50 protein-coding genes (1 of these 50 running past the window's edge) are annotated in these 57,671 nt (G+C 43.0%); 24 read left to right on the top strand and 26 right to left on the bottom strand.

Annotated features, from left to right (window positions below; translation table 11 throughout):
- Positions 1-463 precede the first annotated feature (463 nt).
- The 5 genes from ACXAH6_RS16065 to ACXAH6_RS16085 all read left to right on the top strand — a co-directional run bounded on the left by ACXAH6_RS16065 (position 464) and on the right by ACXAH6_RS16085 (position 6,289).
- Complete coding sequence (locus ACXAH6_RS16065; RefSeq protein WP_474878446.1) at positions 464-1,120, top strand: hypothetical protein; 657 nt, start codon at positions 464-466, stop codon at positions 1,118-1,120.
- Positions 1,121-1,818: 698 nt separating this feature from the next.
- On the top strand, positions 1,819-3,420 hold the full coding sequence (locus ACXAH6_RS16070; RefSeq protein ID WP_474878448.1) for a glycosyltransferase family 2 protein: 1,602 nt from the start codon (positions 1,819-1,821) through the stop codon (positions 3,418-3,420).
- Between the two features lie 652 nt (positions 3,421-4,072).
- Positions 4,073-4,708, top strand: a complete 636-nt coding sequence (locus ACXAH6_RS16075; protein ID WP_474878449.1) for a DUF2589 domain-containing protein — start codon at positions 4,073-4,075, stop codon at positions 4,706-4,708.
- Between the two features lie 93 nt (positions 4,709-4,801).
- The gene (locus tag ACXAH6_RS16080; RefSeq protein ID WP_474878451.1) at positions 4,802-5,452 is read left to right on the top strand and encodes a DUF2589 domain-containing protein; all 651 of its coding nucleotides are present in this window, start codon (positions 4,802-4,804) and stop codon (positions 5,450-5,452) included.
- Positions 5,453-5,683: 231 nt separating this feature from the next.
- Positions 5,684-6,289, top strand: coding sequence for a hypothetical protein (locus ACXAH6_RS16085; protein WP_474878452.1), 606 nt, complete (start codon positions 5,684-5,686; stop codon positions 6,287-6,289).
- A gap of 12 nt (positions 6,290-6,301) precedes the next feature.
- Here the strand turns inward: ACXAH6_RS16085 and ACXAH6_RS16090 are convergent, their stop codons facing one another.
- Positions 6,302-7,312, bottom strand: coding sequence for a glycosyltransferase family 2 protein (locus tag ACXAH6_RS16090; RefSeq protein WP_474878454.1), 1,011 nt, complete (start codon positions 7,310-7,312; stop codon positions 6,302-6,304).
- 222 nt (positions 7,313-7,534) lie between these two features.
- Between ACXAH6_RS16090 and ACXAH6_RS16095 the strand changes: the two genes are divergently transcribed.
- The 6 genes from ACXAH6_RS16095 to ACXAH6_RS16120 all read left to right on the top strand — a co-directional run bounded on the left by ACXAH6_RS16095 (position 7,535) and on the right by ACXAH6_RS16120 (position 12,325).
- Positions 7,535-8,464, top strand: a complete 930-nt coding sequence (locus tag ACXAH6_RS16095; protein ID WP_474878456.1) for an AraC family transcriptional regulator — start codon at positions 7,535-7,537, stop codon at positions 8,462-8,464.
- Between the two features lie 102 nt (positions 8,465-8,566).
- On the top strand, positions 8,567-9,406 hold the full coding sequence (gene sseA / locus ACXAH6_RS16100) for a 3-mercaptopyruvate sulfurtransferase (protein ID WP_474878458.1): 840 nt from the start codon (positions 8,567-8,569) through the stop codon (positions 9,404-9,406).
- Positions 9,403-10,125, top strand: coding sequence for a Sir2 family NAD+-dependent deacetylase (gene cobB, locus ACXAH6_RS16105; RefSeq protein WP_474878460.1), 723 nt, complete (start codon positions 9,403-9,405; stop codon positions 10,123-10,125). The genes sseA and cobB overlap by 4 nt, the downstream gene beginning before the upstream one ends.
- A gap of 24 nt (positions 10,126-10,149) precedes the next feature.
- Positions 10,150-10,776: a LysE family translocator gene (locus ACXAH6_RS16110; protein WP_474878534.1), complete on the top strand. Its 627-nt coding sequence runs from the start codon at positions 10,150-10,152 to the stop codon at positions 10,774-10,776.
- A gap of 173 nt (positions 10,777-10,949) precedes the next feature.
- Positions 10,950-11,693 carry a glucosaminidase domain-containing protein gene (locus tag ACXAH6_RS16115; protein ID WP_474878462.1) on the top strand — a complete coding sequence of 248 codons (744 nt, stop codon included), beginning with the start codon at positions 10,950-10,952 and terminating at the stop codon, positions 11,691-11,693.
- Positions 11,690-12,325 (top strand): DUF2987 domain-containing protein, encoded by a 636-nt coding sequence (locus ACXAH6_RS16120; RefSeq protein WP_474878464.1) that lies wholly within the window; start codon positions 11,690-11,692, stop codon positions 12,323-12,325. Before ACXAH6_RS16115 ends, ACXAH6_RS16120 begins: the two co-directional genes overlap by 4 nt.
- Positions 12,326-12,363: 38 nt before the next feature.
- Here ACXAH6_RS16120 and rssA read toward each other — a convergent pair whose 3' ends face one another.
- From rssA to ccoN, 12 genes are all read right to left on the bottom strand, one after another.
- Complete coding sequence (gene rssA, locus ACXAH6_RS16125) at positions 12,364-13,275, bottom strand: patatin-like phospholipase RssA (RefSeq protein ID WP_474878465.1); 912 nt, start codon at positions 13,273-13,275, stop codon at positions 12,364-12,366.
- A 4-nt stretch (positions 13,276-13,279) separates the two neighbouring features.
- Positions 13,280-14,224 carry a tRNA 2-thiocytidine(32) synthetase TtcA gene (ttcA, locus tag ACXAH6_RS16130; protein ID WP_474878467.1) on the bottom strand — a complete coding sequence of 315 codons (945 nt, stop codon included), beginning with the start codon at positions 14,222-14,224 and terminating at the stop codon, positions 13,280-13,282.
- Positions 14,225-14,309: 85 nt separating this feature from the next.
- Positions 14,310-15,233 (bottom strand): universal stress protein UspE, encoded by a 924-nt coding sequence (uspE, locus tag ACXAH6_RS16135; RefSeq protein ID WP_474878469.1) that lies wholly within the window; start codon positions 15,231-15,233, stop codon positions 14,310-14,312.
- 152 nt (positions 15,234-15,385) lie between these two features.
- The gene (gene fnr / locus ACXAH6_RS16140; RefSeq protein WP_474878471.1) at positions 15,386-16,126 is read right to left on the bottom strand and encodes a fumarate/nitrate reduction transcriptional regulator Fnr; all 741 of its coding nucleotides are present in this window, start codon (positions 16,124-16,126) and stop codon (positions 15,386-15,388) included.
- A 27-nt stretch (positions 16,127-16,153) separates the two neighbouring features.
- Positions 16,154-16,822, bottom strand: coding sequence for a sulfite exporter TauE/SafE family protein (locus tag ACXAH6_RS16145; protein WP_474878472.1), 669 nt, complete (start codon positions 16,820-16,822; stop codon positions 16,154-16,156).
- Positions 16,819-17,013 (bottom strand): cbb3-type cytochrome oxidase assembly protein CcoS, encoded by a 195-nt coding sequence (gene ccoS, locus ACXAH6_RS16150; RefSeq protein WP_474878474.1) that lies wholly within the window; start codon positions 17,011-17,013, stop codon positions 16,819-16,821. Before ccoS ends, ACXAH6_RS16145 begins: the two co-directional genes overlap by 4 nt.
- Positions 17,010-19,412: a heavy metal translocating P-type ATPase gene (locus ACXAH6_RS16155; RefSeq protein WP_474878476.1), complete on the bottom strand. Its 2,403-nt coding sequence runs from the start codon at positions 19,410-19,412 to the stop codon at positions 17,010-17,012. Before ACXAH6_RS16155 ends, ccoS begins: the two co-directional genes overlap by 4 nt.
- A 7-nt stretch (positions 19,413-19,419) precedes the next feature.
- The gene (locus tag ACXAH6_RS16160; protein WP_474878478.1) at positions 19,420-19,932 is read right to left on the bottom strand and encodes a FixH family protein; all 513 of its coding nucleotides are present in this window, start codon (positions 19,930-19,932) and stop codon (positions 19,420-19,422) included.
- A gap of 98 nt (positions 19,933-20,030) precedes the next feature.
- The gene (ccoP, locus tag ACXAH6_RS16165; protein ID WP_474878479.1) at positions 20,031-20,984 is read right to left on the bottom strand and encodes a cytochrome-c oxidase, cbb3-type subunit III; all 954 of its coding nucleotides are present in this window, start codon (positions 20,982-20,984) and stop codon (positions 20,031-20,033) included.
- Between the two features lie 4 nt (positions 20,985-20,988).
- On the bottom strand, positions 20,989-21,159 hold the full coding sequence (locus tag ACXAH6_RS16170) for a cbb3-type cytochrome oxidase subunit 3 (RefSeq protein WP_474878481.1): 171 nt from the start codon (positions 21,157-21,159) through the stop codon (positions 20,989-20,991).
- The gene (gene ccoO / locus ACXAH6_RS16175) at positions 21,159-21,764 is read right to left on the bottom strand and encodes a cytochrome-c oxidase, cbb3-type subunit II (RefSeq protein WP_474878483.1); all 606 of its coding nucleotides are present in this window, start codon (positions 21,762-21,764) and stop codon (positions 21,159-21,161) included. Before ccoO ends, ACXAH6_RS16170 begins: the two co-directional genes overlap by 1 nt.
- 11 nt (positions 21,765-21,775) lie before the next feature.
- On the bottom strand, positions 21,776-23,209 hold the full coding sequence (gene ccoN / locus ACXAH6_RS16180) for a cytochrome-c oxidase, cbb3-type subunit I (RefSeq protein ID WP_474878484.1): 1,434 nt from the start codon (positions 23,207-23,209) through the stop codon (positions 21,776-21,778).
- A gap of 239 nt (positions 23,210-23,448) precedes the next feature.
- Between ccoN and ACXAH6_RS16185 the strand changes: the two genes are divergently transcribed.
- Positions 23,449-23,919, top strand: a complete 471-nt coding sequence (locus ACXAH6_RS16185) for a hypothetical protein (RefSeq protein ID WP_474878486.1) — start codon at positions 23,449-23,451, stop codon at positions 23,917-23,919.
- 13 nt (positions 23,920-23,932) lie between these two features.
- Here the strand turns inward: ACXAH6_RS16185 and bfr (ACXAH6_RS16190) are convergent, their stop codons facing one another.
- From bfr (ACXAH6_RS16190) to ACXAH6_RS16205, 4 genes are all read right to left on the bottom strand, one after another.
- Positions 23,933-24,400, bottom strand: coding sequence for a bacterioferritin (gene bfr, locus ACXAH6_RS16190; protein ID WP_474878488.1), 468 nt, complete (start codon positions 24,398-24,400; stop codon positions 23,933-23,935).
- Complete coding sequence (gene bfr, locus ACXAH6_RS16195; RefSeq protein WP_474878489.1) at positions 24,400-24,876, bottom strand: bacterioferritin; 477 nt, start codon at positions 24,874-24,876, stop codon at positions 24,400-24,402. Before bfr (ACXAH6_RS16195) ends, bfr (ACXAH6_RS16190) begins: the two co-directional genes overlap by 1 nt.
- Positions 24,877-25,011: 135 nt before the next feature.
- On the bottom strand, positions 25,012-26,589 hold the full coding sequence (locus tag ACXAH6_RS16200) for a cation:proton antiporter domain-containing protein (protein WP_474878491.1): 1,578 nt from the start codon (positions 26,587-26,589) through the stop codon (positions 25,012-25,014).
- A 142-nt stretch (positions 26,590-26,731) separates the two neighbouring features.
- On the bottom strand, positions 26,732-27,766 hold the full coding sequence (locus ACXAH6_RS16205) for an alpha/beta fold hydrolase (protein WP_474878493.1): 1,035 nt from the start codon (positions 27,764-27,766) through the stop codon (positions 26,732-26,734).
- 172 nt (positions 27,767-27,938) lie between these two features.
- Here ACXAH6_RS16205 and ACXAH6_RS16210 point away from each other — a divergent pair, with 172 nt between their 5' ends.
- The 3 genes from ACXAH6_RS16210 (at position 27,939) to ACXAH6_RS16220 (ending at position 31,173) form a co-directional block, all read left to right on the top strand.
- Complete coding sequence (locus ACXAH6_RS16210) at positions 27,939-29,570, top strand: FMN-binding glutamate synthase family protein (protein WP_474878495.1); 1,632 nt, start codon at positions 27,939-27,941, stop codon at positions 29,568-29,570.
- A gap of 75 nt (positions 29,571-29,645) precedes the next feature.
- Complete coding sequence (locus tag ACXAH6_RS16215; protein ID WP_474878536.1) at positions 29,646-30,068, top strand: universal stress protein; 423 nt, start codon at positions 29,646-29,648, stop codon at positions 30,066-30,068.
- A gap of 127 nt (positions 30,069-30,195) precedes the next feature.
- Positions 30,196-31,173, top strand: coding sequence for a GlxA family transcriptional regulator (locus tag ACXAH6_RS16220; protein ID WP_474878496.1), 978 nt, complete (start codon positions 30,196-30,198; stop codon positions 31,171-31,173).
- Here the strand turns inward: ACXAH6_RS16220 and ACXAH6_RS16225 are convergent.
- Entirely contained in the window at positions 31,170-32,270 is a 1,101-nt protein-coding gene (locus ACXAH6_RS16225) for a mechanosensitive ion channel family protein (protein WP_474878498.1), read from the bottom strand. The two genes, ACXAH6_RS16220 and ACXAH6_RS16225, sit on opposite strands and share 4 nt — an antisense overlap.
- A gap of 292 nt (positions 32,271-32,562) precedes the next feature.
- Here ACXAH6_RS16225 and ACXAH6_RS16230 point away from each other — a divergent pair, with 292 nt between their 5' ends.
- Both ACXAH6_RS16230 and ACXAH6_RS16235 read left to right on the top strand, forming a co-directional pair.
- Positions 32,563-34,551, top strand: coding sequence for a methyl-accepting chemotaxis protein (locus tag ACXAH6_RS16230; RefSeq protein WP_474878500.1), 1,989 nt, complete (start codon positions 32,563-32,565; stop codon positions 34,549-34,551).
- An 81-nt stretch (positions 34,552-34,632) separates the two neighbouring features.
- A complete protein-coding gene (locus tag ACXAH6_RS16235; RefSeq protein WP_474878502.1) occupies positions 34,633-36,654 on the top strand; it encodes a GAF domain-containing hybrid sensor histidine kinase/response regulator in 2,022 nt (673 codons plus the stop codon).
- A gap of 74 nt (positions 36,655-36,728) precedes the next feature.
- On the opposite strand, the gene ACXAH6_RS16240 is transcribed toward ACXAH6_RS16235, so the two are convergent.
- The 5 genes from ACXAH6_RS16240 to ACXAH6_RS16260 all read right to left on the bottom strand — a co-directional run bounded on the left by ACXAH6_RS16240 (position 36,729) and on the right by ACXAH6_RS16260 (position 42,562).
- Positions 36,729-37,541, bottom strand: coding sequence for a LytR/AlgR family response regulator transcription factor (locus tag ACXAH6_RS16240; protein ID WP_474878503.1), 813 nt, complete (start codon positions 37,539-37,541; stop codon positions 36,729-36,731).
- 118 nt (positions 37,542-37,659) lie between these two features.
- The gene (locus ACXAH6_RS16245; RefSeq protein ID WP_474878505.1) at positions 37,660-38,232 is read right to left on the bottom strand and encodes a dioxygenase family protein; all 573 of its coding nucleotides are present in this window, start codon (positions 38,230-38,232) and stop codon (positions 37,660-37,662) included.
- A gap of 885 nt (positions 38,233-39,117) precedes the next feature.
- Complete coding sequence (locus ACXAH6_RS16250; RefSeq protein WP_474878506.1) at positions 39,118-39,867, bottom strand: hypothetical protein; 750 nt, start codon at positions 39,865-39,867, stop codon at positions 39,118-39,120.
- Complete coding sequence (locus tag ACXAH6_RS16255) at positions 39,857-42,259, bottom strand: hypothetical protein (protein WP_474878508.1); 2,403 nt, start codon at positions 42,257-42,259, stop codon at positions 39,857-39,859. Before ACXAH6_RS16255 ends, ACXAH6_RS16250 begins: the two co-directional genes overlap by 11 nt.
- A 30-nt stretch (positions 42,260-42,289) precedes the next feature.
- Positions 42,290-42,562 carry a hypothetical protein gene (locus ACXAH6_RS16260; protein ID WP_474878510.1) on the bottom strand — a complete coding sequence of 91 codons (273 nt, stop codon included), beginning with the start codon at positions 42,560-42,562 and terminating at the stop codon, positions 42,290-42,292.
- Positions 42,563-43,157: 595 nt separating this feature from the next.
- On the opposite strand from ACXAH6_RS16260, the gene ACXAH6_RS16265 reads away from it, so the two are divergent.
- Entirely contained in the window at positions 43,158-44,183 is a 1,026-nt protein-coding gene (locus tag ACXAH6_RS16265) for a putative phage abortive infection protein (RefSeq protein ID WP_474878512.1), read from the top strand.
- A gap of 316 nt (positions 44,184-44,499) precedes the next feature.
- On the top strand, positions 44,500-44,832 hold the full coding sequence (locus ACXAH6_RS16270; protein WP_474878514.1) for a DMT family transporter: 333 nt from the start codon (positions 44,500-44,502) through the stop codon (positions 44,830-44,832).
- 50 nt (positions 44,833-44,882) lie between these two features.
- Here ACXAH6_RS16270 and ACXAH6_RS16275 read toward each other — a convergent pair whose 3' ends face one another.
- Both ACXAH6_RS16275 and ACXAH6_RS16280 read right to left on the bottom strand, forming a co-directional pair.
- Positions 44,883-45,719: a nitrate- and nitrite sensing domain-containing protein gene (locus tag ACXAH6_RS16275; protein ID WP_474878516.1), complete on the bottom strand. Its 837-nt coding sequence runs from the start codon at positions 45,717-45,719 to the stop codon at positions 44,883-44,885.
- Positions 45,716-46,807 (bottom strand): methyl-accepting chemotaxis protein, encoded by a 1,092-nt coding sequence (locus ACXAH6_RS16280; protein WP_474878518.1) that lies wholly within the window; start codon positions 46,805-46,807, stop codon positions 45,716-45,718. Before ACXAH6_RS16280 ends, ACXAH6_RS16275 begins: the two co-directional genes overlap by 4 nt.
- A 401-nt stretch (positions 46,808-47,208) precedes the next feature.
- On the opposite strand from ACXAH6_RS16280, the gene ACXAH6_RS16285 reads away from it, so the two are divergent.
- From ACXAH6_RS16285 to ACXAH6_RS16295, 3 genes are all read left to right on the top strand, one after another.
- Positions 47,209-49,368, top strand: coding sequence for a response regulator (locus ACXAH6_RS16285; RefSeq protein ID WP_474878520.1), 2,160 nt, complete (start codon positions 47,209-47,211; stop codon positions 49,366-49,368).
- 288 nt (positions 49,369-49,656) lie between these two features.
- Positions 49,657-50,841 carry a response regulator gene (locus ACXAH6_RS16290; protein ID WP_474878522.1) on the top strand — a complete coding sequence of 395 codons (1,185 nt, stop codon included), beginning with the start codon at positions 49,657-49,659 and terminating at the stop codon, positions 50,839-50,841.
- A 284-nt stretch (positions 50,842-51,125) separates the two neighbouring features.
- Entirely contained in the window at positions 51,126-52,832 is a 1,707-nt protein-coding gene (locus ACXAH6_RS16295; protein WP_474878524.1) for a hypothetical protein, read from the top strand.
- Positions 52,833-52,973: 141 nt separating this feature from the next.
- Here the strand turns inward: ACXAH6_RS16295 and ACXAH6_RS16300 are convergent, their stop codons facing one another.
- Positions 52,974-55,358: a response regulator gene (locus ACXAH6_RS16300; RefSeq protein ID WP_474878526.1), complete on the bottom strand. Its 2,385-nt coding sequence runs from the start codon at positions 55,356-55,358 to the stop codon at positions 52,974-52,976.
- Between the two features lie 202 nt (positions 55,359-55,560).
- Here ACXAH6_RS16300 and ACXAH6_RS16305 point away from each other — a divergent pair, with 202 nt between their 5' ends.
- Positions 55,561-56,298, top strand: coding sequence for a hypothetical protein (locus tag ACXAH6_RS16305; RefSeq protein ID WP_474878528.1), 738 nt, complete (start codon positions 55,561-55,563; stop codon positions 56,296-56,298).
- A gap of 139 nt (positions 56,299-56,437) precedes the next feature.
- Positions 56,438-57,671, top strand: the 5' portion of a protein-coding gene (locus ACXAH6_RS16310; RefSeq protein WP_474878529.1) for a M3 family metallopeptidase. Its footprint extends 896 nt past the window's final position; the window shows 1,234 of its 2,130 coding nt (coding positions 1-1,234); the start codon lies at positions 56,438-56,440; its stop codon lies off the right edge, out of view.

Raw genomic sequence — 57,671 nt, forward strand, 5'->3', positions numbered from 1 at the left:
CACTTATGCCTAAAATAGTACCTGCGTGGGACATCTGTACTCTCCATTAAATGATTCTTCGCAAAATCAGTTTAATGAATGCGGGTGTCCCCCGTTAATGATGAAGAGCCTTGATAACACCATCCCATCCACAATGGGTCATCACTTGTCTTACGAGAACTGTCACTATTAAAGATAGACGTTTCGAAACTTTTTAATAGGGCGATTTTTATACTTCCTTATAATCGATTAGATTTTCGAAATGACCGAATTGTGGACATTTACTTCTTACTATGAAAATACAAAACATGTATTTTTTGTAGAAACGAGTGTTACTATGCTATATGAGTAATAAGATGTTATTCAGTTGAAAATTGAGAAACGGGTCTACATTGGGGAGTCTATATTGAAGAACTGGTTCCACAGGTTCGGCTTACTCTTGTTATTAATATACATCGCTCCAATGGCTATATGGTGGTTCGTGATGACGTACCAAGGTGGGTATGTCATTAGCTATGATAATTCAAGTTGGGGAGCATTTGGGTCATTTGTTGGCGGTATTTTATCTCCAATTTTCACTCTGGTTTCAATTGTCTATATCGTTCAGTCATTGAAACAAAACCAAGTCCAAAATGATTTAGTGACATTGCGGTGGGAAAAAGAAGATCGGAAACACCATTTGATAAAGCTATCAGAATTGTTTCATGCTGCTATGAATCGGAATACCGACGATTTTAGGGATAGCATTGGTAAGTTGATTCCTGATCTAAAGCCGACAGTTCGCACAAATGTTTATCACTTTAATCATCAATACCAATTACTGGATGAGAAGAATAAAAGAAAAAAGTATGACATTGTTGGAAATTTAGCATGTAATGCAGAAAGTGCATTTTACTCAACGTTAGAGACTCTTCTTGCCTCAAATGACTCTAAGGAATTAGACGAACTTATGCAACTTGTCTGGGCCGCGTATGACACCAATGACATGATTGAATTAATGAACTTTAGTAAAAAACATCTGATATGGGGTAATCTTGAACGCTCACCTATGTTCGATAAGTTAGTTGAACTTAATGTACGAACTGAGTTCTTCGAATCATGGGCTGTAGAATATAAAAAGTGCTTTGAACCGAAGCCATAACAACATTACAAGCGTTTAAGGCAAGTTCGAAACACTCATTATTTACAGTTTGTTTTAAATTTACTGTCCACGGCACAATGGTTGAAGCATCAGTGATGCCGCTACTAAAGACTTAATGAGGCGTTGATGTTCACTTCAGTGCAATAACTGAAGTTCTAGGGCTAATTGCGTCTCGTTCAATTCTTTGCCAGCGCAAGTTAGAATTTTCACTTTTTAACTGATATCACATAGTTTTATGATTCATAATATCCGTCTTATTTTGCTGGTAATACGTCGTTTTTAGATGTGTGGTATATTATGAAGATGATATTTAAGTAATTGTTTTAAATTTGAAATGCATGCTGATTTAAAATCCCTCGCTGGTAACAGCGTGCCAGTTCAAGTCCGGCCCCGGGCACCATTTTCTTATAATTAATAAGCTCTCTTTGCTGATTTTACCCCATAAACGGGGAAAGATTCACCTTACCCAATTGTTTCTAAAACATCTTTTTCTATTTTTACCCACAATATTATCTTTGTATGTCTATGCCCTAGTCGGCTCATCAGATGTATATCTGTCATGGTATGGCATGCAAACTAGCAATTATCGCCGCTTGCACAGTGTGTAACCAGAGTATGTTTGGTTATTGACTTGGTGCTATTTTGAATACACCTTATATTTTATCTATTGGGTGCTCGAGCGAATAAGGTTGCTAGTGATGCAATTAAGGACAGGGATTTATGTTAACGGTGACTGGGAATACCTTGCCGCTACGATAGATTCACTACACGGCTCAAATATCGAAAACGATATTACCGTTATTGTCGATCAGCACACCGTAATTCCAGAATCTCTTCCTGAACACATTAATCAATGCGTAACAATATCATCGAACACGGCGGGCGAAGCGGGGGCGTTTAATACCTTGTTACAGTCTGGAGAAGCTGATGCTTATTTGTGGCTTGAATGCGGAGTTCGGTTGGGCTTTAACACCATTGATATATTGTTGCATGCGTTAAAAACGTCGCCTGCGGGCATTGTTGGGCCTTCGACAAACCTGAGTTGGAACGAGCAAGGCGCTGCAAAGCACATTCCTGTTACCTCTCAAGGCTATAGCGAAACATTGGTAAAAACTTGGGCTGATAAATATGAAGGGCAGTCAGACACTCTTTCCCCATTGTTCAGTCTCGGGTGCTTTTGCATGATGTTAAGCCATGAAACAATACAAACGGTTGGGGCTGCTGATGAGCGTTTTGGTGAACAACCTTGCTGGGAGATGGATTACAACATTCGCGCAGCTAGAGCTGGCATTGATGGTTTGTGGGTTAAATCTGCGTTGGTGTACAGGCCCCTGAAACCTTTTTCCGCAAAAAATGCCGAACTGCTGGAAGACGCAAAGAAAACGTATCAAGACAAACACTGCGCGCTGCAAAAAGGTGCGGGGCAGCCTTATCATAGTCATTGTAAAGGTGACGTTTGTGAACACTTTGCCACCGATACTATTATAAAGATCGCGTTTGATGAGCATAGCGCGCAAAGCAGCGATGCAGCTCCGATCTCTGTTACTGAACCTGCGACTAGTCATGAACAGCAGCCAACATTCGAAATTATTCCAGCAAAAAATCAGGTTGATTATGGAAGTGAATTGCCCGTTGTGTCGTGTGTTCTGCCCACTTACAACCGGGCAAAATACCTCCCCATGGCGATAGCACTCTTTCTAAAACAGGATTTTACAGGTGCAGAACTGGTGATCGTGGATGACGGAAGTGAGCCAGTACATTCTTTAATACCAGAACACCCTCTGATCAAATATTACTACCTGAAAGGGAAGGTGACGCTTGGGGAAAAACGCAACATCTGCTGTGATTTAGCCCGCGGACAAATCATATTACACTGGGATGACGACGACTGGTTCGCATATTGGCGTATTAGTTACCAAGTAGCGAATCTATTACAAAGCGGTAAACACATATGTGGTGTGAATAGTATGTATTATGCCAATCCTACGACTAGTGAAGCGTGGATCTATGCGTACCCTCCTAGGTTTGGCAACTGGATCGCTGGAGGGTCGTTTTGTTATCACAAAGCTTTCTGGCAACAACATCCATTCCCTGCCTTGAACGACGGTGAAGACACCCAAATGATAACTCAGGTTGCTGGGACAGATATTCATATTCTAGATCGTTTCGATTTTTATGTAGGTCGTGTACATAACCAAAATACCAGTGAGAAAAAAACCAACGAAATACTTTGGCATCGCCAACCAATCTCTACTATTGAATCTATTATTGGAGACGACTACCCGTTGTGGTCGGCTTAACAAGATGGCAAGCCAGCAAATAAGTGCTAGTCAGTGAATGGAGAGCTTTAATAACTGCTTAAAGCGTGTGATTGATGCTTGCATCCACTTTTTGACGTCTAGTAGTTCTGCCAGAGCTCCCTTCAGTATGCTAATACTCATGAATCTCACAGCTATGTTTTCACGGTGATTTTTCACGTCACACTTAACCAGCACCACAGTGCGATTGTCGTCGCAATTCGAGGTGTTTGACTGAGGCACAGATATGCCCCTGAGCTGATCTCTACGCACGGCGACTGAAGGATCATAATGACAAACCACAGGCTGAGCTTCTGAGTTAATTGGCTTGTAATATGTACTACAACCCTTTAACAGATTGTCTTTGTATGGATGGGAATACGGATTGTAACTGCCTTTCAAGCCGTTATCTGGTTTTATGGGATGATAACCTAACATAACAGTATCCTCAGCATACTGGTACGATCACGTAAGTACGTTGCAGGTGTTCAACGCCTGTTAGGTATTTACAAAATGATCAAAAAATAAACATTGCATTACCATAATAACCTTGCTAATTTTAATTGTACAAAATTTGTACTTCGATACTTGGCACGGATGTTTGGTTGTAGGCAGATGAGTATCATCAATCAACCAACAGAATAGGACATTTACTATGGCCGACGTTCCAGGACCTGCTCTCGTTTCAATGGCTCAACAATTCACTGGCTTGCCCATGGACTCACTGATCGGTGGGCCGTTAAATGCTGCCGCAAAAGCCAATTCCGCGATGGCGCTGACACAAACAAAATTTATGTTAGACACCTGTTTTGACACCGACAATTCGGGGTCAACACCCTCTCTTTCTCCAATCATGATCAACATGACACTGAATCGCTCAGTGATAGATGAAAGAACATCGCCGCCTTCTATCCAACAGGCGCCTACAACCATCACATTGCCATTGTTGACTATTATTCCGCTTAACTCTTTGGGGGTTGATAACGTTAACATTACCTTTGAGATGGAAGTGAAATCCAGTTATGGTGAGGATTCCAGCCAGTCATCTTCCAGTTCCACACATACGTCTGGTAGTTTTGAAGCCAAATTCGGTTGGGGGCCTATTTCCGCTACGGTAAAAGGCAATGCGAGCTACGATAAGAGCGATAGCTCTAATTTCAGTACGCATTATCAAAAGAGTAACTCGGCCAAATATACAGTGTTGGTGCACGCTGGTCAGTTACCCCTTCCTAAAGGTGTGAATACCATTATTGAGGCTTACACCAAAGCGATAGAGCCTATTACTATCTAGTTGCTACCACATGTGTTAATGCAAACCGACTTTTTGGGTTCCGGTTTGCATTAAATCGCTAGCAATAGCTGAACGGGTGAATAGGGAAAGAAGATGACAGTGAGTAGATTTCGTCCAGCAAGTGGTGGCAACTGTTTAATTGATGAGGTAATTGCTGCCCCTCTTGAAGCTGCCGCTAGGGCCAATTCGAATATGGCGCATGAACAATTGGCGTTTGTGCTCAAGTATTGCTTTGAACAGGTTTCAGATGGCAAATACCTACCGCGAATGATTGATATGACTATTAGTCGGCACGAGCTGGTTGAAACACAAGGCGGCGAGTGTGAAATGGTGAGTATCGACGCCACAATCCATCTTCCTATCATCACCATCGTACCGCTCAGTTCGCTGGCGGTTGAAAAAATTGAAATTGATTTTGACTTGGAAATCACGTCGATGGAAAGCGGCACTGTGGATAAAAAGATCGAGAGTAAGGGTAGCTCGGCAAACACTGCCAATCCTGAGAAACACGGTGTGAATCTTCGCGGTAAAATCGGGCCCGCCAGAAGCAAAGTGGCCAGCTCTAATCGCAAAGATCACAGTAAAGCGAATTTGGAAATTAAGCTCACCGCAGGGTCTTTGCCTCTTCCTTCAGGAATTTTGTCGTTGATCGACAGTTTTGGTAAGCATATCACCCCTCATGATGTGAAACCCAAAGCGCTTAGTACTACTGCTGATCCTACATCGGACACACAACCCATATAAGGTTAATTGAAAAATGAATGGACAGAAATTAGATTGCCCAGACTGTGGCACACCAATTCCTTACGATACATATGGTCTACTGCAGGGGAAAAAATTTGCCTGTTCTAACTGTCATCTGACACTTAATCTTGATCCGCAAAGCCATGAGTCAGTGAAGAACGCGATGGAAGAGTTTGAACACATGAAAAGTAGTCTCCTCAAGCAAAAAAGTAGCTAAATGCAGGGATATACATGATTAAGTTTGATGCGTTTGTAACAGCAATTCAGGAAGCTATTACAAAAGCTAATGAGTCTCTGGTTGATCGCCAGACCAGCAAATTTGTTGAAATGTATTTTGATAAAATAGGTGACGAAGCCGATCTACAAGACAAACTCGATAATGCACTATCGTCTTTGAAAGGCGGCCAACAACAATCCAAGGAAGATCGCATTAAAGCGCTCAAAGAAGCTAGAGATGCACTAAGTGGTGGTAAATTTTCATCAGACAAAGAGCATGCAGAACAACCCGACACATACACACCCAAACTGGTATCAGTACAATTTCCCTTCACCACTGAGAATGGTATTGAATACAGAGATATTCACATCCCATTGCTCACACTTGTACCGGTGACCTCCACGGAAATAACAGAAGTTACACTAGAGAGTGACATTGTGATTTCTGAATCTAACGATGAAGTACACTTAAACTTTGAACGAAAGCTATTCAGTCAAATGATGGGGAATGCCAAGCCGGGTAGGTTAAAAATTAAGATTTCTCCTCGCGATCCCGCTGAAGGCTTACAAATTGTGATTGATGGCTATGAGAAGCTGCTGCGCTCGCAGATCCCCCAGTAAACAGATAGTGCTTTATTGTTGAACCAAACCCAAAGCGTCAACCGCTGTTTTTCTAACCCACATGCCACCGCTACTGTTTGCGGGTAAACGCATCCATTGTTCCTGGGGCTTAAGTGTCTCTTTTATCCACCCATTGGCATTAATGGCAATACCTTCGTGTTTGAGGCAGCAATCGAGCAAGGTATTTGCCGACAAGCGACCCACGTAACCAATATCTCCGCCTTCACTGTCAACATTTTTGAAAAAAACAAAAGCATCGGATAGCGGATGTTGGTGGAATACTTGGTAATAACGTGCTGCATCTTCACTCAACTGATTTAATAAAAAGCTCGGTAGCCGATATTGCGGTGTGCAGGAAGACAGCGTGTGTGCCCACAATGAGTGAACAACTAAGCAGGACTGATCGGCAAAACAGTGCATGGCGGCCGTGTTTTTAAACGCCTCTACAAAAATAATATCTTCTTTTAGATTAATGTCGGGAAACCTGTGACGCTCCCATAACGCGCGTTTGTATGCATAGCAAAACCCGTACCCCCAGGTGTTAGCTGCACTTGAGCGTAAGTTCATCGCAACTTGGGTGGTCACTGTTGTGCTTAACCCAGGTGTGAAAAGGTAATCAGAGTGTGCGGTAGTATCCCAGTAATAAAAATCACCCGTTCTGACATCTCGATTGTACCAAGCACTCAATGTGACAAAGTCGTATTCCTGTAACAATCGTACCATTGTTGATACATAGTGAGGTGCGTAAAAGTCATCATCATCGAAATGAACAATCACATCACCAACAGCCCGTTCAATCAGGAAGTTCCGTTTTGCCCCAACGCTAATGTCTGTATCTGACCAATAGTATTTCACGTTGTCTTGTTGGTTATTTTGGAACACGGTTGACGGCCCGCTTTCGCCAGAATCAGCAATTAGCAATTCGATATGCGGATAGTCCTGCTGATTAAATACCGATAGCAACCCCGCGTGTAACCACGCACGGTTTTTTGTGGGAACGATAATACTAACGACAGGGTTCAATGTATGTATGCTCCATCAATAACGATGGCGTGAAGGCCGCAGTGAAAAAATCACAAGTGACTGTTAACACATTACGAATAGCAACTCATGAAAGGTTGTATAATTTATGTACTAACATAGCATGCTTTTTAAGGGAATAGAAAGCTAAATACAGGGTGCTGACCATCTGGTAAAACCATGACCTAAAGCATGAGTCGGTGCCAATTCAGAAAAAGCGCAAGAATGGTCAAGTTTTTACTGTATTGCTCGCGTAAAATAGAGGTTACTAAATCACGGCTGTTTAAAAAAATGCGTTATCACGAGCGATTTCAATCACTAATAGAATATATCCAATCTAATGCAGATAAACCGCTTTCTGTGAACCAGCTGGCAACCCATACGGGGTTAAGCCCTTATCATTTTCACCGTTTATTTACTGCGTGGGCAGGTGTAACAGTGGGTGAGGCTATACGCAATATTCGCTTGCATAGAGCGGCACAGCGTTTGGCATATCGTAAAGAATACTCAATTACCGACATTGCGTTTGACGCCGGATTTGCGTCTGTAGAAGGGTTCAGTCGCACGTTTAAACGACAATGCGGCGTGACGCCTTCCGTATTGCGTAAAACCCCCAGTCTTGTATCGAATTTACCGCAATCAGTGTTCCCATTTAGTAAGAAAAAGGAGAGCGGGATGCACCTTCCCAATGAAGTCTGTATTGTTGAATGGCCAGCGTTATCAGTAATGCAATTGATGCATATTGGCTCAGTTGAATCAATTCCTCAGTCGGTAGGGCAATTTATCGCATGGCGAAAAATGCATAAGTTACCACCCTCAAAGTATAGAACGTTCAATTTGTTATACGATGATCCTGAAACCGTTGAGCCGCAACACTATCGTTTTGGATTGGCCTGTGAATATTCAAGCGAAGTCACTATTACAGCGACAGAACCGATGGAAAAACTGTCTATACCCGCAGCCAGAGCAGCGAAAATGGTTCATGTCGGAAGTGACAGCAGTATGGGCGAATCGGTGAAATACCTGTATCAACAGTGGTTACTGAAAAACAACGAAATACCGTTAGACTTCCCAATCATCGTTGAGCGTATCGCGTTTTACCCCGATGTGCCCATGCATCAAGCAAAAAGTAACATTTATGTATTACTTAAATAGCTAATATTGTTGTTGCATGTATTTGCTTGTTGGTGACTTGTACGTATGATAGATAGCTGATTCTTAGTGTTTTTTAACACAGCAGGTTCAGTGGAGGTTATCGTGCAGTCATGCTTAGTTAATGCCAATCAACTTCAATCCTTGATTGAATCACAATCGGTCCGCGTTATTTGGGTGACGATGAAAGATCCCGTCTCTGGTAACGCAGACTCGCCGGAGGTCGGTGTCATTCCTCATGCCGTCGCGTTTGATATAGATGGCGACGGCAGTGATCATTCCGGGCCTTTTCCCCATACGTTACCCAAACCAGAAGCATTTAGTGAGTATCTTTCAAAGCTGGGGATTAACACAAGTGATCACATAGTGGTTTACGACAGCCGCGGGCTTTTTAGTGCCGCGCGATTGTGGTGGATGCTCAAATCTTATGGCCACCAGCAAGTCAGTTTACTAGACGGTGGTTTACCGGCTTGGAAAGCCGCAGGCTATGATGTTATCACGACGCCGAATGGTGACGTTAAACCGAGTGTGTATCCAGTGAATACGTTTGACGACAGCATTATTTTTCTGGATGACATGGTGTCTTGTGTTAACGATGCAACCATTCAAGTGATTGATGCGCGTAGTGCAGGGCGCTTTAACGCCGCCGTACCAGAGCCTCGGGCGGGGTTGCGTTCTGGCCACATGCCCGGAGCGTATAACATGCCGTTTACCGAACTACTTGAGCAGGGTAAGTTTAAATCGAGTGCGCAATTGCGGGCGATTTTCGCTGAACTTGGCTTAGATTTATCAAAACCTTGCCGCACCAGTTGTGGCTCAGGAGTCACTGCTTGTATTGTCGGTATGGCTTTGCAGATGGCAGGAGCGCAAGACGTGGCAGTTTATGACGGGTCTTGGTCACAATGGGGAGCGATTGCCAGCCTTCCCGTGGAGTCGGCATCATGAATACCTTACCGCGTATAGTGATACTCACTGGAGCTGGTATTTCCGCTGAGTCGGGGTTAAAAACCTTTCGAGACAACGACGGATTATGGGAAAACCATCGTGTGGAAGACGTTGCTACACCGGATGCGTTTTCGGAAAATCCGTCGTTAGTTTATCGTTTTTACAATTTGCGCCGTCAGCAATTACAACAAGACAGCGTGAAGCCAAACGCGGCGCATGTCGCGCTTGCTGAGTTAGAAGCACTGTGGGGAGATAGACTCACGTTAGTTACTCAAAACGTCGACAACCTTCATGAAGCCAGTGGGAGCCAGCGAGTTTTTCACATGCATGGTGAATTATTGTCAGCACAGTGTTGTACCAGCGGTGATCGTTTTGCGTGGTACGACGATTTTTCTGCAACCACGCCTTGCCCATGTTGTACACCACCACAGCAGATTCGCCCCGATATTGTTTGGTTCGGTGAAATGCCCCTGTATATGAACGATATTTTATTAGCGCTCAGCAAAGCAGATATCTTTATTGCTATTGGTACGTCGGGACAGGTGTATCCTGCGGCCAATTTTGTACAAGTGGCTTTTGATAGCGGTGCACATACGGTTGAGTTAAACTTAACACCCAGCCAGCGCCACGACGTCTTTAATGAGTCGGTTGAAGGATTGGCTTCTGAAATAGTGCCTCAATATGTAGAAGCACTGAAACACACATATTTGCAAGGTTAGAGAGTCGATAACGTGAGCCAATCCATGCCGTATTTAAGTGATTTTATTACCATAGCGCTAGTGCATCTAGTTGCTGTTGCCAGCCCCGGCCCCGATTTTGCCGTAGTGGTAAGGCACAGTGTAGCCTATGGTCGTCGCATTGCGATTATCACCAGTATTGGCGTTGGTCTTGGCATATTATTACACGTAGCGTATTCGTTGATTGGTTTAAGTGTGGTGATTAAAACAACGCCGTGGTTATACCAAACAATCAGCTATTTAGCCGCAGCCTATCTTATTTATCTTGCGTACGGCGCTTTGAGAAGCGGCCCTTCGAGTGCGTCACCAATGGAAGGAGTAGAAGCTGCCAAAAATGCTATTAGTGACAAAAAAGCCCTATGGGTGGGTTTTTTAACTAACGGGTTAAACCCGAAAGCAACCTTGTTTTTCCTATCACTTTTCACGGCAATCATAGATATCAACACGCCAATGGTAATCAAAGCGGGTTATGGTTTGTATCTAGCGTTTGCAACGGGTTTGTGGTTTGTATTTTTATCTTATCTACTGAGCACTTCAAAAGTGGCTTCGCTTATTGGAACTAAAGGCTACTGGTTAGACAGAGCCATGGGCGTTATGCTTATCGCATTGGCGGTGCGCTTGGTCACACTGTGAGCGATCTTTACGCAACGATTGGCGTATTGATAAGCCTAAACTAAGCAATTTCTATTTTGACAGCTACAGTTAATGCATGACTCATAACTTGCCTTTTTGCTGTACAACTAAATTGAGCGTGGTGAATGCACAAAAGAGAAACGACTAAAATTGTATTAATTCTGCTAATTGTCATGGCGTTAATTATATCTTTGGCATGGGTTAGCACCGACAAAACTCCCGATATTATTGATGTTCCCATTTCAGAGGAAGCGCATAAGCCGGTTCCAGACTTCGCAGCTATTAAAGACATCACCGAAAAGAAAAAAGCGTTCTTTTCTTATCTTCAGCCAGAGGTTGATAAACAAAACGAATATTTACTGACATTACGCCATTATTTGCAAACGGTGCAGCGCCAAGTAAAAAATGGCCAAATGCTGACCGAAGATGATCTAGACCGCATCGATTGGTTACGCGATGAATATCGGGTAAAAGAAGAAGCTGATTTAGAAACCGCATTAACAACTTTGTTAATGCGCGTTGATATTTTGCCTCACGAGCTAGTACTGATGCAGGCTGCTAATGAATCGGCGTGGGGGGCTTCGCGGTTCGCACAGGAAGGTTTCAACTTTTTTGGGCTATGGTGCTACCGCCAAGGCTGTGGTTTTGTGCCGTCTCGACGCAATAAAAATGCCAGCCATGAAGTGGCGAAATTTGATAATGTGTCTAAAGCCACATACACCTATATGCGCAATTTAAACCGACATAACGCGTATAGAGAGTTACGCCAGATTCGTGCGTCTTTACGCCGTAATCAAATGCCAATTACTGGCTTGGCCTTGTCTGAAGGCTTAATGAGTTACTCGGAGCGCGGGGCGGCTTATGTAGAAGAGCTACAAGACATGATGCGATTTAATCAGGAGTACATTACGGAATGAAAGGCGTATGGATGCTTAGCGCAGTGTTAGCCACAATGAGTGTGGCTCACGCTGAAACGTTAGACCTTGAATACAAAACGTTTTACAGCCATGTCAAAAAGCTCGATAGCGAAGATATGCCAGACCTACAGTTTGCATTTGGTTTTCTTCGAGTGGGAGAGAGCCGGTTGTGTAAAATTAATCGCGCTGAAATTGTGACTTCAAAGCAAACTCTGCCGTTGAATGTGACGACAGAAAGTCGCTTCAGCGTGCCGTCAGATAAAATACTGAAGATGGCTGAAGCTCATGTTCTTGTGGAGTTAGATGAGCCCGCTAATGTGTGTGATATGTCGGTGCAAATCGAAACAAAGCCTCAAGCGCTAAAGCAGGCATATTCTCATGAGGAATTAGTACAGATTGAAGAGCAGTACAAAGCCTTTTTCGATGAAATGGGCGGGTTTTTGTCATTTATGATGCCTGATGTAGTGGGGCTGCAAATTCACTTTACAAATCATTCTCTCAACACCGCACTTACTGATAATTTGCGTATTGAAGACGGTGTTTTATCGCTAACAGACGACTGGCTGGCTACGGGGCAAGCGTTGTCGTTACCCGAGACTCCCTTTCGCATCACGGCAGTCGTAGAAAAGTAGTGAAGGTGTGTGCGTAAGTCACGCAATAAAAAGCCAGCTTATTCTGCTGGCTCTCTTTCATAAAGTAATTGGTATTCAATTTGTTTGGCTAATCGTTCAACCGTTTCTTTACCCGTTTTGCACATTTCTTCAGCGCGATGAAACTCCATCAAACCCACGTCGGTAAGCTGCGGTTCAAATAGAAGATCGGGTGGCTCACCTGCCAACCTTGAGCGCGTAACCCGTGCTTGAAGAATTTCGAGCGAATTACTCATCACACTCAAAATGCCGGGAGCTTGGCGCTTTTCCGATTTGTCTTCTGGCGTAAACCATTGACGTACAACATCTTGTCCTCGCTTGAGAAAGTGCTCGGCCTTTTCGTTGGTTTCTTCGTGCTCTACGGCTTGTTTCGCCAGTCGAATAGGGCGTGAATCAGCGTTGAGATTAATGGCGATCACAAAATCTGCCCCCAGCTGACGGCATAAATTTACCGGCACAGGGTTAACCACGGCACCGTCAACCAACCACCTGTCGCCATGGGCGATAGGCGAGAATAATGCTGGTATGGCGCAAGACGCTTGTATTGAAGTGCCCACTTCGCCCTTGTTGAATACCACCTCACGGCCCGTGTATAAATCGGTCGCGACACAGGAAAAGGGCTTTTGCATTTCTTCAAAGGTCGGTGCGCAAAACTCATCTTTGAGTTTATCGAATACTTTCTGGCCACTGGCTAAGCCGCCTCTTCGAATTCCCACACCCATCAAAGATAAAACTTGCCACTCGGTAAGTGAACAGGCCCATTCTTTTAACTCTGGTAATTTGCCAGACGCATAGGCAGCGCCGACATATGCGCCAATGGAACAGCCCGCTACAACGTCAATTTGTATGCCTAATTCTTCTAACGCTTCAATGATGCCAATATGCGCCCATCCACGAGAAGCGCCAGAGCCTAGCGCAATACCGATCTTCATACCGTTACTTATCCGTTAAGTTGATGATCTCAATAGAGTCCTCAGTGTCTACGGTTTTTATCTCGGGTGCAAGATCTGGTGCGTCGAAACCAATATCACCATCTTCGACTGGCGTATCACTGCGTTGTACTGCTTTAAAGTCGAATAACTTACTGTCGGCCAAATGGGAAGGCGCAACGTTTTGTATTGCTCTAAACATAGACTCGATACGCCCAGGGAAACGGCGATGCCAGTCTTGAAGCATATGCTTAATGTTTTGGCGTTGTAGGTTTTCTTGTGAGCCGCATAGGTTACAAGGAATGATCGGAAAATCACTGATGGCAGAATACTTTTCGATGTCTTTTTCTGCGCAATAGGCTAATGGACGAATGACAATGTGCTTGCCATCATCGCTCACTAGTTTAGGCGGCATAGATTTTAGCTTGCCACCATGGAACATATTTAAGAATAAGGTCTCTAGCATGTCGTCACGATGATGGCCCAAGGCAATTTTGGTTGCGCCTAGTTCAGTGGCCGTGCGATAGAGTATGCCACGACGTAAGCGAGAGCACAGAGAACACGTGGTTTTCCCTTCTGGGATTTTGTCTTTAACGATAGAGTAGGTGTCTTCTTCGACAATTTTGTATTCAATGCCCAAAGAAGCTAAATATTCCGGCAGAATGTGTTCGGGAAAGCCAGGCTGCTTTTGGTCGAGGTTAACCGCAACAATATCAAAATGAATGGGGGCAATTTTGCGTAAAAACAACAAGATATCCAGCATGGTATAACTGTCTTTACCACCAGACAAACACACCATCACTTTGTCTTGATCTTCAATCATGCCGAAATCTTCGATGGCTTTACCTACGTTACGACGAAGACGTTTTTGGAGCTTATTGAAGCTGTATTTTTGTTTACTTTGTGATGCGGCACTGGCGTCAGTTGCCGAGGTATTGACCTGGTGACTCATAATAGATATCGGGCTTGCCTATAAAAGGCCGGCATTATATCTGAAAATCACCATGGGTTTCACTAATAACATGCACCACGCCAAATTAGCCCTGAATCGGCGACACAAATCCGTCGGGCTTGATTGCCAATACATCACAATTCAACGAATCGATAACATGCTCAGCAGTATTGCCGATGAGTGCAGCAGATAGCCCCACACGGCCTACGGTACCGATAATTACTAATTCAGCATCGATTGTCTCAGCGACTAGTGGCACTACTTTTTCGGGTAACCCTTCGCGAACATGACATTGATCTAACGGGAGCGAATAACGTTTCGCATGCAGTTCCATCTCTTCTAAATGGTGATTTTTCACCGAGTCATTGTAGCTCACGGGGTCAAATTCCGGTACTTCTATTGCTATGTTGAGTGGAGTGCCTGGGTAGCTATTAACCAAGTGCACGTGGCCACTTAGTAACTCGGCATAATCTTTGGCGATCACCGTAATCTTGTCGTTTAGCTGGGCGTGCTCTCGGTCTTCCGTGCCGACGTTTACCGCAGCGATAATGTTGCCATTGTCTGGCCAATCATGTTCGTTAACCAGTAATACAGGAACAGGGCATTTGCGTAGTAAATGCCAATCGGTTGGTGTAAATATCACCGATTTAAAGTCGTCGTGAGCCTTGGTTGCTTTAACTACAACATCGCTTTCATGTTGTAGCGCAGCTTTAATAATTGCTTCGTAAGGTCGGTTGTTCCATTCAACAACTACCTCTATTTTCGCGCTAGTTTGGCTTTGCAGATAACTATTGAGCCATGATTTTCTGTCGGCAACAACGGCTGCACGCATTGCTTCACGTTCTTCAATCGACAACATGGTTGTCATATCGTACGAAAAGTCATATACGGTCATAAACGCTGTTATGGACGCATTGGTTTTTTCAGATAACTCTAGTGCGCGAGAGAGCGCGGGCTGGGAATCGGAATCTGGGTCGATGACGACAAGTAGCGCGTTATAGTTAATCATATCAAACACCAAACAGTTCGTTTACGTAATGTAAGTGTAGGCGTTTTTAAGCGGATTACTAAATAAACTAGTTGTTCTAGATCAAGCGAATAGGGGATTTAAAGCACATTAAATTCGGAGTTTAATGTGCTTATGATACGGGCCTTAGAGGCTTAGCAAGGAATGCTGGTGGTTGGAATATCCATGCTGTGGAGTTTGTCATCCATTGCATCAAAATCGAGAATTGTGATCAGTTTACCTTCAACCTTGATAATGCCTTCTTTTTGAAAGCGAGTCAGCAAGCGAGAAATGGTTTCTACCGTCAGCCCTAGGTAATTGCCAATCTCGTTGCGCGTCATACTCAAATTAAATTGTTTTGACGAAAAACCGCGCTCTTCAAACCGCTTGGATAAGTGGGCGAGAAAATAAATTAAGCGTTCTTCGGCGGTACGCTTGTTAAGTAGCATCATTAAATCGTGGTCATGTTTAATTTCTGCACTCATAAAGCTCATGATCTGATGTCGCAACTTAGGGAATTGTACCGACATTTTGTCTAGGGTTTCGTAAGGTAATTCGCACACCATCGCGGTCTCTAACGCTTGGGTAAAGCTCTGGTGGGCGTTTTCTCGCAAGGCATCAAAGCCAATAATATCGCCGGGGAAATGGAACCCGATGATTTGCTCTTCACCATCGGCATCACTTACGAATGATTTAAAGGAACCCGCTCTCACTGCGTAAAGAGAGGTAAATTTGTCACCGGCTTCCACTAGTTTGTCGTTTTTATGTAATGGCTTTTTACGTTCGATAATATCATCGAGCGACTCAATTTCGGTTTTGTTTAACGACACAGGTAGACAGAGGTGGCTGAAACTACAGCTCTGACAGTGAATAGAAAATTCGGTATTCTTAGCCATAACAATCTTTATAGTCCTTTGGAGACCTTAGTTGATACTATTGATCGCCAAATAAATCAAGTATAAGCCGTAGTTTATCAGAACAAGCGCGATGAGTCTGCGAGTAATTTTATGCTTATACCAACGAGAGAGTGAATGTGCGCCAACATGCATTAAGAGTAGGCTAGGCAGTGTCCCTAAACCAAACGCCAACATCGTTACAGCACCATTAAGCATACTACCAGATGCAAGGCTCCAGGTTAAACTTGAGTACACTAAACCACAAGGCAACCAACCCCAAATAAACCCATAGGGAAAGGCATACAGTGGGGTTTTAAAGGGAACAAAGCGTTTGGAAAAAGGGTGTATTCGCTGCCACAGCAAAGCACCGATCTGCTCCAATCGGCGTAAGCCCATAAACCATTGCCCCAAATAGGCACCCATTAAGACTAGCATGGTGCCGCTTACCACGCTTAAAACAGGCAATGCAAAAATATGCGATGTACTCGCCATTTGTCCGAGTAAACCGGTTAACGCACCGGCGAGGGTATAGCTGACAATGCGTCCTGCATTGTAGGCGAGCGCATAAGGCAACGTTGACCTTTGTTTGGGAACAGCCGCAGACATAGCCACCACAATGCCGCCACACATTCCCAAACAGTGTACGCCGCCTGCCATACCGACTAACAAGGCCGCGAAAAAGTGAAGGTCATTCATTTATTGTTGAGCTTTTGACGTTCTTGGGCGAGCTTTTTCTCTTCAGGAGGAAGATCATCATCAAACAAAATACTGTATCCCTGACGCTCTAAGTCTTCGAATTGCTCAGACTTAACGGCCCAAAAAAATACCCCAATAGCAATGGCAACAATAATAATCGCCAATGGGATCAGCACATAAATAATGCTCATGTTGACTCCTGTTTTAGCAATCGCGCAGAGTTGTATACCACAATGATACTACTCAACGACATGCCAATTACCGCCATCCAAGGCGTGAGAATACCCAATATCGCAAAGGGCAAAATTATCACGTTATAACCTACTGCCCACAGAATATTTTGTCGGATCTTCTGCTTCGTTTGCTTAGCAATGCTGAGTAACTCGGCAACCAGGGTTAATTGTGGATTAAGTAGCACGATATCGGCGGCATTTTTGGCGACATCAGTAGCGTTACCTACCGCGATAGACACATCGGCAGCGGCCATTACTGGCGCGTCATTAATACCGTCTCCCATCATCAGAATACGGCGGCCTTTAGCTTGTAATGCCTGAATATGTGTATATTTGTCTTCGGGCTTTTGTTCAAATTCAAAGTCTTGCAGTGACAACTGATCCGCCACATGGGCGACTTGGGCCTTGGCATCGCCACTTAATAGTAGCAGCCGATAATGGCTTAATCGCGACAACAATGTTTTAGTTTCTGGCTTGATCACATCTCTTACATCGAATGCTGCTACAAGTTGCTCATTACAGGTGAGGAACACGTTAGCGAGCGGAAATTGCTCATGGTTAGTTGCTTTAGTGTAAGTGCGCGAACCGATTTGCCAGTGTTTACCTTGCCATGTTGCCCCAATACCTCCGCCGGCGGTCACGTTAAAATGAGACAGGTTTAACACAGGGAAGTCTGCGCCAGTAAACGCGCGAGCAATGGGGTGTTCTGAGCGACTCTCTAAGTTCGCTGCTATGGATAATATATCGCTGTGTGAATAAGTGTCATCGGCTATCCATTGCTGTGCAATGACAAACTTTCCTTCGGTTAACGTACCTGTTTTATCCAACGCGATGATATTAACACGTGTTAACGTTTCTAATGCTTGGGCATTTTTGATTAACACGCCTTTTTTGTTGAGCTTTGCCATTGCACAAATCAATGCAGTGGGTGTGGCTAGCCCCAAGGCACAAGGGCATGTTGCTACTAATACGGCAATCATAATCCAAAATGCATGGTCGTTGCCGAGGGCCCACCAAAACCCAAATGACCCAAACGCGATCAACAAAACTGCCAACACAAAATACCGTGAAAATGTATCTGCCAGCTGAGCAATACGGGGCTTTTCAGCCATTGCCAATGTTTGTAAGCGCAAGATCTGGCTGACCAATGCATGTTTGAGCGTTGCGGTGACTTTTACAGTTAAGGTATTTGTTTGATTTATTGTGCCTCCGTAAACCTTCGCGTGTTTGCTTTTATTCACCGGAGCGAATTCGCCAGTTAACATTGATTCGTCAACCAGAGCTTCACCTTCTTCTATGACACCGTCGACAGGAATGGTTTCACCTGGCTTAACCACAACAATGTCACCTTCGCGCAATTGTTTAGCTAAGCACGGTGTTAATTGGCCGTCATCACCGATACGCAGGGCTGAAACAGGAACGTAATGCGTTAAATTTGCAGATATTTCCGTTGCCTTATGCCGTGCACGATGCTCAAGAAACCGGCTCAATAGTAACAAAAAGATAAACATACAAATCGATTCAAAGTAAACGTCATTTGCGTGTAATAGGGTTGCTTTAATACCTGCAAAATAAGTGGCAAATATCGCAATAGTAATGGGCACATCCATATTGACCGTTTTCGCTTGCAAGGCTTTTAATGCACCCAAATAAAACTGACTGCCTGAATAAAAAACAACGGGTGTCGTGAGTACCAGTGCAACCCAGAAAAAGTAATCTTTGGTTTCAGGTGCAATATTGCCAAAGAGGTCGAAGTACAAACCAGCCATTAACATCATGACTTGCATGGTCATCAAGCCAGCTAAACCGAGTTTTTTAAGCAAATGTTGGTGTTCGTTCTGAAATGACGCTTCATGTTGATCGGGCTGAAAGGGCTGAGCGTCGTAACCAATTTTTTTTAACTGGTTGAGAATTTGGCTCAGTGTGACTTGTGATTTTTCCCACGTGACGGCGGCGCGCCGCTGGGCAACATTCACCGAAACCTGAACAATACCTCGCACTTTTGCGAGCTGTTTTTCTATCAGCCACCCACAGGCGGCGCAGGTTATGCCTTCTAAAGTCAGTTGTATTTGGGCGTGTGAGCCTTGTTCATAAACAAACTCTTCCTGTAGTGCAGGTTCGTCATAAAGCGCTAATGTCGCCAGTGTTTTATCGAGTTCGTCATCGCCTTTGGCTGCGGGTGATGTGCGGAATTGGTAATAGTCTTCAAGCCCGTTGGCAACAATTGACTCGGCAACGGCCTGACACCCTGGACAACACAACTGTCGAGGGGCGCCCAGTATTTCTGTAAAAAACGGTGAATCGTCTTCACAGGGAAGCCCACAATGATAACAGGCGTTGGCAAAATCTTTGGTCATAAACGGGCTAGGGAACTAACGCAAATGGGCCGGAATAGGGCAATGTTTGATTTTTTTGAATTTTCCACGCCTCGTCGAAAGGGGTAAGGGTAATTAACCATTTACCGCTCAAATCGGCTTCGGTGAAAGCGCGATAAATCCCCTTGGCATCGCGGGACAATAACACTTCTACGTCTCGTGATTTCAGGGTGACATGATAAAAACTCAATTTCATCGCGGTACCGTCTTTTGGCACGCCGGAGTCAAATTGCAATGCAATAGCGCCATTATCGATAGTCAGTGAGGTTTGAATATTGCGTCTTTTCGCTTCTTCTATCCGGTCGATACTCATGTTGATCGCCTTGCCTTCTTTGTAGTAGTCATCAACGACCAAACTGTGTTCAGTGTGTGTGGCAAGGTAAAAAAGCACGTAGCCCATAATTAATGTGGCGAACGGTACGGCGATAAGAAACCACGGCCAAAATTGTTTGTACCAAGGTGTAGAAGCGTCAATATTACCCATAGCAGGAATACTCATCATTTTCAGACTAGCTACCTTAACAGAAAGGTAGGGCTTATTATTGATTTTACACAAAAAAGCCCCGTAAAAACGAGGCTTTTAACCATTATTAAACGGCGTTAATGAGACAAGCTGTACACGTATGTTGCGACTACGTGTATCTTGTCGTCGCCCAAGGTCTTTTTGAATGAAGGCATCACGCCATTTCTACCATAGGTGAGTGTTTCGGTGACGGCGCGTTCGCTAGCACCGTACAACCAAATGTTGTCTGTTAGATTAGGCGCTCCCAACATCTGGTTGCCTTTTCCGTCCATACCATGACAGGCTGCACATACCATAAACCGAGCTTTGCCTGCTTCAGCTAAACTTTGGTCAACCCCTTCGCGCCCACTTAAACTTAATACATACGCTACGGTTTCTTTGATGCCTTGTTCACCCATTGCGGCAATCCATGCGGGCATTGCGGCTTGGCGTCCAAGTGTGAGGGTTTCTTTAATTTTGGCACCAGAGCCGCCGTATAACCAATCGTCGTCTGTGAGGTTAGGGAAGCCGCCGTTTTGGCCTCGCGCATCTGAGCCGTGACATTGGGCACAATTTTGAATAAACAAACGCTGGCCTACTTGTACGGCTTCTTCGTTATTCGCGAGTTCTTCGACTGGTACTTTTGCGTATTCAGCAAAGATTGGGTCGTATTTTTCGGCCGCAAAGTCTAATTCACGGTCGTATTTCACAATCATTCCTTGCTCTTTTGCATCAATACGCGCTTGTGCAGACTCTTCCAGTGATAATACGCCTTGGTTTGAACTCTTCCAACCTAGTATGCCCTGGTAGCTACCAAGCCCAGGGAACAGAGCAAGGTAGATAAAACCCCAGACGATTACAACGTAGAATAAAATCGTCCACCAACGAGGAAGTGGGTTGTTGAGTTCCTCGATGCCATCAAATTCATGGCCCATTGATTCGCCTTCCGGCACTCCGGTGTGGTTGGCCAAACACCAACGCAACAAGAAATAGCAGCCAATGATACTGCCTAAAGTGATCACAGTGATCCAAATTGTCCAAAACATGCTCATGAGTTCAAGACTCCTGCTTATCTTTTGATTCTACTTTTTCTTCATCGGCGAAGGGCAGGTTAGCGGCCTCTTCAAACTTTTGTTTATTGCGGCCACTGAAGGCCCAAAAAACAATACCGATAAAAGAAACAAAGACGATGACAGTGAAAATGCTGCCTACAATACCTTGGTCCATTATTTTAAATGCGTCCCTAGTGATTGAAGGTAAGCAATAAGGGCTTCCATTTCTGTTTTACCCTTAACTGCCGCTTGTGCCCCTTCGATATCTTCATCGGTGTAAGGCACGCCAAAATCGCGAAAAACTGACATTTTCTTCGCGGTGTCATCGCCAGTAAGCTGGTTTTCTGCTAACCAAGGGAAACCAGGCATGTTTGACTCAGGTACTACGTTTCGCGGATTGATAAGATGAACACGATGCCACTCATCACTGTATCGCCCACCTACACGGGCTAGATCAGGGCCTGTGCGTTTTGAACCCCACAGGAACGGATGTTCCCATACTGATTCACCGGCAACACTGTAATGGCCGTAACGCTCTGTTTCAGCGCGGAAGGGACGAATCATTTGAGAGTGACAGCCCACGCAGCCTTCCCGAATATAAATATCACGCCCTTCTAACTCTAACGCAGTGTAAGGGCGCAAGCCTTTTACCGGCTCCATCGTTTGCTGTTGAAACATTAACGGCGCTATTTGCACCATTGCACCAAAGCTTATCGCCACCAAGATTAAAATGGTAAGCAGGCCGACGTTCTTTTCAATTAACTCATGTGGATTATTCACCGAACGACTCCTTATGCTGCTTGTGGTTCAGGTTGAATGGCGATGCTGTCTTTAGGAGCACGTACTGTTTTCCATGTGTTGTACGCCATCACAAACATGCCTGCTACAACAAAACACCCACCGATAAAGCGCATTACGTAATACGGTTTAGAAGCCTGTAGTGCTTCTACAAAGCTATAGGTGAGCGTGCCGTCTGCGTTAACTGCGCGCCACATCATGCCTTGCAGTACGCCAGACATCCACATTGCAACTATGTATAACACTACGCCGATAGTGGCTAGCCAGAAGTGCACATTAACGAGCTTAGTACTGTACATGGCGCGTTGCCCAAACAGGACAGGGATCAGGTGATACAAAGACCCAATTGACACCATTGCAACCCAACCGAGTGCGCCAGAATGCACGTGACCAATGGTCCAGTCGGTGTAATGTGACAGTGCGTTAACCGTTTTAATTGCCATCATTGGGCCTTCGAAGGTAGACATACCATAGAAAGACAACGATACAATCAAGAACCGAAGAACAGGGTCGGTGCGCAACTTATGCCAAGCACCAGACAAGGTCATAATCCCGTTAATCATGCCGCCCCAAGAAGGCACAAACAAAATAAGCGACATCACCATGCCCAAAGACTGAGTCCAGTCTGGCAGGGCTGTGTAGTGTAAATGGTGAGGACCAGCCCAAATATAAAGTGAAATCAATGCCCAGAAGTGAACAACCGAAAGGCGATAGGAGTAAACAGGGCGGCCCGCTTGCTTAGGAACAAAATAATACATCATTCCTAAGAAACCAGCGGTTAGGAAAAAACCAACCGCATTGTGCCCATACCACCACTGCATCATGGCATCTACGGCACCGGCGTAGAGTGAATAAGACTTAGTGAAAGAAACCGGTATTGCCATGCTATTGCCGATATGCAGTACTGCAACCGTAAGCATAAAGGCACCGAGGAACCAGTTAGCCACATAGATGTGTGAAACGCGGCGGATGACCAAGGTACCAAAGAAGTTGATGATGTAAGCAATCCATACCAAGGCGATCAGGATATCGATAGGCCATTCAAGTTCAGCGTATTCTTTGCTAGACGTGATACCAAAAGGAAGGGTTACGACAGCAGCAACAATAATTGCCTGCCATCCCCAAAAGGTAAACGTTGCCAGTTTGTCGCTAAATAGTCGTACCTGACAGGTGCGCTGAACAATGTAGTATGAGGTTGCGAACAGGGCACAGCCACCAAATGCAAAAATAACCGCATTGGTGTGCAATGGACGCAGTCGAGAAAAGGTTAACCATGGCACATCAAAGTTCAGAGCTGGGGCAAATAATTGCGCTGCAATAAAGGCTCCCAGACCCATACCAATGATGCCCCATACAATGGTCATAATGGTAAACTGCCTTACAACTTTATAGTTGTAATCAGGTTGTGCTTGGCTTATTTCACTCATTTTTATGAATCTTCCACTTCAAAAAAATTGGGTTTGCCAACTGGTGTTGCGCTTCGTGCTTGATAAAGTCTACGCCTTATTCAAAGACTCACGCATTGTTATGGGTATTAAATGCCCAGTTGGTATTGCGGATAATAAGGTGTCAGAATGTAAAAAGATACCTTACCTCACAGCGCTGTTGATCTTAGTCAATAAACAACTTAAGACGAATTCACACTTTGAAAAATGCACTAAACGTAATGTTCACAAAAATATCACAAGTAGGCCGCTGTTTATTGTTGTCTTTTAGTCTTATTTTTATTGGTTGTACGGATGAAAACACGCAAATAACTCAGCCGGAAATTGAACTAAAATCGACGGCAAAACAAGGTGTTTGCTATTTCTCAAATGCCTATTGTCAACTAAGTGTAGCAGGACTCAATTTATCGGCAAGATTGTCGCGTAGCCCTTTACCAGAAGAGCCTATTGATGTGTCGATATTTTATCCAGAATCGGTGGCCATCGACAGTATTTGGTTAGAAGGTGTTAACATGTATATGGGGAAAATCCCCGTTGTAATCGATAACACTATTACGCAAGATACGCAGAAAGTGTCGTCGGGATGGTTTATGTTTGGCGCATGCCACCAGCCCAAAATGGAATGGGAGATAGTGATAAAAATAAAAGGCCGACAAGAGCCGGCCCGAATGCGATTTGTTGTCGAACAGTAAGTCGAACTGTCGCTTACATTTGTGATTGCAAGTAATTGGGTAAGCCCAAAAGTTTACACAAGCGCAACTGTTGTTCTAACCAGTGTGCGTGGTCGTTTTCAGTGTCGTCGAGTAGCACTACCAGCATGTCACGCGTCACATAGTCTTTTTCTGCTTCACAAAGTGCGATAGTTTCTTTTAGCTTTGCATCTACTTCGTATTCAACGCGTAAATCGCTCTCTAGCATAGACGGCACGTCAGACCCTACCAAAAAGCCAGTGCGTTTAGTCATGTCAGGCGTACCTTCTAAAAACAACATACGCTCGATAAGTTGCTTAGCGTGGCCTTTCTCGTCGTCAAATTCGTGTGCAATACGCTCATAAAGCTTAGTAAGGCCCCAGTCTGCGTACATTTCTGAATGGATAAAGTATTGATCCATTGCTGCAAGTTCGTATGAGAGTAGGTCGTTCAATGCATCGATGATTTTCGAATTACCTTGCATTATTCATCTCCTTCAAGTTGTGCCTGAAGATAGTTTTCCATACCTAGTGCAGACATTTGATATTCTTGGGTTTCTAGCCAATCGAGGTGGCCTTCTTCGTACTCTAGTAACGATTCAAGTAGGTCTCGACTCACATAGTCTTGTTTTTCTTCACACAATTTAATCGCGTCTTTAAGCTGTGGAATTTGCTCTTCTTGGAACTTTTTGTCGCAGGCGATCATTTCTGCTGTGTCTTCGCCAATGTACAGTTTGCCAAGTGCTTGTAGATTGGGTAAGCCTTCCAAAAATAAAATACGTTCAATCAAAGCATCGGCTTGCTTCATATCTTTGATTGATTTTTTGTAGTTTTTTTCGTTCAGCTCGGTTAAACCCCAGTTTTTAAACATACGAGCGTGCAAAAAATACTGGTTAATCGATGTTAACTCGCTAGTGAGTACATCGTTGAGAGACGCGATAACGGCTTTATTACCTTGCATGAATATGAACCCGATCATTAAAAGATGAGGCTAGTATAGTGTTAGAATGCAATGATGTCAAAAAATACTTATAAAACAATGACATACTAATGATAATGATTTTCAATGTAACCATTGTTTTTATCTTTAGCACAATTATTGTGCTGGTTTGGCTTCAACAAACGCCAAGCTTTCTTCCGCAAAACCCAAACCGGCTTCGGTAAAGAAGTTGAAGACTTTATTAACGCCACTTTCAAGTAATTGATTTACTTCATCTTCATAGCGAGCGATGGCGGCAATTTTGCCCTGATAACCCGCGTTATTTAATTGCGTTGTTATATTAACAACGTCTTCGATTGAGGGCAGAGCAAGCAATACCAATTGCACTTGCGAAATGTCGAGGTTCTCCCACAAGTCAATATCTTCACCGTCTCCGTTAATGACATTGAGACCGTCTTGTTGAAGCTTTCTTATTTTATTGCGGTCTGCATCCATACCCCACACTTTGGATTCAAGCAATTTGTTCAATGAAAAGAATGCCCCCATGCCCACACGACCCAAACCAATAACTAGAAATTGGGCGCCGTCGATAACTGGGTAAATGTCTTCTTTTAAGCGAACCGATTTTTCATATTGCTTAATAGTTTGCTTAATTTTGTTATAGGTAGCGTGAGAGTGCTTATAAATAACGCTGGTGATCACAAAAGATAGCGAAACCGCAATTGCTAAAATGACTAACCACGAGGGCGCGAGTAATCCAAGGTTGACCGCAAGAGCACCAACGATTAATCCGAATTCACTGTAATTACTTAATACCAAGCCGCCAAGCAAGGCGGTTCTTGCCCGCAAACGCAAGCCCGTAAAGAGGAAAAAGAACGCGAGAAATTTCACAGGAATGAGCAAGCACAGGAGTAGGGCAGCCAACACCATGTTGGTATCGGGCAAAGCCGTGAGGCCTATTGTGAGGAAAAAGCCAATGAGAAACAGGTCTTTAAACGCCATGAGCGATTTGGCTAGTTCTGCTGCCTTGGTATGGCGCGCAATGATCAAGCCGAAAATTAATGCGCCAAGGTCGCCTTTTATATTAACGAGTTCAAACAGCTGATACCCGCCAAGTGCAAAGATAAATCCTGTGAGTGGCAGTAATTCGCCGTGACCGGATTGGTCAATAATTTTATTGATGACCGGCATTAATGGGATAATGCCAATTAACCCTAATGCCCACACACTGGGAAGTTTGCCGATAGCAATAACGAGAAAAACCACGGCGAAAATGTCTTGCATAACCAAGATGCCGATAGCCAATTTACCGTGGCGAGTTTTACTTTCACCACTTTCTTCTAGTACTTTGACAACGCACACAGTACTGGAAAAACTCAGAGCAAAAGCAATTAGCGCTGCACTCTTGAGCGATATGACTTCGGTGTAAGCAGCCAGTGCATAGGTAAACCCGAACAAAAGCCCGGTAATGAGCGCTACCCATACCAGCGTATGCGCCACGCTTCCAGCCCAAACCTCACGCTTGGCGAGATCACGTAAATTCAGCTTCAGGCCGATGGTGAACAGCATAATTGTGATGCCAAGGTCTGCAATGGTTTCTAAGCTGGGGGTAATAGAAAACCCAAAGGCATGCAGCAAAAATCCCGCCGCGAGGTAGCCCACTAATGGTGGAACACCAATGACTTTCATCCCTAAACCGCAGACAAACGCAAATAACAAAAACGCATATTCCATTGAGTCACCCACTCCTAAAGCTCGACACGTAAATAGATCTTTGGGACACAAAGCATAGCCTGAAACAGCATGGCGCTACAATCCTCACCGAGGGTGTTTAAACCTCGGTTTGATCGAAATTAAGCTTTTTAACGGGTCAGGATTAGCTGCCTGAGCTTTCGTTGTGTTTTTTGCTCAATGTGTTTATTTGATGCAGAGTACTAAACGCGGTTTTTTCAGCATACTCAACATAAGCGAAGTGCCCGCAGTTGCTAAAGCGTTGAACTGGGGTGTTTGCGTATTTGTCTGTGTTGTCATTTAGCGGGTCACTGTCGCCTTCAATCACCCACACTTGAGCATCACTGCTCCCATCTGTTAGCACGCTAGACTGTCTTTTCATCAGTGCTTGAAAGGCGTCGAATCGGTGGCTGTTTTCTGCTGAGTATTGGATTGCATAGGCATCGCGATACAAGCTTTTTGAAAATGGATTACGGGCAAAGAGTGTATTAACCACCCATTTAAAATCTTTCAACGACTTAACGGTGAAGCAATGCTGAACAATAGGATTGACTCGATCCGATTGAACGAAAGGGTTGATCAGCGTAGTAGACATTAATGTACTTGAGCTATATCGCGCCGCGTGTTTTAAGTTCTCCGCCACCAAGTTACTGGCCCCATGCGTGACCAAGTGGAATTGAGTAATGTGGAGTTCTTTCAACACATGCAGTACCAGCTTGCTTAATTGCGCTCTGTTTAAAGCGACGTACTCTTGGTGATAGCTATCGATGGTATTGTAAATATCAATAATGGTTACGTTCACTTCACTGCGAATGGCATTGACGAACGGCAACCACGAATATTTATCAGCCAACACGCCGGGCAGAATCACCACATGTGGTTTTGAGTGATCAGTTTTAGTACATAACGCCGACACTAGATGATGGTCGTACAGTGAAGAACACGGACGTAATTGGGTTTTATATAACAAGTACTTTTTCTTTACTTGCAGTAAATAGGCACCGGCTCTGGGGTAGGTTGTTAAAATAAGAATGAAAAACAAAAGAGCGGCGAAAAACAAAACCCACATTTTATAAAAACTAACCTTGATATACGACTGAAAAGGTAACGCGTAACTGCTTTTTTGGCTGGATTTAACCACTGATTTACAAGGAGTTACTACTTGGGCTAATAGTAACATAGCGACGCCACAGGAAACACTGTGAATTGCTAATTTGCGTGCGAAAATTCACCCCTTATATCAACTTCATCTGGTTATATCCTCTGTTCGTCAATTGATGCTTACCTACAAACGAATTCACTTGCTAGCGTAATAGACACGCAATGCCTTTTGCATTGCTTAAAGGAGTGTTATGCGGGTTTTTATTTTATCTTCACTGACTTTGATGGTACTGGTGAGTGGATTGGCAAGTGTCTTTCTGAATTTTACCTGGTGGTTAACCGCCTGTGTATTGCTTGTTTGGTTAGTCGCCATGCATGATGCGTTTCAAAGCCAACATTCGATAATGCGAAACTTTCCTTTTGTTGGCCGTGCTCGCTGGTTAATAGAAGCACTTCGCCCGTTTATTCAACAATACGTGCTAGAAACTGAAACCAGCGGTACGCCAATAAACCGTATGTTTCGCACGATTGTTTACCAACGTGCCAAAAACAATCGAGACTCGGTACCGTTCGGTACGCAAATCGATACCTACAGAGATGGGTATGAATTTATTGGCCATTCTTTATCCGCATTAGATATCAAAGAAATGGACCACGACCCGAGAGTAAAAATTGGTGGGCCAGCTTGCCGCCAACCATACAAAGCCAGCCTTTTAAATGTGTCAGCCATGAGTTTTGGCGCATTGAGTCGCAATGCAATTAAAGCGCTGAATAAAGGGGCTAAATTAGGTCAGTTTTACCACAATACTGGTGAGGGAGGGTTAACACCGTATCACCTTGAGAATGGTGGTGATATTGTGTGGCAAATAGGCACCGGCTATTTTGGTTGTCGAACAAAAGACGGAAAGTTCGACCCCGACTTATTTAAGCAGTCGGCCTCGCACCCACAAGTTAAAATGATTGAAATAAAACTGTCTCAGGGCGCGAAGCCGGGACATGGAGGCATTTTACCCGCAGATAAAAACAGTGCGGAAATTGCCCGCATTCGCCTTGTGGAACCCGGTACCGAAGTAATTTCTCCTCCTACCCATAACGCCTTTTCTAACCCTATAGAATTAATAAAATTTGTGGATCAACTGCGCCGTTTAACCGACGGTAAGCCCATCGGATTTAAACTGGCCCTAGGCCGCAAGAGTGAGTTTATCGCTATTTGTAAGGCCATGGTCGAAACGGGAATCACACCCGATTTTATCACCGTAGATGGCGGAGAAGGTGGCACAGGCGCAGCGCCTTTGGAATACAGTAATTCAATTGGTTTTCCGTTGCGTGAAGCGCTGGCATTTGTTGATGACTGTTTAGTGGGGTTTGGTTTACGTCAGCACATTAAAATTATTGCCTCTGGCAAAATTATTACCGCCTTTCATCTCACCAAGAATCTCGCGCTGGGCGCAGACTTGTGTAATAGCGCACGTGGAATGATGTTAGCACTGGGTTGTGTGCAGTCGTTGTCTTGCAATACAAACCGATGCCCAACAGGTGTTGCCACACAAGACCCTAAGTTAGAAAAAGGCCTTGTTGTTACCGATAAAGCGCAACGTGTATATCAATTTCATCGTAAAACCATTCTCGCTATGGTCGACATTTTGTCGTCGACGGGGCACGCCACACCCAGCGCGTTAAATCGAACCCACATATTTAGACGTGTTGACCAGCAAACGGTCAAACGCTACGACGAAATATTCCCATTAACGCGCCCGGGCAGCTTTTTGGCCGAACCGTACCCCGACAATTATGCGCTTCACATTAAAGAAGCCAGTGCGACGACGTTTAAGCCGATTAACTTGCTTGCAGAAATAGAACGAGAAACCCAATCTGTAGGGTAGAAGCTTGACGTCCATCAATTTACAACGTGTAAACGGTTGTTATAGTAACGATAGAATGTTTAAGGAGAACAAATGATGACTACGTATGAACAAGTATTAGTCGCAATAGATGTTTTTTCTGATTACAAAGAAGTGGTTGCAAAAGCCGTACAAATTGCCGACTCACCCAATACCATCTCGTTGGTCTATGTGTGTTACCCTCAAGCCAACTTTGAACCTTATGGGTTGTTTCTCGAAAAAGACTTCACCGATGAAGTTAGAGGGCAAGCGACAGATAAACTCAAGCAAATTGCCGCAGACTTTGCTATTCCTACTAATCAAATAAAGGTCGCAATAGGCTCGCCGTCTGAAGAAATACACGCTTATGCCGATGAAATTAATGCCGACCTCATCGTATTAGGCACTCATGGTCAAAGCGGCCTACAACTTTTGTTAGGCTCTACATGTAATTCAGTATTACATGGTGTGAAATGTGACGTTTTGGCGGTTAAAGTCTGAAAGCGAAGTGATAAAAGCAGTTTGTAAGTAACTTTTGGCCGAAATGCGCGTGTAACTGGCGTTGGTGTGGGAGTGAGTTTGGCTTATTATTGCAGTCTCTATTTTTTAACTTGCTATTTGTACACCCATGTCAACGGCTACGCATAAACGCATTGGAATACTGTTATTCAATGGCTTTAACCTGATGGATGTGTCAGGCCCGCTAGAGGCCTTTTCCCATGCATCGCGTATTTCCAATACCCGTTACGAACCCATATTAATTGGTCACCATCAGCATGACTATATGTCGGAGTCGGGGATTGCGCTGTCGGCTCGCTGTGATCTCGTACAACATCCGCCACTAGACATACTCATCGTGCCCGGAGGTTCGGGCGCACGAGATCCGCGCAACAGGTCGGTTTTTAACGCATGGTTAACCGCGCAATTGCAGCAATGCCAAAAACTCTTGAGCATATGCACAGGGGCGTATTTAGTCGCCGGGACTGGGGCATTCGATTACCAGCCGGTTACTACACATTGGCAATTTGCCCATGACTTTCAGCTATGTTTTCCTAAAACTCGCTTGCAGCGCGATAAACTCTTTGTGCAATCTGGCAAACTTTATTCTTCTGCCGGCGTGACTGCAGGCATCGACTTAGCGTTATCGATTATCGAGCAAGACGTGGGCGCAGAGTTAACCATGCAGATAGCCAAGTTTCTGGTGATCCCTTATCGTAGGGCGGGTTCACAAACTCAATTTTCTGAAGCCTTAAAATACCAAACCTTAGTCGGCAGTGAATTTGCCGACTTAATAGCGTGGATGCGCCAGAATATCGCAACGGCGATGGGGGTGAGCGATCTTGCCCGTCAAGCGGGTATGAGTGAACGTAACTTTTCTAGACGATTTAACGAAGCGTTTTCAGTGTCACCGGCTAAATACCTTGCATCGCTGCGTATCGAAGTGGCCAAAACTTACCTTGCCGAACGCCACTGCCATATTTCGCAGGTTGCCGATGCGTGTGGTTATCCGAATGTAGACGTTTTTCGTCGAGCTTTTGAGCGCCATGTTGCCATGACACCGTCTGCCTATCGAAAACAATTTAGCCTGACAATCGACCAAGACTAATTATCTGAAGGCTTGCTGTCTCGGTCTCGATGAACAAATGTGGCTTGTTCTTGATCCAGATTTAAAGCGGTGATTGGGAACGGGATCACAATGCCTTCTTGTTCAAAACGTTTGTGTAACAGCTTGATAAATGCCGACTTAATAAAGAAGCGGTTAAAGTATTCTTTCGCTCTAATCATTACCGTTAAATTAATACTCGAATTGTCGAATGTGTGGAACAACACAAAAGGTTCGTATGTCGACACGGCCATTTCATGAGTTGATAGCACTTCCTTCGCTACTTCAATGCAGACTTTTTCTACATGGTCTAGGTCTGAACTGTAATGCACGCCAACTTCAACCGGTACTGACAATTCTTTTTCGGGGTAGTAATAATTGATCACTTTAGATTGAGATAACTTGCTATTGGGCATAATAACGCTGTTGTTAGGTAACATGCGGATCCACGTGCTGCGCCAGCCAATTTTTTCCACAAAGCCTTGTTCTCCGCTGTCTAGCTCTATGTAATCACCGATACGTATTGGCTTGTCGATAATGAGTTGTACACCAGAGAAAAAGTTTTCTAATGTAGGTTGCAGGGCGAGGGCAACCGCTAAAGACGTGATACCTAACGACGCAATCAGTGGCGTAATGGAAATGCCCATTGAGCCTAAAACAATGAGTACACCCAGCGTGATTAAAATGGCGCGGATCGCCCCTTTAGCGATACCGCTGGAGTTTTGCAGCACCGGTGACTGGCTAGCGTATTGCTTAATAGAGTGCGTGCACATGCGCTCTATGAAAAGGACAACGGTAACGATAAGCGCTATTTTGATAATGTGGCCGATAAACTCATACACGCTGTCATCAAACAATTCAAACCATTGCAGTAAATAACGCACTATCCAGGTGAGAAACGTAAAAATTAGTAACGATAAAGGGCTATTGAGCGAAAGCACTAGCACTTTGTAAAACCGCTTCATGTCTTGTTCTTGTTTTGCGCGATGGTTTAACCGCGAGATAAAAAGGTGTTTAGCGATAAATAAAACGATTAAAAGTACAAACACTGCACCAAAACTGATCCACTGTGGTGACTGCAATAGTGAAGTAGATTTCATCACTTATCTCCTTAGTGTATGAATTTAATACTATTTGAGCGTAATGAGGCCTTATTGCGTTGTTGAAACAAGCACATACACACGCCGAAAATGTCAGTGTAAAAAACAGTGCAAGAGGCACGCCATACTCAAGTTGTTAACCCTAACTTCCTAATCTTTAAAGCGCCACCAGCGCGAGGCTGTAAATACCGATAAATCGAAAGCGAAACATCCACTTATGCACTAAGCTTCTAGTGCAGGCATCTGATTGGTGGTGTCTTGATGGAATAGCTAACTACAACAGGTTGACTCAATGAACAACAGCAGTTTACTCATACGTACAAAAGCAAAATATTTAAGTGTTACGCTTACGGTCGCAGCGATTATTGTGATTTTCTTAGTCATGCAGTGGCTCGCTTTGCCCATTATTCGAGAGCAAGTACAGGAAAAAGAAGTACAAAGAGCGGCCGCGAGTGCCAATGATATTCGTGTTTTGTTGAGTAAAGGCGAGGTGTTAACCCAAACATTGGCCGCGCTGAGTGAGTCGCTTCCCCTCAATGACGATGAATTTTTACGGGTTATGCCAGAAATCATTAATAACTTCGACAACAGTGCCGTTGTTGGCGGGGGAATATGGCCGGAACCATTTGCTTTCTCACCACAAGATGAGCGCCACGCCTTTTTCTGGGTACGCGACAACAACTCTGTGGTGTTTTCTAACGATTACAATCAATCTTCTGTTAAGGCCTATCACCAAGAATCCTGGTATGCGATAGGTAAAAATTTATCGCGGGGCCAATGTGGTTGGTCAGAAGCATATGAAGACGCCACTACAAAAACCGCAATGGTAACTTGTACGGTACCGATAAAGCGGCAAGGCACATTTTGGGGTGTTGCCACAATAGACCTTATGTTAGATGGGTTAGACGCATTAATACGTCAGCAAAATACATCGTCGGGTGGGTATACCTTCTTGCTTGGTCAGAATAATCAGGTGATCAGCTTCCCAGATATTCGGTCTCAATCGCTGGATATGAAAATGCTGGAAGATATTGCACGTGCAGATAGCTCGTTATCGCCGTTATTCAACGCCGTTAAAAATAAGGCTGTTTTCGCACAACTCCCAGAAGGGGTCGTGGCAAACGAGGCCTCGATCGTATTGGTCGAGTATTTAGAAAAAGAAGGCATGGTAGTCGGGACGGTATTGCCTAAAAACGTGTATAAATCTGCGATATCCAGCTTGAGTTGGTCTTTGTATCTCACATTGGTGCCATTGCTCATTGGCTTCTTAGGGTTACTCATTTTGAACGCAAACAAAGTGATGTCATGGGTAGAAGAAACGACCAATCAAATTAATTCGTTAACCCAAGGCAAAGCCCAGTCTAATAAACTGAGCATTGACCGAATGGACGAAATTGGCCAACTGAAAAAAGCGGTAAACGATTATGGTGAACACCTAAAAGGGCTACTGGAACACATTTCGACAGAGGCGAAAGAGTCAAAATTAAGGGCAACAGACCTTAATGCCTTAGCGAGCCAACTCAAGCAGAGAGCTGAAAGCCAACTGTCTCAAAACACCATGCTTGCCGCAGCGATAACGCAGATGGCCAGTAGCGCAGACGAGGTGGCCTCGAACACACGTTCAACTTCAGAGGTAGTAGAAGAGTCAAACGGCATGGTCAATCGTCGTATGTTAGACGTTGAAGCCAATAGCAAAGCCAATCAACAATTATCTGGAGTGCTGGAGAACACGGCGGGGATCATTAACCGGTTGTCTTCCGATGCTCAACAAATGGGCGCAATGCTAGAGGTGATCAAAGGTATTTCAGAACAAACAAATTTGCTTGCCTTGAATGCCGCCATCGAAGCAGCCAGAGCCGGTGAGCAAGGGCGCGGCTTTGCAGTAGTTGCCGATGAAGTACGCACGCTTGCAGCGCGTTCACAGGAGTCGGCCAGCGAAATTGAAAAACTCATATCGCAGTTGCAATTATCCGCCAAAGAAGGGGTGGATATTATTGTTAGCTCTCAAACGTTATCAATGGAGTCGGTTGAGCGATCGGCGAAAGTGATCGCCGCGTTCAATGAGATTATCGACGTGTTTAACAGCGTGACTGAACGTACCGCGCAAATTGCTGTTGCAGCCAGCGAACAGGCCAGTGTGACTGGAGAGATTCACCAATTAGCTGAAAGTATTCAGGAAAGTAATCAAATGAACGCCGAAGATGCCAACAAGCTTAGTAATTTAAGTGAGTCTTCATCTGCACTGTCTCATCGTTTATATGATCTTAGCCAGGGGCGTTAAATTGTGTTTGACGATGCAGTTTGCGATACAATGCGCGCTCTTTTGCATTTAACACATTTTATCTAGGTAGGGAGGCTAGGCGTGCGGGTACTCAAAAAACTCCATGAAATCACGTCTAAACAAGGCGTCGGCTTTGAAGAGAAAGTGCAGGCGCTGTTGGCATTTGGCTTGAAAATATTTGAGTTGGACATTGCGATAGTGAGCCAGGTTAATGGCGACTTATATGTGGTGAAACATGTAATTAGTCCAGACGATGCAATCCCCCGTTACGCAGAATTTGAGTTCAAAAGCACTTATTGCTTTCTTACATTAAATGCAAAAAAAGCCATTGGCTTTCACCATATCGGCGACAGCGAACTACACACTCATCCCTGCTATGAAAGTACAGGGCTAGAGAGCTACATAGGGGCACCTATTGTTATTAACGGTGTGCCCTACGGTACTGTTAATTTCACATCATCTACGCCTAAAACATCGCCGTTTTCTAGCCAAGACTACGATTATATCGACTTGTTATCTTTGTGGATTGCCAATGAAATTGGGCGGCAAAATACACTGTTTGACTTGCAGAAAAAAAATGAGGCACTAGAGGCAATGAGTGCATTAGCCACCATTGGCTACTGGGATGTAGACCTTGAACATGATCGGCTATATCTGAGTGATACCGTAAGGGGCATACACGGTCTAACCAAGGAAGTTCACCCTTCGATGCAAGAGATGTTCAGGCGTTTTTATGACACCGAAGAAAACGCGGAAGCAATAGCTAGTATTCGACAAGCGCATAAAGAGGGGAAAGCTTGGTCGGTGACCATGCTTATTAACACGGCCTCGGGCGTACCGAAATGGGTGGCGGCACAAGGGCAGCCGGTATTCGAAAATGGCGAATGCGTGCGTATATTCGGTGCAACACAAGACATTGATGAACAGGTGAAACTGCGCATAGAATCTGATAAACAAAAGCAAGAAGCCGAGCGCTTACTTGCGGAAAGAACCCGGTTTCTAGCTAAAATCAGCCACGAGTTACGTACACCTGTAAACGGCATAAATGGCATGTTGGCTGCGCTCGACACCAATATGATCAAACCTGAGAACATCAAGCGTGTTGATATTGCCAAGAAAAGTGTTAACACGTTGAGCTATTTGCTCAATGACTTACTCGACTACGCCAAATTAGAGCACGGCAGCCTTGAGCTGGAACACATTGCCTTTAATGTGCAGGAAGAGTTAACCAGTGTTATCGCCTTGTATGAAAATATTGCGCAAAGCAAAGGGGTATTACTGAGTAGCCAGTTTAATATTACCCCTCATAAGGTATTGCGTGGTGATCCAAACCGATTAAAACAAATTTTAAGTAACCTGCTGAGTAATGCCGTTAAATTTACCGAGCAAGGCAGAGTAACGGTGTCGGTATCTACCGTTGTCGATAAACACAGGGTTAAGTTGGTGTGTGAAGTAACAGACTCGGGCATTGGAATTTCGCAACAGGCGCAGAGTAATTTGTTTAAGCCATTTACACAGGAAGGCCAACATACGGCTCGTGAGTTCGGCGGTACTGGCCTTGGGCTTTCTATTGTCAAAGAGCTGTGTGAAAAAATGGAAGGTAGCGCGTCTGTTACCAGTACCCTTGGTAAAGGGGCGACGTTCAGTGTGGACGTGCTTTTAGACCTCGCTGACGATGATCAGCTTTTCGACGCTCAGGCGGTTAAACCCGCGAACCTGACATTACCCTCGGGCCTGCATGTGCTGGTGGTGGAAGACAACGAAATTAATCAAATTGTATTACAAGAATTATTATCGCAGGCCAATATTACAGCAGACTATGTCGATAATGGAGAACTTGCCTTAACCGCGTTAGAGCAGGCGTCTCCGCAACAGTTTGATTGTGTATTAATGGATTGCACTATGCCAGTGATGGATGGTTTTGAAGCCACCCGACGCATACGGGCTTTCAACAATGGCTATGAGAGCATCCCAATTATTGCTCTGACCGCCAATACGATGCCAGAAGATAAATTAGCCTGTGCACAAGCTGGAATGAACGACTTTATCGCCAAGCCTGTACAGCTAGATGACATTAAGCAGGCCATTGCACGAGTGTTGTAATTGGGGAGGCGGGTCAAACGCCGTTTAACGTTTATTTGGTAATGATAGCGCTAGAGTGATTATTAGTTTGTCTTCTACACTAGCAGCGCCTTATCAATAACCGCTTTAAATTGCTTGGCATAATTTCTACTCAAACGCACTTGTATATCGCCAGAGAGGTGTACGTCATAGTCACCATTGAGACGTGAATGATAGGCTGTGACTTTATCGATATTCACGATGCATGAGCGGTGCAGCTTGATGAAACGAGCGTCGAGCTCGCCGGCGACTCGTTTTAAAGAAGCTGAGTGCAAATAACTGTGTTCTTCTGTTTGCACGATCACATAGGGAGAATCCGTCTTAATACAAACAATAGTGTCAAAATTCACAAGATAATGCTGTTTGCCATTTTTTATCTGCAAACTTTTGTGTTGGACGTTCGCTATGTTTATGTTTGATTTGGGGAAGTGAAATTTTTTAATATAAGCGATTGAGATAAAATAAATTAACAGAATTTTGGTGCTGTCATTCGAGAACGTAAAAACCAGAATTTTAGCAAAGCCATATCCTTGTTCTTTCCCTATCCAAGATAATGTCCATATCATGCCCGTTGATAGAAAAAAGTGGCAAAAAACTAATGCGGTATACAAACCAAACAGCTTAGGGTAAGACAATTGTTTGATCTTATTAAAAAACGGAAACGAACAGACATAGGCGACGATAAACACTCCCCATACGCATTTGAAAAGCAGTGATTCATAAAATACGAAAGGGGAGTTGTGCCTCAGTGTAAATAAGTAATCCTGAAAGACAGCCAGAGCTATACCAGACACGGTAACCATACAGACAATAAAAAGAGGTTGTGTTGGGAAAAGTGGGAGAGACTTTCTTTGTGCTGCATTTATCACAATAAAGACCTGTTTAAATGTATTGACCGAAGGTTTACGTTAACAAAGTCATAGACCTGATAACACAATAATAATGGTTAGAAGTCAGGTTTCGCTTTCAACTTTAGCGCTACATGTATTAGTTCTCCTGTTTCTGTGGTTGTAATTTCGCGTATTGCGCCAAATTCCCCTGCTTTTTTGAAAGTAATTTCTGCCGCTCTGTCAGAGAGGTATCGTCAGAAAAATACGCTTTTAACGCCCATTGACGCCCGTGTTGCTCAGACACAACAGTAAAATGAATATGCCCACCTTCGCGGCCCCAATGATCAGGTGCCGCTTTGATTGTGTTAAAGGTAAAGCGCCCGTCTCGATCCGTTTTCACCCAGCCTTGAATGCGCCATGTGGATAGCGCTTTATCATTGTGCCCAAAATCGAATCCATGATTATCTCTGTGATAGGCGTGAACCGTAACGCCAGCAGCAGGAGCGCCATATGGGTCAACGACAAGACCTTTTATTTGCAGTTTTGTACCCGGCTCGTCGCTACTCACCATTGTTGCGAAAGAGGAAAGTACCTGAGGGCGACTCGCCACAGCTTCCTCCCAAGAGGCGAGCCAAGAAGGATCTACGTGTGAGTTTTCAGCGGCAGAAAATGCATGAAACGCAGAGGCAACTAGAATAACAGCTAGGATGATTGTTGAATTTGAAAGCACAGTAACATACCTTGTTTGCTTGGTGTTGGCTAAAAATTGGCCCGTACAGCCGCAGTGTTCAAGGTGTTTTTTCCGAAACGATGGATTTTTAAAGCGAGTGGAGGGGAATGTTAAATTTCTTAATGTATAAACCTTAAATTTTTACAGCATTTTGTTTATATCGGCGCTAACACCTTTGGTTATTATCTTCGTTCTTGGTCAGAGCTTTACCGAAACTATTAATTTGATTGCTATTCCGACAGTTCTAGGGGCAATAATGTATTGGTTTTGTCTTAAGATGTTCGGGGCACTGCCAAAAAGCTAACTTATTGTATCTACAGTTTTTTATAATAAGCGGGAAGCGTTGAAGGTCCAATCCTTTTCTATTAATACCCTTTAGTTTGTCTGATAGGTGGCTGTGTACGTAATGAAGACGTTCAGATATGCAATATAAAACGACAGAGATGAGCGAATGGCGGAAGTTCACCAGTCCTGAAGTAGACAACTATTCCACAAGCCAAAGCGGTCATTGCCTTCCGTTTAGAATTCATAAACGAAATACACAGCATTTATTCTTCACCCGTGAGATTTTGAGATAGAAATTTGAAGCACTTGGCTTTTAAGCTAGAACTCAAATAATGAAAAAAAGGTCATTACAAATTTTTAAAATGAGTTGAACCATAATTTCATATATATCTAGTTATTTGAAATTCATCAAATATAGTATTTTGTGTTGACAAAATACTTCCAATGCTTGTCTCAGCAAAGTTTCAGTTCAGTTTCCGAAAAATTAAAACCTATTCTATTGTTTTCCTAGTTTTCTAGAAAATCATTAACGAAGCCGATAAATAATTTTGCCTTTTTGTATTAATGCTCAATAATCTTACGCAAAATGATACTTGTTTTTTAATAGTATTTGTCAATCTTTTTTTCTAGTGATAGTTTATCAAAATCTGATGTACTTAAATACTTGTCTAATTGATTGCGTGCCGATAACTTTGGTTCACCTTTCAAAACAATAAATTGATCGTCATTAACCAATAACTCCTTTGCTTTGAACGCGATTGCTGCGCCTTCGTTGTCAAATTCCGCTATTGCTTTATTGTTATGTGCTGAAAAATATTTTAGGCCAATTTCAGTATCTAAAACACCTGTGTCTGGTATGTTTGCCAGTAATGATGCATCGAGAGATTTCAATGAGTGGCATTTGTAGGATTTTACTTTCCATACTTCATGGATCATAAACGCCCTTCTTACGCCAATATCGATACCTTTCTTTATAAAGTCCTTTTGGCTTAATTTGTTAATGTGAAAACAGAGCGCCCCGAAATTTTTAATATTTGTTTTACTGACTTCCCCCAGTTCAAAAACGGTATCGTTTTCGTAAATTGAATTAAATTTACCTAAACCATGTTTAAAAAATGCTTTTGAGTTTTTCTTTTTGGTTAAATAACATTCGCTATAAATTACGGAATTGATAGGAAAAGCTTTTTCTACTCTACCCTTCATGGGAAAGATATCCAATAGAGAAGTAAAATAGTTATCTACTCCTAACTTAAACGAGAACCATCCACGATTGTCGCTTTCAACTAAAATTCCAAAGACATCAAGCGTAGGATCAGGATGTACGAGGAAGTTACATGATTCAAAATTCAATTTTTCCCTCAGCTTTTAAGTCAATTTCATTTTTATTTACCCAGATTCCTAAGGCGTTGTCTTTACCATTGAGTACTGTCTGATTAAAGTCCTTAAATGCATTTCTTAAAGCATAAGGAAGCGTCAATTGTGAATACCCCTGATCAACGATATGGCACAATATTTTAGTTGCTTCTTCACAATCATTTTCATCGGCTTCTTTGGAAAAAGCGATGACAAAACGATTTTTTGAAAGTTTTGATGCTAATTTTCCTGAAAAACAACAACAAAGCAGTAACAAATGAATTGAAGAATTATTCAAAAGGCAACTTTGAAACCACGATGGATTGTAATCTAAGCTATCTCTCTTCATTGGTTTCACTATGAAAGGCTCTTCTTCAAACATATGGGCACTGAAAATCAAAATATCTGGTGCATATTCCGATATTTCCTTTTCGAAATCTTTAATAGTTGGCTCAATAAGATTAAAAACCGGTTTCTCAACGTTATCAGACTGATTGAGTATTTTTAAAGCTGCGCTTTGTTCTCCCAGAAATAATGGCGATTCATCTTCTTGCGTCACCGAAGCCATTGCAACTTTTAAGTTATCAAATGTTTGATAGATACTCGTCTCAGAAAATGATAAAACTGGTTGTTTGTATAAATCGTTATGTACTCCAGTGACTAGTTTTTCATCAAGTAGCAGCAGTTCTGTTTCACCAACATAGGCATCAACCTCTTTTAACATTGATTTTCGACGCTGAACCCCTGGATCAGCATTCGTCATATATTCTTCTTTGTTTTTGACGATATCTGACAATGAAACCGAATAAGGGCTTAGGTCGACAAAGTTATAGACGAGATAGATTATCAATTCATTTGACGGATTGAAACGATTGTGCTTAACAAACTCTTCTTTTCCGCCAGCCCAGACAAAACCAAAAGGAATGCTGAACATCTCCCGTATATTGTCATTTATTTCTTCCCAAACCTTATCTGAGGCTGCGTTGCTCGATCGATATTGCTGCTTGATACTTGGGGTCATTTCAAACTTACCATAGACGCTAGCTATGCCCCACAAAACAGCATCGTCATCCCTCTTGGGTTCGTAGAAGATAATTTTTTGACTTTGGGTGATTAACTGACCTTTTGAACCAAATTTAATATAAGCTGCGACTTTTCCTTCATTGAATAGGCTATTAATGCGGTCATATTTAACTCTTGAAGGTGGCGCAAGCGTAACTAGACCTGCAATTTGACGTGAATCAAAGCGTGACAAATTCCTATAATATTCTACGCCTAATTCTTCAGCTGTTTTGTTGCGATTATCAGTTAAGGCTTCGTCGTCGGCGTATAGGAGTGCATTGACGTGATGGTTATTAAAATAAATGACCTCACCAGAAAATTCTTCAGCTTTGAGAAAGCAGATTTTTAAATCTCTTTCCCAAACTTTCAAAGGTCTACTGCTTGAATCTTTTAATGTCTCAGCGTCTTCGTTTTCAATTGAAAAATCAAAAATGCACAAGTCGCCATACACTCTTGATGTAAATTCAATACTCTCTATTTTATGAATTTTTTTTGTCTTATTTAAATACCTAGGAATCGTAAGGTAATTCATTTTAGTTTTAAGCTTTGACGAAATATCCCCGCTACCTTCAGAAACCTCAATTGTGTGAACATGCAAGTCTAATTTGTCATAATGCTCTTCATTGTCTTGTAAATAACTATACTGAACAGTGATATTAGTATCTTTGTGCTTAAAACTCTCATTAGTGAGCTTGGGACTATATCTTTTTTTAATAAAGAATTTTTCTATTATCCAATAGCTTGCTCTATCGTAATCATATGGGTCATAGCTATACGTAGACCGGATAGGCATAGATAATGTGTTGATTTGCGAGGGCCCAGCATACTTATTGCTGTTTGAACCAGAGTATTCAAATCCGGCAATGAGTAGTTCTCTTAGGATGGAATTTTCGTAAATATCGTGGTTGATGACATCAGTATAAATTTTTTCATATTGCCGAGACTCAGCGAATCTAACGATGTGCTTGAGCAATTTATCGAATAAGAAAGATTGTTTACTTTTCGTCTCTTCTGAATCCATAATTTTGTTTTCTGTATGAAGTAACAGATTTTTTAATTCAAGATGCGGCGCTGCTTGCTTGGATTTGACGAGTGCCGAAAATAAAAGATGTTCTTTTTGTGGTTCATCACTATAAAAGGCAAACAAACCAAAAGCTAACCTTTCATACTGGTCATCTTTTAATTTTGAAATAACAGAGGATATCCATTGCTCATGATATGGGTACCTCTGAAACCAACCGTTATTTGCATTTAGATTTGCATTTAGAATGACGTTCAGCTCTTCTTTACTGAATATCCTCCTAACGTAGTAGCTTTCTGTACCCATGCTTAACATCCCTGTTGATTGTTTAAAGAGCTAGAAAGGAAAAATCAAATTTATTTCTCTCAGTTTGGTTTTGAGACTTTCCAGACAATCAATATTACGAACAGCGACACGACCGCCTTTGTAAACGAAATATTCTCTATTTTCGTACTGCCTAATTTTCGTAGGGACTGACAATTGCACAATACACTCACCTAAATCATCTGCAATTGTTTCGACTTTCGACAAAACATCGTCTCGTTTGAGCTTGTCTTTTAGGTTAAGTGGGTAGTGTCTTGGCCACTCTTTAGGAGTCCTGTTCGGCATATTATTTCCTTATTAAGGTTTAATTGGTATGAGATAACAATCTAGCTTTATTATCTTTTTACGCATAACTGTTGAAAATGTAAACTATAACTGTTCAATTTTCACTCTTTATTTTGTGCGTAGCACGGTCAATCGTAAGAATAAAGTCCTAATATAAAGTGTCTAAATAGCAATATCTGAAAGCTGATTTTCTAACTCTACCTATGAGCTGTTTTGCTCAATGAACGCCACTAGCCTATGTATCGTTATGAAAATATTGACTTTTGATGATGCTTGAATTTCGTACTCCCTGTGTAGCTTCATATTCGAACTTGCCGCTGGATATTTCTTCGGCCGTCATGCAAATGACGTGGATTTCGTCGACGTTCCCTAGGTCTGATTCCGCCTGTTCTAGCGACGATCGGCTAATGGCACAAAACGGAAATTCATAGACACTACTAGTGAATGTCCGCACCTTGTCTCTTGATGACAGCCAAAGTTAGCTGTAGGTCAACTGTGTACGTATTGCAGACAATTTTCCGAAAGAATATAGTTTTTCAGAGGAAACGGGTGTTACTATGAAGTCTCACTAATAAGCTGTTAGGTTTATAAGATCATGAAGAAGCTCGTCGAAAAAATCGAAAATGGATTTCCAGTTTTTGATAAGTTGTTTTCAGAGAATAAAGAACAAGAACTCGGTCTCTCAAAGCTCCTCTATCGTGTTTTGGTATATGCGGCAATCGTTGCCGCTACGCTTCTTGTTGTCGATCTGGCACTCATTTCATTCACTGAGAAAGGCGGGGTTTTTGGCGACTTTCTCGGAGGCGTTTTAAATCCAATACTCACCTTTTTAACTCTTTTTGGCCTAATCATCACAATAGTAATTCAAAGGCAGGAGCTTCGTTTGGCTCGTATCGAATACACAAAAACGGCTGATGCACTTAGTACACAAGCAGTCGAAACAACCTTTTTCAACATACTCGACCTTCATCATAATATTGTTGATAACCTTCGTGTTGATATCGATGAATTAAAAGCCAGAGGCGAAATCGCAGGCATTACCGAAGAAGTGCTTTTATCATTTGTAAAAATGTCGAAAAAGTCTGTTTTTACAGGGAGGTCTGCGTTCGAGGCAATACTCGAGTTCGTTACAAAGAGAACTGAATCACCAGACGAGGTCGTTAGTCGCTACAGAACTCTACAAGATTCTCATAATCACGTTCTAGGGCACTACTTCCGAAACCTTTACCAAGCGTTAAAGGTTATCGATGGATATGAAGAAGATGTATTGCCTGTAGAAGAAAAAAGGAAGTACACAAGTATACTCAGGGCTCAATTATCCACGATTGAATTGGCGCTCTTGTTTTTGAATTGTATCGAGGGTGTTAGTGATGAAGGGCAATTTAAAAATCTAGTAATCGAGTATTCAATGTTAGAGCATCTTCCAATTTCGCAAGTGGATGCCGGATATGAAATAGCTCGCAAATTCATAGCTAGCGATCGAATGCTGGAAGAATACCGCCAAAAGAAAGAATTTGGTCTGGAGTTAGAGAAATATTACGGTGGGGCCTTTGGAAAGCACAAGGGCATTCCATATAACCTAAAACCTAACAATAAGGTCAACAAGGACGCTTCGTACTAAAGCGCTCGCGCATGTTAGCTGAAGCGTTAAACTCCCGCTGTTTGTCTACAGCGGACTACTTCTAGCGTTCTATCAGATGTCTGCAAATCACTCTAAGCGGAGGTGCCATTTCAGACATAAGCAAAATGCTCTTTCCCAAAAAATGCCGACCGTCAGATTTGATTTGACTCAAACCCCATAGCAGTCCAAACACAGGTCGTGTATGAGTGACTACACCTCAGGCTTTACGCCCAATTGCGCAGAAAACGGCGACAATTACTAGACTGCAATTTTTAAAAAACTTCCTATATTCTTGCCTCCCACATCAGGAGGTTTTATGAAAAACTGGCTATTTTTATTTATTGCAATTATCTGCGAGGTTATCGCAACAACAAATTTAAAACTCAGTGATGGGTTCACTAAACTTGTGCCGAGTGTGATCGTTATCGCTGGCTATGCTGGTGCGTTTTATTTTCTCTCACTTACGCTAAAGTCGATTCCCGTTGGCGTTGCGTATGCGGTATGGTCTGGGCTAGGCATTGTTGCCGTTTCTGTTATTGCGTGGATGTTTTTCAATCAAAAACCAGATGTTTGGGGTGTAATTGGTATGTCGTTAATAATATCTGGCGTGATAGTACTCAACACGCTCTCGAAAACTACAGCAAACTAAAACAGTTTAAACGCTTAATGCAATTCAACCCCGAACCTAACCTCTATGGGTTAGGCCACAGGGAGAGTCAGGCGTTGAATGGTTTTATCCAATAACGCATTCATTTGTTCCATTGCTTTACTGGCCATGGAGAAATAAATATCGCTGTTGAGGGTGATCTTGTCTTTTGCGATTAGCTCTTCTTGAATGGTTTGAATGAGCTTGTCGCAATAGAGTTGTGCCTGTGAAATGTCTTTCGCTGCGAGTGCATCGGCATGTTGGCCTAGTTGATACAATGCTTCGGTTGAGAGTTGCCCAATTTTAGCGTGCAGATAACCGAGTTTTACTTTGTCTATTTGCGAACTCACACCCGACGTCGACACTGCCATGCCAACCGCTCTTGCCTGACCAATAAATTCAACCGCTAGCGGTAACTCTCGCCATAAAAACTTAAATTCATTAAAGCTCATTGGCAAGATGTGATTTTGTTGCCACGCCTCGGTGATGTCTTCAAACATGTATAACAAGTTTTCGATTAGCGACGTGTGTTGTTTAAAACTATCTGGCACCGACAGGTTAAATGCGTTTTTTTCTAACCGTTGCCAATGGTCTTGATATGCTACCCAGCGAGGCGTTGCCGTTGCTTGTTTTACCGCTGAGAGGGCGTTTTTATTCTCGTTTATTTGGGTTCTCAACGAGGTGATCATGGGCTTAACTTGTTCATTACCTTGCAGGTAACTGGCTGTTAGCCCACGATGTTTTTGAGAGTTACTAATGAGGTCTTTCAACGTTGCAATGACGGTAAATGCCTCTAATTGCTTTTTCTTCGTTTGGCGTTTTTTGTGCCAAACACTGGCTAATATCAACAAAGTCAAAAACAATGCAATTAAAGCAAAACTAATGATCATACGTTTTCCTTGCTTGTCCCTGTGATCGTTTTTAAGTATTCAGCTACTTTGGCTGTTTGCTCGGCAATGCGGGCATTTTCTGCGGCAGACTCGACAACGCGCTCAATGCTTTTGGCTATTTCTTCTGTCGCGATAGACTGCTGGGTAGTGTTGGCTGAAACGGTGAGTACCTGTTGTTGCACATCATCTGATTCGTCATGAATAACCGATAATTTATTTGAAGCATCTGTGGCTTTCTCCAAACAAACTCCCGCTTGCTGCTGAACCAAATTAATATTTTTGCTCACCGTATCGTTTTGAAGCGTTAGCGCTTTAATACTTGCATTAATTCGCTCAGCACATTGATTGCTTTCTTCCGCCAAATGACGTACCTCTTCGGCAACAACCGCAAAACCGCGGCCCATTTCGCCCGCTCGTGCTGCCTCTATTGATGCATTAAGAGCGAGTAGGTTGGTTTGCTCGGCAATGGACTGAATGGACGAGGTTAACGACAACACTTCGGCGGTTTGTTGTCGAAGATTGTTCATGGCCTCTTGTGTGTCTGTAAGCTCTGAGGCGATGGTTTGCACTTCTACAGAGAGGGCAACGACATCTCGGTGGCCTTGGTTTGCTAACTCACTGGCAGTAACGGATGACTCGTTCACTTTGCGAACTTTTTCGGCTACTTCAGCGAGAGACTGTGTCATTTCGCTCACCGCGGCAGCGGTAGTGGTAGTAGCATCAGATTGAGACTGCACGTTTGTTGATACATCTGATGCAGATTGAATAACCTGTTCACATGAATAGCTAATTTCTGAAAGTACTTCCGCGAGTTTATCTCTTTCTCGGGTAAGCTCTCTAATGGCGTTCACAATCGAAATAACATGCTCGGGCAGTACCTCAGATTCGAGAGACAAGTTTCGATAGTCTTCGTGATTAGTAGAAATCTTCTTTAGCGTTACATCCAGCGAGGTGATCGCGTCTGTAACTAAATAAGCATGTGAAATAAAACACCAAACGGCCAAGAGCATCGATATGATGGCTAAAGGAACATGGTGAAAGTAAACAAACAGACCAGACACAGCAATTAACGTTAATGCTATTAGCATCAATTGAATAGACGCTGTGCGGTAATGGTTGGATTTAAAAAGTAAGTGTCCTGGTAAAAAAAGGTTTTTTTCACGGGTTTTCCTAACCTACATGAAAAGCAGAATGTGTCTTTTTCTGTGCAAAATCTAAGCCATTAACTTTGCTTTATAAAATTGCCTTAAAACCTATACAGTTACTTGGTTGTGGCTGTGTGTGCCAAAAGCGCCATGGCCAGTTTGCATCAAATTGATCCACAGGGTTGTGTTACAGCGCACCAAATTTGTACAAACTAAAATATCAATTTTCTGGTTTAACTTTGAATTTTCATGCTAGAAAGGTAATCTGGTACTGTATTTGTCTGAAAAAACTTAGATATCAACTATGTTTAATCCTAAAGCCCGCAAATTAAAAGGTGAAAGCATTGATCTCATTACGCGTTAGATACATCGTCGCCTTGGCTTTAATTGCGGTACTCGCCACCTTGGCGTTGTTTTTCGCAGAGCGGATGTTGGGAGAAAGAGACGTCGATGCCAATGTGATCAACGTTTCAGGGCAGCAACGTATGTTGAGCCAAAAAATTGCTTTGTCGGTTACCAAGCTGCTGTATCAAGACATGGGCGATATTGAAAAAATTAATCAAATTACCGCGTTAACGGTTTCGATCGACAAATTTAGAAGTAATCACAATACGCTCACGAGCCGAGCGCTACCAAAACCTGTTGAACAGCTTTATTACGGTGGCTCGCCAAACCTTGATACTCGCATCAAGCAATATATTAATGCGGGAGAGTCGTTGCTGGTGTCACAGCAAAATACTATGGCATTGCCTTATTTTGAACCGCGCTTTATCGACAATCTGCTGACTGATCTAGATCGTGTGGTTTACGCATTTGAAAAAGAATCTCAAGACCGATTAAACGCACTAAAGCGTATTGAATATGGCCTGTGGTTAACCACATTAGTGGTGCTAGTACTTGAGCTGCTGTTTATTTTTGAACCCATGCGTCATTTAGTGATGGCGAAGGTTAAAGATATGGAAGCCGCACTTGAGCGAGCCAAACAGGCCGAGCGCGAATCACAGGAAGCCAGTAAAGCCAAATCGGAATTTCTCGCGTCGATGAGCCATGAACTCAGAACGCCGATGAATGGGATGTTTGGGATGATGGAGTTGGTGTTAGATAACCCAGACAAAGCCTACGTTTATATTTCCAAGGCTAAGTTGGCGGGTAAACAACTGCTGGCGTTGATTAACGACTTGCTCGACTATTCAAAAATTGAAGCAGGGAAGGTGAGTATCGAGCACACTTCCTTTATGTTGTCTGAGGTGATTGACGATGTGGTATCGATTCACGCTGTTAATTGTCAGAAAAAATCCATCGCCATGAATTACCATAAACGAGGTGCGTTGCCACCGCGTGTTATCAGCGATCCAACTCGCCTCACACAAGTTTTGAATAATCTCCTCAGCAATGCCGTAAAATTTACCCAAGAAGGCAGCGTGAGTTTAATTGTCTCTATTTCAATTAAAAACAAATCGGCGTGGCTCGAATTTGAAGTGCAAGATACGGGAGTGGGTATTCCCGGCGATAAAATTGAGACAATATTTGAGCGCTTTTCTCAAGCCGACCAATCAACCACACGGCGCTTTGGCGGTACAGGTTTAGGCTTGGCGATCACCAATAACATTGTAAAACTAATGGGTGGTCACATTCGGGTAACCAGTACGCTAGGGCAAGGTTCTGTTTTTAGTGTTGCCTTGCCCATCGACATCGACCGTCAAAGCAATGTTACGTCTAGCATTGAACCGCACGGCTTGCACTGTGCAATTATCGACGACTTATCAAGTAGCCGAGAGTATTTGGCACATTTGATGGAATCGTATCAATTTAGGGTAACCAGCTTTGACTCAGCATTTGGTTTTCTTGCCTCATCACGGGCCTTTGATGTTGTAATACTCGATATTCATATGCCAGAAATGGACGGCATCGAACTGATTGAAACCTTAAAAGCGTCCGGTAAGGATAAGCTTTTACCGAAGGTTATTTTAGTGTCAGCCGTTGCCGATGAGTACACGATATCTCAATCGGTTGCCGATTCGGTTTTTGCTCTACACACCAAACCCATAGTGAAACCCAACTTTGAGCGTGACATTCGCAGGCTCATCGGCTCATTGGATGAAACTCAGCATCGGTCAGAAACCACTCAGATGAGTAAGGGTCTGAATATTCTGGTGGCTGAAGATAACGAAATTAATGCTGAAGTGGTGCGGACGATGTTGGAGTCATCAGGTCATTCGGTCACCATTGCCCATGATGGTGAAATGGCGATAGACGCTTACAAAACCGGCTCATACGATATTATCTTGATGGATATGAGTATGCCTAATATTGATGGTATTACCGCAACAAAGGTGCTGCGCGACACGTTTAACGCAACAATTCCAATCATTGCCTTTACTGCTAATGCGTACGACGAAGACAAACAAATGTGTTTTGAAGCCGGTATGAACGACTTTATTTCCAAGCCAGTAGACAAACCTACTTTGATGCAAAAAATTCAAGACGCTATTAAACATTCATGATGGTTCGCCTTGTTGTGGGGTAAGCGACAAGGCGATATCTAATCGGGTTTCGTTGTTTATAAAGTAGACTAATGTCTATGGATGAAACCCACTTTCTCTACTAATTTTGTATTAGACAAAGTTGATATTTATAAATGTAATACTCACATCGTTATTGCGTTCATGTTAGGCATGTAGCGTGGCTTTTGATGTGAGTTCACAAAGCATTCAGTTCAACTTGTATCTCCATTTTTACCTGCTAATTTAAAAGGTAATACGTAATTTCATGATTGGAATGGGTGTATTAATATGTCTGAACAAAAACCTGTCATTATGGTTGTCGACGATTCAGTGACTGATATCCAACTTATGTTGGAGACGTTAAAACGTGATTATCGCGTACTCGTTGCAACATCGGGGCAGCAAGCATTTGATAAAGCCCATGAACCCATGCACCGTCCTAAAGTGGTGTTACTCGACGTGGCAATGCCAGAAATGGACGGCTACGAAACCTGCCAAAAGTTTAAATCAGACCCTGTAACGGCCGATATTGAGGTAATATTCGTTAGTGCTAACGATCATATCAAAGAAAAGTCCAAAGGCTATGCAATGGGAGCAAGCGATTACCTGACAAAACCCGTGTTAGGTGACGAGTTACTACATAAGGTGAAAATGGCGGTGGAGCGAGACGATGCGCGTCATGCCTACGATGAACAAAACGAATCGGCGTTGGAAACCGCTACAAATGCTATTAGCGACGCGGGAGAATTGGCCAGCGTAGTGCATTTTCTGCGCCGCAGCTTTCATTGTCACACCGTGGAGTCGCTTGCTCAGCTTATTGTGTCTACGTCTAATGACTTGGGGTTACACAATAGCGTGCAAATTCGCTCAGCCAACGGTTCTTTTGAATGTGGCTCAACGATGCCAGTGCCTCCCTTAGAAAAAGAAATGCTTACCGCCCTTAAAGACGCCGGGCGTATCAACGAGCGCGGCAAACGAATGCTGTTGAATTACGACTACATTTCTCAAATTGTTAAAAACATGCCCGTGGAGAACGAAGAAAAATGCGGGAGGTTACGAGATAACCTACTGTTGATCCTCGAAGGCGCAAACAGCCGTTTAGAGTCTATTTCTATGCGTTGTGAGTTAGAGCAGGTGATGAACCAAACCCGCGAATCAATGGAAAGAATGCAACAGAAACAGGCTGAACAGAAAGAAGCTAGCTACCAAGTTGTCAACGCCATGCAGGATGAAATTCAAACGACATTTCTTGATAACGAGCTGACTGAAGAGCAGGAAAATGCGTTGTTAGAAGTGGTTTCAAGACACGCCGACAAAGTATTTGAAACCTATGATAAGGGCTTAGCGATTGACGAAGAGTTTGAGCACATCGTTAGTTTAATGGAAAGTACCATTCAGCAGCATGCGAAAAACGTAGAACAAAAAGATGAATCTGCGTCATCGTCCAATGATATCGACGACATCTTTTTCTAAATTGGATAGCCTATTCGTCAGCGGGTGTTGGGTTAAGCGATCTGTTTGAGGTTAATTTGGAGGAGGTGGGGCTTATTCAGTGTCATATGCCTTACAATCAGCAAATTCTATGTTGAAACCTATTGTAGGAACCTAGAGACAACAAAATACGTTTTGTGGCCGTTGATTTAGGGAGTTTGCTGATCCCAAAATGTGCTGTTTTGAAACGTTCACATTTTAACAAGGCGAGTATAATATCGGAACTAGCGTTATTTGGAGCATTGATAATAAAAGGACTTTCATTAATGATGAGAAAATTACTCACAATTCTGCTTTTATTAATTCCCGCTGCTGTTCTGGCGTCAGATAAAGACTATCAACTTCATATTTACGTTAATTATTACAAAGATTCTGATTCATGGGCAGTAAACTATGAACTGCCGATTGCTGTCGAACATGTTGCTTTTAGCAGAAGAAGTAATTTTGATCGAAGAAAGCTGTATGAAATAGATGAATCACAGTTTAAGTGGGATCAACAAGGTGATGCATTATTAATTCGCAGTGTGGATGGTAAAAAGTTTACCTCCTTGAGTATTCACTTTTCCTCCTATTACGATTTTATCCAAAAAGACTATACGCATAACATCAAGTTCACTGATGGCAGCGTACTGTTGTATACGAATCATCTGGCTTTAGGCGCCAATGTAATTGAAGACAAATCAGTTAGTCCGATTGGGGCGTCATTTAAGGGCACAAAGTTTCACTTCTACGGCCCGAATCAAAATATCGTATTTCTGGGGCGAAACCATAAAGACAAGGCTTCTTGGACTCAAGAAGGCGAGGGTACATATATATATTTCGGTAATATACGGCCGATCGAAAACGACAATATGATTGCTATTGTTGATCCTGCATTACCAACATGGGTATGGAAACAAACTCAGCAAAACTTCCCTAAGCTTTTTGACTATTACAAAGCGAAAACAGGGCAAGCCTTAAACTTTAAACCAGTTGTATTCTTTAATTATGATCAAGTGGATGGCGACTATTCAAATTATACCGGTGGTACATTGGATGGGCTTGTTCAACTGACTATTAACGGTCAGCGCTGGAACACTGAGAACAACGAAATGTTTAATAGGCTATTCCACTTTTTGGCTCACGAAGCGGCCCATTTCTGGAATGGTCAAATGTTCACTTTTGAGGATCAACGTCACTCTTGGATGCATGAAGGCGGCGCAGATACATTCGCAAACTTTGCAATGATGGAATTTGGCTTGATAACCTATGAACAAATGATTGAGAAGTTTGAAGATGCAACTAACAATTGTTTGTTAAACAAAGGCAACGAGTCTTTAGAGGAATCAGCTAAGCTTTGGCGTTATCGTAATTATTATGATTGCGGCGCGGCCATGGGGCTTGCGAGTCATGTTGCCGTTAAAGCAAAAGATTCAAGTAAAACTGTTTTTGATGTTTGGAAAAATATGTTTGATACAAATATTAAAGATAGAGCTTATAACCAACAGGACTACTTTGAAGCATTAAACCATTTAACTAAGTCAAAAGTGCTATCTATGGCGTTTGAAAAGTTTAGCAGCACTAGTGATTTAGATAATCAAATGGAGGTCACTTCTTGGTTTGAACGTTCAGATATATCAACCCAGCTCTCTAACGATTATCCTAAATCTGCAATCAGGCATTGGGGAAAACAAGTTATTTATAATCTGATGAAGTCGCATTGTAAAAGTGTCAGCTTCAGTAGTTATGATGACTTTGTAAAAACTTACCCTATTGAGGGCTGTAAATCATTTGAACAAAGTATGGAAATTCAGTTTGTCAGTGGAGTGGCGATTTTTAATGATGGCATAAATGCATATAGTTTGTTTAAGGATAAGTGTGACAATGGTGAAACGGTATCATTACAAGACAGAGAAAAAGTAAATGTTGCTGAGATGAAGTGTTTGGGGCAGGTGCAAGATTTAAAACCGTATTTGAAATTGCAAGCTCAATGATAGTTAGCAGAGCTGAATGACTGTTTTAGACGTACTAGTCCAGATGCTATCAATCATCCTACCTGATGCCCTTGATTCGCTAGTTTGAGCATGATTAACAATTTAACCATATTGATAATTCATACTGATAGTGAAACGGCTTTAGTCTGCAACGGCGGTTAATACTTGCATGGTTTTAGTGATTTTTTGTTTAGCATCGTCAAATTCGAAGTCATAGAGTTTTTCTTTTATGGCTTCGAGCAGCTGTTTTAATTCGCCACGTGTTGCATTTACCAGCTCGCAAATATCGGTTTGTGCTTGTCCAATATCGTCGTCTATGTACTCAATCAGCGCGGCTAAACGGGCGTTAATTTCACTGTTATCAAGCACAATATCAGGCTCTTGGTCATCATTACTGAGGTGACTAAAATGCGCTTTGATACGGTTGAGTTCAAAAATTTGTTGATAGAATAGGTCGAGTGATTCATCGGTGGGCATTTGCTGTTGTTTGAGCTGACTTTCCACCTTCGCTGATGACTCGGAAATAGTGAGCATACCTAAGTTGGATGCTGACCCTTTAATTGTGTGCGTGATATGGAGTGCGTCTTTTACGTTGTTTTGTGCTAACAATACGCTCACTTTGGTATCTGCATCACCAAATTGATCACAAAATTTGATGATTAATGATTTGAGTAAATCGAATTTCCCGCCTAGTTTTTTTAACGCGCCGTCAAAGTCACAGCCTGGAAAGGAGAGGTCGGGATGATGGGCGGTTTGTTGCTTAGGTGGTTGTGATACTTGGGTTTGCCCTGATGTTGATGGTGTCGTTCGTTTGTTCATAAAATGGTGCAATAAGGTGTTTAATGCGTCTGGATCAATGGGTTTTGTAACATGCTCGTTCATGCCGGCGGCCAAATGCTTAGCGCGGTCTTCCTCTTGTGCATGGGCAGTCATAGCGATTATCGGCAGGTTTTCATAGGGCTGGCCTAATCCTCGAATTGCTTTGGTTGCTGACAACCCATCCATTTCCGGCATTTGAATGTCCATAAATATAATGTCGAAAGCTTGTTTAGAGAGTACGTCAATGGCTTGTTGGCCACTGGAACAGGTTCTGACTTTACACCCCAAATCGGTAAGAATAGCGGTGGCAACGTCGAGGTTAATATTGTTATCGTCAACGACTAACACGCGTGTGCCCAATATTTGATTTTGATTGGCTTCCTGTTGAACTAACTGTTTTGTTGTGACCAGCCGATTGGGGTCGATAATGATATTAAGTAGCTCTCTGTGCCTTGCTGGTTTGAGCAAATGCGCGTCTACGTTAACCGGCGTAGGGGTGACGTCTTCATAATTCTCAAGACTGATCACCATGGTTTTTTCGCTAAACTCTTTAATTTCTTCCATGGCTGATGGCTCTGACATATCTAAATTTGAAATGTCTAAAAAGACAACCAGTGGGTGAGTTTTATCAATGGTAAGTGCGCGAAATGCCGCCAAGCTATCGACCGATTGAAATGTGTGATGGGAAAGCTCACTAAACAATTCACGGCATGACGCTACCGAAGTTTCGCTTTGGCTAATCATTACAAATTGATAATTTTTAAGTTTGTCACCGTAGAACGACACCAAATTACTGTCGTCAACTATGGGTAAGCGAATGTCGAAATAAAACGTTGAGCCTTCGCCTTGGGTACTTTCAATTTGTATTTGAGAACCCATGGCTTCTGTTATTTTTGCACAAATAGACAGCCCTAAACCGGTACCGCCAAAGTTACGCGTTACCGACGTATCTGCTTGACTAAAAGCAGAAAATATATTTTTTAGCTGTTCTGGGGCAATGCCTATTCCAGTGTCTGATACAGCAATTCTAATCAGTCCATTTTCAATTAAAGAAGCAGAAACGCAAACTTGCCCTACGTTAGTAAATTTCACAGCATTAGAAATCAGGTTGCCAACAATTTGTTGAATACGGTAGCCATCTCCACAAAATGCGTTAGGGATGGCGGGATGAATGTGCGTGACGATATCTAAGCCTTTTCCACGCGCGGTGGCGGCAAAATTGTGTGCTGCAATCTCTAGCGTCTGTCTCAGATCAAAATCGATATTTTCTAGATTTACCCCGACAGATTCTATTTTTGAGAAATCTAAAATATCGTTAATTACAGCAATCAGCAGTTTACCCGAGTGAATAGCTGACTGTATAAGAGTGTGCCTTTGTGTGTCGTTGTCGCACTTTCTGAGTGAGTAGAGCATACCGAGTACGCCGTTGAGAGGGGTACGAATTTCGTGACTCATGTTAGCTAAAAAATCACTTTTGGCCTGTGCACTTGCAAGGGCGGCGTCTCTGGCGTCACGCAGCTCTGCAGTCTGCTGTTCTACTTCTTCTTGCAGATGCTCAGTTAAGGTAGTGAGCTTTTTATTGCTCTCATATAACTCTCTACTTTTCTCTTGAAGTAGGTTTTCTGCTGCTTGCCGTGCTCTGCGTTCACGCGCGCATATCCGTTTTAAGGTCGCGAGTTCCTTATCGTGGTCGAGACTTTCAGACATAAGGCTCCTCGTTAACAAAGCATGGTTATAACAATCACTCTGAGTATAGTTCAGCCTTTTGAAGCACACTGAATTTCTTTAACAGTATTAATACATTTGAACAGAAAACGAGTTAAAAACGGCGTTACTTGCCTCGGCAATCATAAAACGTTAGTTTAATGATGTATGGTAAGCCATTGTTAGGAAGATAAATCAAAGGATTATGATGAAACTGGTATTCGTTATTGTGATTGGTTTGTACAGTGCGTGCACATGGTCTCAAGAGGTGCAGAGTGTACGAAGTTTACCCGCGTTCTATCAACAAGCGCCCGCTGAGTTGGTTAAACTCTATTGGTATGCTTCGTCTGCCAAATACCAACAACAAAATAGCGATCTCGCCTATCAAGTTGAGCACTTACTCCAAACGAAACAGTACCTGAATGAACTAGACATTCTCACGCTTACAATGGCGCTGGCGCGTCTAGAACGCAATCATCACCCTGATGTCGGTGCCTACTACAACAAGATCAAGCACAAAGTGGCTGGGCGTCGCTTACTTGTTGAGTTTTTCTATAGCTGTATATTGAAAGAGACCCAAAAACGCGATGCCGCCCAAGATGCACTGGGCATTGCAATGAAGATGGGCAGCACCTTCAGGCAAAATATTAATGACTTGGCGAATGTTGATGACGTGTATATTCAACTTGCTCAGTCGCGGTACGGCGAGGTAAACCGAGATACCGTGTTTAAAACTTATCTCGAAGAAAATGTCAGAAAAGTAAAAGAAGATGACAAACGGCTCGTCACCTTAGCACTATATAATTTAGCCATTGCGTATAATCAACTTGGAAATCCGGCTGAGCGGATCATTACGGATGAACTGATCCCCAAGCTCGAAAAACGAGGCGTGATTGAAAAATATACCGAAAAATACGGTGCACGGGTGTTATTGCCGTTTTAATTGGGCCATTTTATGGCAGATTGCGATAAACGCGCTTGAACCGTAGTTTGACGTATTTGAGCTGCTGTTAATTTCTCGCTACATTGAAAAGCTTCTTACAAACCTCAACACGACAGATTGAGACTACCGGAGCATTTCAATGCGAAAAACTTTTTTGGCTACTGCGGTAACTGCAGCCATAGCGTTAAGCGCCTGTTCAAGTGAACCAACCACATCAATAAAAGCAGAAGAGGCGACTCAAGCTAAAGTGACGAGCAATATTCTACTTTCAGAAAGTCAGCTGCCATACAAAACGCCTGATTTTGATAAATTGAAAGTCTCTGATTACGAGCCTGCCTTTAAACTCGGTATGCAGCAGCACGACGCTGAAATTGCAGCAATTATTGCAAACCCTGAAAAACCAACCTTTGCCAATACTGTACTTGCAATGGAAAAGAGTGGTGCTTTGCTCAATCGCGTATCAACTATTTTCTTCAATCTCTCGGGTATTGTGTCTAATGACGAATATCAACGTATTGAAGCTGAAATGGCGCCAAAACTATCTGCCCATTCAGACAACATTTATTTAAATGCTGATTTGTTCGCACGTGTAAAAACCGTGTATGACAACAAAGCGAGCCTTAATGCTGAAGACCAACGATTAGTGTCTTTGTATTACGACGGTTTTGTGCGCTCTGGGGCTAACTTGAGCGAAACAGAAAAGCAAACAATGCGCGGCTTTAACGAGCAAATTACCGTTCTACAAACCGAATTCTCTCAAAACATTTTGGCGTCGTTTAAAAACGATACTATTGTGGTGGAAGATAAAGCAGCTTTGAAAGGCGTGTCTGAAAGCACCCTTGCTGGTTTGAAGTCTGCCGCGGAGAATGCCGGTAAGACGGGTTATTTGATTTCGCTAGTCAACACAACACGCCAGCCCATTTTAGCCAGTTTAGAAAACCGTGACTTACGCGAAGTGATTTGGAAAAAATCGGCTAATCGCGCGATGGATGTAAACGGCCCAATCATTCTAAAACTCACCAAACTTCGCGCGCAAAAAGCCGCGTTGTTAGGTTTCCCCAATTGGGCGAGCTACAAAATTGACGACCAAATGGCGAAAAACCCTCAAAACGTTTTCAAAATTTTGGACGACTTAGCGCCAATGGCTGTAGAGCGCGCGAAACGCGAAGCGGCAGATATTGAAGCAATTATGCATAAAGAGGGCGTAAAAGGTAGTGTTCAACCTTGGGATTGGGCCTACTACGCAGAAAAAGTTCGCAAACAAAAATACGCCTTAGATGACAGCTTGGTGAAGCCTTATTTCGAGCTAAATTCAGTGTTGGAAAACGGTTTGTTCTTCGCGATGGAAAAACTGTACGGCATTACTTTTAAAG

It is taken from the genome of Alteromonas sp. ABE4_545 (assembly GCF_056161325.1).

Bases quoted from the DNA above. Each gene is read 5' to 3' on its own strand.
- ccoN (WP_474878484.1), bottom strand. From the start codon at position 23,209: ATGAGTGAAATAAGCCAAGCACAACCTGATTACAACTATAAAGTTGTA.
- ACXAH6_RS16085 (WP_474878452.1), top strand. From the start codon at position 5,684: ATGATTAAGTTTGATGCGTTTGTAACAGCAATTCAGGAAGCTATTACA.
- bfr (WP_474878488.1), bottom strand. From the start codon at position 24,400: ATGCAAGGTAATTCGAAAATCATCGATGCATTGAACGACCTACTCTCA.
- ACXAH6_RS16270 (WP_474878514.1), top strand. From the start codon at position 44,500: ATGAAAAACTGGCTATTTTTATTTATTGCAATTATCTGCGAGGTTATC.
- ACXAH6_RS16215 (WP_474878536.1), top strand. From the start codon at position 29,646: ATGACTACGTATGAACAAGTATTAGTCGCAATAGATGTTTTTTCTGAT.
- ACXAH6_RS16205 (WP_474878493.1), bottom strand. From the start codon at position 27,766: ATGTTACTATTAGCCCAAGTAGTAACTCCTTGTAAATCAGTGGTTAAA.
- ACXAH6_RS16070 (WP_474878448.1), top strand. From the start codon at position 1,819: ATGCAATTAAGGACAGGGATTTATGTTAACGGTGACTGGGAATACCTT.
- fnr (WP_474878471.1), bottom strand. From the start codon at position 16,126: ATGGCTAAGAATACCGAATTTTCTATTCACTGTCAGAGCTGTAGTTTC.
- rssA (WP_474878465.1), bottom strand. From the start codon at position 13,275: ATGAAGATCGGTATTGCGCTAGGCTCTGGCGCTTCTCGTGGATGGGCG.
- ACXAH6_RS16210 (WP_474878495.1), top strand. From the start codon at position 27,939: ATGCGGGTTTTTATTTTATCTTCACTGACTTTGATGGTACTGGTGAGT.
- ACXAH6_RS16295 (WP_474878524.1), top strand. From the start codon at position 51,126: ATGATGAGAAAATTACTCACAATTCTGCTTTTATTAATTCCCGCTGCT.
- ACXAH6_RS16075 (WP_474878449.1), top strand. From the start codon at position 4,073: ATGGCCGACGTTCCAGGACCTGCTCTCGTTTCAATGGCTCAACAATTC.
- uspE (WP_474878469.1), bottom strand. From the start codon at position 15,233: ATGATTAACTATAACGCGCTACTTGTCGTCATCGACCCAGATTCCGAT.
- ACXAH6_RS16185 (WP_474878486.1), top strand. From the start codon at position 23,449: ATGTTCACAAAAATATCACAAGTAGGCCGCTGTTTATTGTTGTCTTTT.
- ACXAH6_RS16260 (WP_474878510.1), bottom strand. From the start codon at position 42,562: ATGCCGAACAGGACTCCTAAAGAGTGGCCAAGACACTACCCACTTAAC.
- ACXAH6_RS16160 (WP_474878478.1), bottom strand. From the start codon at position 19,932: ATGATGAGTATTCCTGCTATGGGTAATATTGACGCTTCTACACCTTGG.
- ACXAH6_RS16300 (WP_474878526.1), bottom strand. From the start codon at position 55,358: ATGTCTGAAAGTCTCGACCACGATAAGGAACTCGCGACCTTAAAACGG.
- ACXAH6_RS16080 (WP_474878451.1), top strand. From the start codon at position 4,802: ATGACAGTGAGTAGATTTCGTCCAGCAAGTGGTGGCAACTGTTTAATT.
- ACXAH6_RS16255 (WP_474878508.1), bottom strand. From the start codon at position 42,259: ATGGGTACAGAAAGCTACTACGTTAGGAGGATATTCAGTAAAGAAGAG.
- ACXAH6_RS16225 (WP_474878498.1), bottom strand. From the start codon at position 32,270: ATGAAATCTACTTCACTATTGCAGTCACCACAGTGGATCAGTTTTGGT.
- ACXAH6_RS16115 (WP_474878462.1), top strand. From the start codon at position 10,950: ATGGCGTTAATTATATCTTTGGCATGGGTTAGCACCGACAAAACTCCC.
- cobB (WP_474878460.1), top strand. From the start codon at position 9,403: ATGAATACCTTACCGCGTATAGTGATACTCACTGGAGCTGGTATTTCC.
- ACXAH6_RS16110 (WP_474878534.1), top strand. From the start codon at position 10,150: ATGCCGTATTTAAGTGATTTTATTACCATAGCGCTAGTGCATCTAGTT.
- ACXAH6_RS16170 (WP_474878481.1), bottom strand. From the start codon at position 21,159: ATGGACCAAGGTATTGTAGGCAGCATTTTCACTGTCATCGTCTTTGTT.
- ACXAH6_RS16290 (WP_474878522.1), top strand. From the start codon at position 49,657: ATGTCTGAACAAAAACCTGTCATTATGGTTGTCGACGATTCAGTGACT.
- ACXAH6_RS16065 (WP_474878446.1), top strand. From the start codon at position 464: ATGACGTACCAAGGTGGGTATGTCATTAGCTATGATAATTCAAGTTGG.
- bfr (WP_474878489.1), bottom strand. From the start codon at position 24,876: ATGCAAGGTAATAAAGCCGTTATCGCGTCTCTCAACGATGTACTCACT.
- ttcA (WP_474878467.1), bottom strand. From the start codon at position 14,224: ATGAGTCACCAGGTCAATACCTCGGCAACTGACGCCAGTGCCGCATCA.
- ACXAH6_RS16275 (WP_474878516.1), bottom strand. From the start codon at position 45,719: ATGATCATTAGTTTTGCTTTAATTGCATTGTTTTTGACTTTGTTGATA.
- ACXAH6_RS16145 (WP_474878472.1), bottom strand. From the start codon at position 16,822: ATGAATGACCTTCACTTTTTCGCGGCCTTGTTAGTCGGTATGGCAGGC.
- ccoS (WP_474878474.1), bottom strand. From the start codon at position 17,013: ATGAGCATTATTTATGTGCTGATCCCATTGGCGATTATTATTGTTGCC.
- ACXAH6_RS16220 (WP_474878496.1), top strand. From the start codon at position 30,196: ATGTCAACGGCTACGCATAAACGCATTGGAATACTGTTATTCAATGGC.
- ACXAH6_RS16095 (WP_474878456.1), top strand. From the start codon at position 7,535: ATGGTCAAGTTTTTACTGTATTGCTCGCGTAAAATAGAGGTTACTAAA.
- ACXAH6_RS16120 (WP_474878464.1), top strand. From the start codon at position 11,690: ATGAAAGGCGTATGGATGCTTAGCGCAGTGTTAGCCACAATGAGTGTG.
- ACXAH6_RS16280 (WP_474878518.1), bottom strand. From the start codon at position 46,807: ATGCTAATAGCATTAACGTTAATTGCTGTGTCTGGTCTGTTTGTTTAC.
- ACXAH6_RS16230 (WP_474878500.1), top strand. From the start codon at position 32,563: ATGAACAACAGCAGTTTACTCATACGTACAAAAGCAAAATATTTAAGT.
- ccoP (WP_474878479.1), bottom strand. From the start codon at position 20,984: ATGAGCATGTTTTGGACAATTTGGATCACTGTGATCACTTTAGGCAGT.
- ACXAH6_RS16155 (WP_474878476.1), bottom strand. From the start codon at position 19,412: ATGACCAAAGATTTTGCCAACGCCTGTTATCATTGTGGGCTTCCCTGT.
- ACXAH6_RS16265 (WP_474878512.1), top strand. From the start codon at position 43,158: ATGAAGAAGCTCGTCGAAAAAATCGAAAATGGATTTCCAGTTTTTGAT.
- ACXAH6_RS16200 (WP_474878491.1), bottom strand. From the start codon at position 26,589: ATGGAATATGCGTTTTTGTTATTTGCGTTTGTCTGCGGTTTAGGGATG.
- ACXAH6_RS16305 (WP_474878528.1), top strand. From the start codon at position 55,561: ATGATGAAACTGGTATTCGTTATTGTGATTGGTTTGTACAGTGCGTGC.